Source organism: Paenirhodobacter sp. YD-8 (genome assembly GCF_056590935.1).
The window spans coordinates 3,430,496-3,483,876 of record NZ_CM152649.1; the positions used below are offsets into that span (position 1 = coordinate 3,430,496).

Genomic DNA, 53,381 nt, shown 5'->3' on the forward strand with positions numbered 1-53,381 from the left:
CGCGCGACGATTCGGGCGAGGTGTCCTTCTTCTGGACCGGCATCACCGGCGCGCTCACCGCCACCGCCGGCGGGATCTGGTTCTGGCAGCCGATGAGCGCGGGCGACTGGGGCTGGATGAGCCTTCTGTGCCTGACCGCGATCGCCGGGCACTGGCTGATGATCCGCGCCTATGAGATCGCCGAGGCCTCGGCGCTGCAGCCGATCGCCTATCTGCAGCTCGTCTTCGGCGCGATCTTCGGCATCACGATCTTCGGCGACGTGCTGCGCCCGAACGTGGCGCTTGGCGCGGCGGTCACCGTCGGCGCGGGGCTATTCACCCTGTGGCGGGCGCGCCGCGCGGCGCAGCGCTAGGGCGCGATGCCGCGCAGCTCGTCCGAGAAGGCGATGGGGCCGGGGCCCGCGACACCCAGCCGGGCACGATAGACCGGCAGGCTCTCGGCCACCCGCATCACATAGGTGCGGGTCTCGGTGAAGGGGATCATCTCGACCCAGTCGACCACGTCGACCGTCGGCACCCGCGGATCGCCCATCTCCTCGATCCAGCGCCGCGGCCGGCCGGGCCCGGCGTTGTAGCCCGCCGCCACCAGCACCGGCGAGGCGCCAAACTCGGCGCGCAGCTTCGCAAGGTAAGCGCCGCCAAGGCGCAGGTTGTAGGTCGGATCGGTGGTCAGCCGCGGCGCGCTGTAGGTCTCGCCGATCATCGGCGCCATCAGCTTGGCCGTGCCCGGCATCAGCTGCATCAGCCCGCGCGCACCGACATGGCTGATGACGGCATGGTCGAATTCGCTTTCCCGCCGCGCGATCGACAGCGCCAGCTCCTCGGGCACGCCGAGGTCATGCGTGGTCAGCTCGGGGATCGGGTAATAGGCCTGCACCAGCACCGTGCCGCCGAGTGCCGCGCGCTTGGCCAGCAGCAGCGCCAAATGCGGATCGCGCCATTCCTCGGCCAGGCGGGCCAGCGCCGGCAGCGCCGCATCGGGCAGGCCTTCCTCGAGATGCAGGATGAAGCGCGCCGCCAGATCCCCGTCGCCCGCCGCCTGCAGCTCCTGCGCCGCGGCAAAGACCGAGGAGGCGGTGAAGCCCTGCCCGCGCCAGTCGGGCAGCGCCACCGGGGCCGAGAACACCGGATCGAGCGGGACACCCGCAAGTTCCGCGCACAGCAGCCCGTAATAGGCGGTCTGGAACCGCGCCCCGTCACGGAAGGCGGCCTGCGCCTCGGCGATCCGCCCCATCTGCTCGAGCGCGCGCCCGCGCCAGTAATCGGCGCGCGAGGTGCTGATCGGGCTCGCCACCTCGGCCCCGAGCGCCTCGAAATGCGCGAGCGCCTGCGGCGCATCGCCCAACTTCAGCGCCGCAAAGCCCGCCAGCCATTCGAGATCGGCCCAATCGCCCCCGCCCGCGGGCAGATGATGCCCCGCCGCCAGCCTGTAGGCGAGCTGCGCATCGCCCTTGCGCAGGAAGAAGCGCACAAGCTGGCCGCGCAGCGTCGACCAGGCGGCCGGGTCGCCCAGGCTCTCGGCACTGTCCGAGCGCGACAGCACGATCTCGGCCGCGCCCTCCTCGAGGCTCTTGCGCCAGCGCCAGACCGCGCGGTCGCGGGCCAGCCCCGCCGAGGCCCGCATGTAGTCCGGCACCGCGGCGATCAGCGCATCCACCCCCTGCGCGCGGCGCTGCAGCGCGATCCGCGCCGCGGCAACGGCCCGTGTGCCGGGGGTGACAAGCGGCAGCAGACGCGCCGCCTGCGCGGTCTCGCCGCGGTCGAGCATCGCCTGCATCCGCCCGCCATGCGCCGGCGCCACCAGATCGCCATAGCGGGCGAGGAAGGCGGCCTCCTCGGCCTCGGTCAGGTTGAGCCCGCGCCAGGCGGTCTCGGCCACCTGGCGGGCGGCCTCGTCGCGGCCAAGCGCCTGCAGCGCCGCAATCAGCGTCAGCGCCCCCTGCCCGGTCTGCGGCGCGGACCGGGCGAACCAGGCAACGACCGCGGCGGGGCTTGCCTCGCTCAGCCGGTCCTCGCCCTTGCGGCGCAGCAGCGGCATTCCCGGCCAGTCGGCCCGGCGCGAGACGAAATCGGCATAGTCGTCGAAACTGCCCTGCCCTGCGCGTAGCCGCTGCCACTCGATCAGATCGGCGGCGATCTGCCCGGCCGGGCGCGCGGCGGCGCTGGCCGCGTCCCAGTTGCCGGCCTGCGCAGCCGCCAGCGCCGCGGCCAGCGCCGCGGCATCGGCCGCCCGGGCGGGCGGCGTGGAAAGGGCAAGGGCGACGGTCAGAAGGACCGCCTTCGGAAGGGTTCGGATCATCGCTCTGCTCGTTTTTCCAAGTGGTGACCCGAAGCCCGGCCCGATGCAATTCACAAGTTGGCAAGAGGCAAAGGCTCGCCTATGGTCCGGCCGATTTCAACCGGGCGAATCCGCCCACACCGCAGGAGCGTGTCATGTTCAAAGGGTCCTTCCCCGCACTCGTCACGCCGTTCACGAACGGCGCAGTCGATTGGGACACGCTCAAGAAACTTGTGGAGTGGCACATCGAGCAGGGCTCGAACGGCATCGTCCCGGTCGGCACCACCGGCGAGAGCCCGACGCTGAGCCACGAGGAACACAACCGCGTGATCGAGGTGGTCGCGCAGGCCGCCGCCGGCCGGGTGCCGGTGATCGCCGGCGCGGGCTCGAATGCGACTGCCGAGGGGATCGAGCTGATCCGCCACGCCGAGGCCGCCGGCGCCGATGCCGCGCTTGTGGTGACGCCCTATTACAACAAGCCGACGCAGCGCGGCATGGTGGCGCATTTCACCGCAATGCACGACGCCTCGTCGCTGCCGATCATCATCTACAACATCCCCGGCCGCTCGGTCGTCGACATGTCGCCCGAGACGATGGGCGAGCTGGCGAAACTGCCGCGCATCGTCGGGGTCAAGGACGCGACGGGCGACCTCAGCCGCGTGGCGAAGCAGCGCCTGACCTGCGGGCCCGATTTCATCCAGCTCTCGGGCGAGGATGCGACGGCGCTCGGCTTCAACGCCATGGGCGGCGTCGGCTGCATCTCCGTCACCGCGAACGTCGCGCCGAAGCTCTGCGCCGAGATGCAGGCGGCGACGCTGGCGGGCGATTACGTCAAGGCGATGGAGTATCAGGACAAGCTGATGCCGCTGCATATCGCGATCTTCCTCGAGCCGGGCGTCGCCGGCGCGAAATACGCGATGTCGAAGCTCGGCCTGTGCGCGGCCGAGGTGCGGCTGCCGCTGACCGAGCTCACCGACGCCACCAAGGCCGCGATCGACGCGGCAATGGCGCATGCCGGCCTGATCTGAGGCCACGTCACAATCGGACATCGGGTCGGGGGGCGCTGCCCCCCGTCTTCGTTTCACGAAGCCTCCCCCCGAGGTATTTGGAGCAAGATGAAATCCGTACCGTTCATCTTGCTCCAAATACCTCAGGGGGTCCGGGGGAGGATCCCCCGGCCTGCTCAGACGTTGTGCAGGTAGAGCGCGTAATCGACGTCGGCGATCCAGCGCGCGACACGGGCATGCTCGGCCGCCTTGATCGCGGTGAAGGTGCGGTGCATGTCCGCACCAAGTGCCTCCTTCAGGAACTCCGACGCCGTCGCCCGATCGATCGCCTCGCGCCAGTCACGCGGCATCGGCAGATCGTCGGCGCCCTCATAGCCATTGCCGGTGGTCTCGGGGCCCGGGTCGATGCGCTGCGCGAGGCCGTGGCGGATGCCCGCGAGGATCGTGGCGCCGACGAGATAGGGGCTGGCGTCGACGCCCGAGGGGCGGTGCTCGATCCGCCGCGCCCTGACCTCGCCCGCCGGGATGCGCAGCGCGACGGAGCGGTTGTTGACGCCCCACGACGGCGACACCGGGGCATAGCTCTGCCCGACGAAGCGGCGCCAGGAATTCGCATGCGGCGCGAAGACCAGCATCGACTCGCCCATCGTCTGGCGCAGCCCGCCAAGCGCGTGGCGGATGGTGTCGGTCCATTCGCCCTCGACCGCCTCGGCGAAGATGTTGCGCCCCGTGCCGTCCTGCAGCGAGACGTGGAAATGCATGCCCGAGCCCGCGTATTTCTCGACCGGCTTGGCCATGAAGCAGGCGGTGACCCCGTGCCGGCGCGCCTGCATCCGCACGATGCGCTTCAGCCGCACGAGGTCGTCGGCCGCCTGCATCACGTCGGTGCGGTAATCGAGCGTCAGCTCGTATTGCCCCGGCGCATATTCCGAGATCACCGTCTCGGCGCGGATCCCCATCGCCTCGGCGGCGCGGTAGATGTCGGAGAACAGCGGCTGCATCCCGTGCAGGTGGTCGACGGAATAGACCTCGGTCCAGTCCGAGCGGCGCCCGTCGAGCACCGCAGGCGCCGGCCGCACGCCCGCGCTCATGTCCGGGTCGAGCAGGAAGAATTCCAGCTCGAAGGCGCCGGCGGGGAACAGCCCCTCGCCCGCCATCGCCTCGACCTGACGCTTCAGGGCATGGCGCGGGTCAGAGCTCATCGGCACGCCGTCGAGCGAATACATGCTCATCAGCAGCTCGGCCCGCGGCGGCGTGGTGCCATGGAGCGGCTTCAGCGTGCCCGGGATCGGCCAGGCGCGCAGATCGCCATCGCCCTGATCCCAGATCAGGCCGGTCTCGTGCACATCCTCGCCGACGATGTCGAGCCCGAGGATCGAGATCGGCAGGTGACGGCCGTTGCGGTAGAGGCCAACCAGCTCGTGGCGGCGGATGATCTTGCCGCGGCCGATGCCGTTGGCGTCCGAAAGGACGATGTCGATCGCCTCGATCTCGGGATGGGCGGCGAGGAATTCCTCGGCTTCCTCGATGGAGGAGCCGGACGGGGAAAGGGTCATGTCAGGTCTCGAAAAGAAGGCCCAGCACCGCGCCGAAGGCCTCGACCAGGCGGTCGATCTGGGCCTCGGTGGTGACGGGCGAAATCAGCATCATGTTGTGGAACGGCGCGATCAGGCAGCCGCGGTTCAGAAGGCCCTGGTGGATCGCCGCCTCGAGCGCGGGGGCATGGGCGGCCTCGGCTTGCGTGCCGTTCAGCAGCGGCCCGGGGGCGCAGATGAACTCGACCCGCGCACCGACGCGCACCACATGCCAGGGGGCGCCGACGCGAGCGATGGCCTTCGTCAGTCCCGCGCTCAGTCGCGCGGCGCCCGCCTCCATCCGGGCATAGTTCTCGGCGGTCATCACCTCGGAAAGGGTGGCGACGAGGCAGGCGACCTGCATCGGGTTCGCCGACAGCGTGGTGCCCATGCCGGAATGGCCGGCGGGGCGGGTGGCGTCATAGGCGGCAAAGCGGCGCGCGACGGGTTCGGTCACGCCCCAGATCGCGGTGGGCATCCCCCCCGCCACGCATTTGCCGGTGACGAAGATGTCGGGCATCAGCCCGTGCACGCGGCTGTAACCGCCCCGCCCCGACGAGATCGTGTGCGTCTCGTCGATGATGAGGAGCGCGCCGTGGCGGGTGGCCAGATCGCGCAACCCGGCGTGGAACCCGGGCGCGGGCAGCACCATGCAGGAATTGGTCAGAACCGGCTCGGTCAGGATCGCGGCGACATCGCCCGCGGCCAGCGCCGCCTCGACCGAGGCGAGGTCGTTGAACTCGGCCACGGTGGCGACCTGCGTCAGATCCTCGACCTGACCGACAAGGCCCGGACGCGCCACGGTCCGGCCGCCCTCGAGCCGCACCATCGTGTCGTCGACCGTGCCGTGATAGCAGCCGTTGAACACCAGCACCTTCGGCCGCCCGGTGACGGCGCGGGCCAGGCGCAGGGCGAAGCGGTTCGCATCGGTCGCGGTCGTCGCGATCTGCCAGCGCATCGGGCCGAAGACCTCGCACAGACGCCGCCCGGCCTCGAGCGCCGCCTCGCTCGGCAGCATGGTGGTGAGGCCGCGATCGGCCTGCGCGCGGATCGCGCGGGCGACGGGGGAGGGCGAATGGCCGAACATCGAGCCGGTGTCACCAAGGCAGAAATCGTCGATCACATGGCCGTCGAGATCCTCGATCACCGCGCCCTCGGCACGCGCGACGAGCATCGGGAAGGGCTGCGGCCAGTCGCGCATCCAGTGCATCGGCACGCCGTCGAGAAAGGCCCCGGCGCCGGCCTCGAGCGCGGCGCGGCTGCGCGGGCGGGCCGCGGCATAGACCGCAGCCTCGGCCGCCGCGAAAGCGGCAATCCGTGCGGCGCCTGCCCCGCCGATGCGTTCATCCGTCATCTGGCCCCCTCCCGAAGATCGGCGCAGATCAGCACGCCGGATGTATCGCCGTCAACGCCCCGCGACGTGCCGTTCCGGCAGGCGATGTGCCAAAAGGAAAAGGCCCGGGCGCGCGGCCCGGGCCTTTTCGGAAAGCGTGCCGTCAGTGCGCGCGGGCGGCGACCGCGAAGAGATCGGCGTTCAGCAGCAGATGCGCCCCGATCGCGACCGCATAGCCAAGCGCGATCGCCCAGCTCCACTTGAGGTGGGTGGTGAAGGTGTAGATGCCACGCGCCTGCCCCATCAGCGCCACCCCCGCGGCCGAGCCGATCGACAGCAGCGAGCCGCCGACGCCGCAGGTGAGCGTGATCAGCAGCCACTGGCCATGCGTCATGTCCGGGTCCATCGTCAGCACTGCGAACATCAGCGGGATGTTGTCGATGATCGAGCTCATCACGCCGAGAATGGTGTTCGCCGCGGTCGGCCCGAGCCCGGTATAGAGCAGCCCCGACAGCATATCGAGATAGCCCAGAACGCCCAGACCGCCGACGGCGAAGATGATGCCGAAGAAGAACAGCAGCGTGTCCCACTCGAGCTGCTCGAACTGCTTGAAGGCATCGAGCACCAGCTCCTCGTGCGGGCGGCGGCGGGTGATCTTGCGGGTCAGGAAATAGCTGTAGATCTGCATGTAGCCGAGACCCAGCATCATGCCCAGTGCCGGCGGCAGGGCGAGGAAGTTCTTGAAGCAGATCGCGGTGACGATGGTCGCGAAGAACAGGAACACCACCATGCCCGCGCCCGGCTTCGGATGCGCCGTGCCATGCACGTCGGCCGGCATCTCGTTCGGGATCACGAAGGACATGATCAGCGCCGGCACCAGCCAGTTCAGCAGCGACGGGATCAGCAGGTCGAAGAACTCGAAGAACTCGATCACGCCCTTTTGCCAGACCATCAGCGTGGTGATGTCGCCGAAGGGGGTGAAGGCGCCGCCCGCATTCGCCGCGACGACGAGCGAGACGAAGGAGGTGGAGACGAATTTCGGATGGCCCTTGCCCACCGCCATCACCACCGCGCCCATGACCAGCGCCGTGGTCAGGTTGTCGAGCACGCCCGACAGGAAGAAGGCGATGACGCCGGTGATCCAGAACAGCTTGCGATAGGTCAGCCCGAGACTGACGAGCTTGGCCCGCAGCACATCGAAGACGCGCCGCTCCTCCATCGTGTTCACATAGGTGATGGCGACAAGGAGGAAGAGGAAGAGCTCGCCATATTCCTCGACGATTTCGATTGCCTTCTCATGCGCGACGCCGGTGAGCCCCGCCCGCATGTAGGCGATGCCGATCAGCATCCAGATCAGGCCGGCCGCCAGCATCACCGGCTTTGACTTGCGCATGTGGGTCGCTTCTTCCGTGATCACCAGCGCATAGGCGCCGATGAAGATCAGGATCGAGGCAATGCCGATCACGCTGCCCGTAAGGTCCAGGCTTTCCATACCGAGAGTTCTCCAGTCCCTGTTTCGGCAGGATTTACCCCCGCGCAGGCGCCGGAAACAAGTGCAAACGCGCCCCCGCACAGCCCCGCCCGGGAGCGACCGCGCGCACGCCCCGGGCCGGGGGCGGACGACTCACCCTGTCGGCCGCCGCGCCGGAACATGGCCGCGCGGGCCCCGGCGCAGCCCGGCGAAATCCCTGCGCACATGCAGAATGCGCAACAACCTGCCGGTTCCAGCGCGGTCTGAGCAACAATGCGCTGAGCCTCTGCGGCAGCGGCGCCGCACCCGCGACTTTGACGACTGTGTGACGCAATGCTCTCTTGCAAGTCTATGGGCACTATGCCTAAGGAATTGGCAACGAGGCTGCCCTAGGGTGGCCTCAAGAACTATCTGAGATACCTTGGAAAATAGATGCCTGCCCGCCGCGTTCAAAGACAAGCCTTTGTGACCCGCCGCCACCTGCTCGGAACCCTGTCGGCAGGGGCCGTTCTGGCCTGCGGGGGCGGTTTCGCACGCCCGGCGATGGCCCAGGACGCGGCCCCGGCGACCGAGCCCGTTCCGGCGCCCGCGCCCGAGGTTCCGGTCGAACCCGCCGCACCGCAGCAGGCGCCGTTCAGCTTCGACAGCCTGACCGAGGAGATGCGCGCGGCGACGGCCAAGCCCGACCAGCCGCAGCAGCTTCCCGACAGCTTCCTGTCGCAGCTGACCTATGACGATTACCGGCTGATCCGCTTCAACCCCGACCGCGCCCGTTTCGCCGATGTCGAGGAGACGCGGTTCCAGCTGCATGCCTTCCACATGGGCTGGCTGTTCAAGGAGCCGGTGCTGCTCTACGAGGTCTCGGGCGACCAGGCCCGGCTGATGGGCTTCGACACCGACGACTTCATCTATGAACGCGAGGCCCGCACCCATGTGCCCGAGCACACCGTGCTTCCGGGCGTCGCCGGCTTCCGCCTGCACACGCCGCTGAACCGCCCCGACGTCTTCGACGAGCTGGTGGCCTTCCAGGGCGCCTCCTATTTCCGCTCGCTCGGCCGCGGCTCGGCCTATGGGCTCTCGGCGCGCGGGCTGGCGGTGAACACCGGCATGTCGATCGCCGAGGAATTCCCGCGCTTCACCCGGTTCTGGATCCAGCGCCCCGAATCGGGCAGCGGCACGATCACCGTCTGGGCCGCGATGGAGAGCGCCTCGCTCACCGGCGCCTACCAGTTCGTCATCACCCCCGGCGAGGAAACGGTGATGGAGGTCACGGCGCGGCTGTTCCTGCGCAACGACGTCGAGCAGCTGGGCGTTGCGCCGCTGACCTCGATGTTCCTGTTTGCCGAGCGCAACCGGGCCGCCTTCGACGATTTCCGTCCGAATGTGCATGACAGCGACGGGCTGGGCATCACCCGCGCCGACGGCGACACCCTGTGGCGGCCGCTCGCCAACCCGCCGCGGCTTGCCTCGAGCTACTTCTCGGAAACCGCGCCGAAAAGCTTCGGCCTCTATCAGCGCGACCGGAATTTCGATCATTATCAGGATGCTGCGGCCCTTTACGAGCGCCGCCCCTCGTGCATGGTCGAGCCGCTGGGCGACTGGGGCAAGGGCGCCGTGCGGCTGGTCGAGATCCCCTCGGATCTCGAGGTCAATGACAACATCGTCGCCTTCTGGGTGCCCGAGGCGCCGGCGAAGGCGGGCGATGCGCTCGAATACCGCTACCGGCTGCGTTGGGGCGATCTCGATCCGGTGGACAGCACGCTGGCCCGCGTCTTCGAGACCCGCGCCGGCGCCGGTGGCGTCTCGGGCGTTCCGAATACCGATGGCACCCGCAAGTTCGTCATCGACTTTGTCGGCGGTCTGCTGGAAAATCTCCCGGCGGAGGCGGTCGACAAGCTGAAGGTCGTCGCCTCGGTCTCGAAGGGGGAGATCGTGACGCAGGTGCTGCAACGCATTCCCGAGGACGGGATCTGGCGGCTCGTCCTCGACATCAAGGCGCCCTCGGGCGCCACCGTGGAACTTTCCGCCCATATCGCGGGTTATGGCCGCAAGCTGACCGAAACCTGGCTCTATCAATGGATCAAGGCATGACCGCACTTCTCGAACCGCAAGCGGCCCGTTCCTCCGTTTCCGCCGAGGCGCTCTCCCCGGCAGAGCTCGTCGCAGGCCCCTGTGCCCTGCCCAACGCCCCCCTCGCAATGCCGATGCAGGTCATCGAGCCGCGCGTGGGTCTGCTGCGGAGGCTTCTTTCAGGGCTGATCCCGCATCACCCCGCGGCGCCGTCGGCGGGCGCCGGCCTCTGACAAAATGAACCGCACAAGCATCTCGCGCGCGGGGCTCTATGCCCTGCGCTCGCTGGCCGTGGGCCTCAGCCTCGTCGCGGGGCTGGGGGCTTTCGTGCTGTTCCTGCAGTTCGGCGATGCCGACGGGCTCGACACGCTCGACATCCTGCGCGCGCTGCTGATCCTGATCTCGACGCTGTGGCTTGCCTGGGGCGCGATCCAGGCGCTGATCGGGCTGACCTCCTTCTCGCATCCGCCCGCCTATGATCCGGCCGCGCCAATCCGTGGCCGCACCGTGATCCTGATGCCGGTCTACAACGAGGACCCGCTCGCCACCTTCTCGCGCGTGGCCGCGATGGAGACCTCGCTGCGCGAGACCGGCGATCCGGCACAGATCCATTTCGCGATCCTCTCCGACACCCGCAACGAGACCATCGCCCGGCGCGAGCTGGTGCTGTTCAAGCATCTGGTCGAGGACCGCAACGGCATGGGCCGCTTCTTCTATCGCCGGCGCGAGAACAACGTCGGCAAGAAGGCCGGCAATATCGAGGATTTCATCACCCGGTCGGGCGGCGCCTATGACTATGCGGTGATCCTCGACGCCGACAGCCTGATGGAAGGCACGACGATCCTGTCGATGATCCGGCGGATGGAGGCAGAGGAGCGTCTCGGCCTGCTGCAGACCCTGCCGAAGGTGATCCGGGCCCGCTCGCGCTTTGGCCGTGCGATGCAGTTCTCGGCCTCGTTCTTCTCGCCGATCTTCGCGCGCGGCCTTGCGATGATGCAGGGCGAGACCGGCCCGTTCTGGGGCCACAACGCGATCGTGCGCGTGCGCGCCTTTGCCGAAAGCTGCGGCCTGCCGGCGCTGCGCGGCAAGCCGCCCTTCGGCGGCCATGTGATGAGCCACGACTATGTCGAGGCGGCGATGCTGGCGCGTGCGGGCTGGATCGTGCGGCTTGACGACGACCTTGGCGGCAGCTTCGAGGAAGGCCCCGAGAACATCGTCGACCACGCCAAGCGCGACCGGCGCTGGTGCCAGGGCAACCTGCAGCACTCGCGCATCATCGGCGCGCCGGGGCTGCGGGCCTGGTCGCGCTTCGTCTTCGCGCAGGGCATCATGGCCTATATCGCGCCGCTGTTCTGGCTGGGCTTCATCCTCGCCTCGATCGCCGCGCCGATCCTTGCCCCGCCGCCCGACTACTTCCCGATCCCCTACTGGCCCTTCCCCTATTTCCCGCCGTCCGAGGCCTCGAAGGCGATCTCGCTTGCGATCGGCATCTTCGGCCTGCTGCTGCTGCCGAAGATCCTGATCGCCACCCGCGCCGCCTTCACCGGCCGCGCGAACGGTTTCGGCGGCGCGCGCCTCGCCTTCCTGTCGACGCTGGGCGAGCTGGCCTTCTCCTCGCTCACCGCGCCGGTGCTGCTGATGTATGCGACGCGCTCGGTGTTCCAGGTGCTGCTGGGCCGCGATGGCGGCTGGCCCACCAACAACCGCGGTGACGGCACGCTGACGCTTGGCGAGAGCTTTGCCGCCTCGCACTGGATCGTCACCATCGGCGCCGTCGGCCTGGCCGCCACCTGGGCCTTCGCGCCCGGGCTGCTCCTGTGGCTGCTGCCGGTGGGCGTGCCGATGATCTTCGCCCCGGCGCTGCTGCGCTGGTCCTCGCTGCCCTCGACCGGGCGGCTGATGGGCGTGCCCACCGAATATGCGCCGGCTCCGGTGATGGTGCTGCACGACCAGATCCTCGAGCGCTGGACCGCCGCGCTCGTCCCAGAAGACGCGTCCACTGCCCCGGCCGTGGCGCCGGAGAAGACCCATGCCTGACATGTCCCCCGCTGCGGGGTCGGCGCTGCCCGTGGGCGCGCGCGACCCCCGTCTTGATTTCTTCCGCGGGCTCAGCCTGCTGATGATCTACATCAACCACGTGCCGGGCACGGTGTACGAGAACTTCACCTCGCGCAACTTCGGCCTGTCCGACGCCGCCGAGGGCTTCGTCTTCATGTCGGGCTGCGCCGCTGCGCTGGCCTATGGGCCGAAGATGAAGCATGGGCTGAACTGGGCCTCGGTGCGCAAGGGCTGGGGCCGGTCCTGGACGCTCTATCTCACCCACATGTTCACCACGATCTGGGCGATCGCCATCGTCTCGGGCGCGGCGCTGTGGTTCGGCAGCTCGGTGATGCTGGAACAGCAGGGCTATCAGGTGATGGGCAGCGATCCGCTGGCCTTCATGATCGGCATCGCCTCGCTTGGCCATCAGCTTGGCTACGTCAACATCCTGCCGATGTATGCGGTGCTGATGCTGGGCGCGCCCTTCCTGATCCGGCTCGGCCAGCGCAGCCCGATCGGCCTGCTTGCCGCCAGCGTCGGGTTCTGGGCCTTCACCGGGATGACGCATTTCGACCTGCCGAACTTCCCGCAGGAGGGGGGGTGGTTCTTCAACCCCTTCGCCTGGCAGATGATTTTCTCCTTCGGCATCCTCACCGGGCTGGCGCTGCGTCACGGTCGCCGCTTCGCGCCGCTGAAGGGCTGGCTGATCTGGGTCGCCGCGATCTGGGTGGCGTTCTGCGTCGTCTGGGTGAAGTCGGAGACGATCAAGACCGGCATTGGCGAGTATGTGCACCACCTGCGCGACCTCGGCGCGCCGTTCTTCCTGGTCGAGTTCGACAAGACCTATGTCTCGCTGCCGCGGTTCGCGCATTTCATCGCGCTCGCCTATCTGCTGTCGCTGCCCTGGGGCGTGCCGCGCTTTGCCGCCTCGAAGGCGATGGCACCGGTGCGGCTGCTCGGCCGGCACGGGCTGCAGGTCTTTGCCGCCAGCACCGTGCTCGCGATCTTCTCGCAGGCGGTGAAGCAGGTGCACCCGGCGGGCTTCGGCCAGGACAGCGTGCTGATCCTCGGCGGGCTCGCGCTGCTCTGGGCCTTCGCCTGGATCCGGGACCGGATCCGGCAGTCCGACAAGGCGATCGCCGCGGCCCAGCATGCCCGTCATGCCGCGCCCCACGCGCCGCGCGCCGCCGGCGCCGCCGCCACGACCGAGGGCAAGCCGCATTTCGCCGCGGCCGCCCGCTGATTGCAGATCAGTCCTGCGGCGCGTCCATCGCGCCGCAGCTCGCCGCCACGGTCTTCAGCGCCTTCAGAACCGCCTGCACCTTCGGCGTGCGGTGCAGGTCGACATGGGTCACCAGCCACAGCGACGATTCCCACTCCGGGATCGGCGCGATCACCTCGATCACCCGCGGATCGCGCCGCGCCTCGATCACCGGCAGGAAGCCCAGCCCGATGCCGTCGCGCACCGCCGCCGCCTGGCTTTCCGGATCGTTCGCCATGAACACCACCGAATCTGCCGGCTGGTTCGCGGCAAGCCAGCGGAAGAACGGCGCCCGGCTCTCGCGGTTCTCGGCGCCGACGAAGCGGTGCCCGGCAAGGTCGTCGATCGACGCGGGCCGGCCCATCCGCTTCAGGTAATCCTCGGAGGCATAGAGCGCGACGCGGTTCACGCCGAGCGGCTGCACCACGTTGTCGGGCTCGGTCGGGCGACCGCCGGCGCGGATCGCCACATGCGCCTCGCCATACTCCAGACGGAACACCCGCTGATCGGTCAGATAGCGCAGCCGCAGCCCCGGATGGTCGATCATCAGCTGCGCAAGCGCCGGCAGCACGATCCCGGTCAGCGTCGGCAGCGAGGTGATGATGAGCTCGCCCGAGACCTCCTCCCCTGCCCCGGCGATGCGCGCCGCCAGCTGCGAGAACTGGTCCTCGGTCGCCTGGCCCACGGCCAGCAGCTGCAGCCCCGCCTCGGTCGGCGTATAGCCGCGCGGATGGCGCTGGAACAGCTTCGTCCCGAGACGCTCCTCGAGCGCATCGACATGGCGGATCACCGTCGCATGGTGCACGCCCAGCACCTCGGCTGCACCCGATACGGTGCCCACCCGCGCGACCTGATAGGCCGTCCGGATCTCGTCCCAATTGTCGAAATTCATCTGTTCACCCGCGAACACTCATTGCGCAATCATGACAATTGAGTTCACGGGCGCAAGGGCATTTCTTTGCCGCAACAGCAAACACCCGGAGTCCTCCTCATGACCAAGACCCTGCTTCTCGAAACCTCCATCAAGGGGCCGATGTCGGTCTCGCACAAGATCGCCCAGAAAGTGATCGCCAAGGTCGGCGGCGACGTGACCGTGCGCGACTGCACCACGATCCCGGCGATCGACGGCACCTGGATCGGCGCCGCCTACACCCCGGCCGAGAACCGCACCGACGAGCAGAAGGCCGCGCTTGCCCTCTCCGACGCGCTGATCGCGGAACTGAAGGCCGCCGACACCGTCGTCATCGGCTGCGGCGTCTACAACTTCGGCGTCACCGGCCCGCTCAAGCACTGGATCGACATGGTCTGCCGCGTCGGCGAGACCTTCCGCTACACCGAAGCCGGCCCCGAGGGCCTGGCCGGTGCCAAGCGCGTGATCGTGGCCTATTCCTCGGGCGGCGTGCCGGCCGGTTCGAGCTATGACTTCGCCACCCCCTACATCAAGCAGGTTCTCGGCTTCATCGGCATCACCGACGTGACTGTCGTCGCCGCCGAAGGCGTGGCCGTCGACGAGGCCGCGGCGCTGGCCCGTGCCGACGCGCAGATCGCGACGCTCGCCGCCTGATCCGGTCGCCGCGCCCTGCCCGGCTTCGTGCTCTGCGCGGGATCGGGACGCGGTGGACCTGCCGGTTCTCCCAACCGGCTCGAGGCCCCTCGGTTGACTCCGGGGGGCTTTTCGCCTAAAAGGCCCCAGATTCCCCGGAGGCAGATTCCTCCGGTCCCCGCATGAGGCGGGGATCGCCACCAGTCAGCGCGTTGCGCCCACTGGTGCGCTTGTCGTTTGTCGTGCCGGCCTGCCGGTGCCCCGCATGGAGGTGGCCATGTTCGAGAATCTCTCCGAGCGCCTTGGCGGCGTCTTCGAGCGCCTGACGAAACAGGGCGCGCTCTCGGCCGACGACGTGCGCACCGCGCTGCGCGAGGTCCGCACCGCGCTGCTCGAGGCCGACGTGTCGCTGCCGGTGGTGCGCGACTTCGTCAAGCGCGTCGAGGGCAAGGCCACCGGCGCCGCGGTGACGAAATCGGTCACCCCCGGCCAGCAGGTGGTGAAGATCGTCCATGACGAGATCATCGCCATGCTGTCGGGCGAGGGCCCGGCCGATGCGCTGAAGATCGACAACCCGCCCGCGCCGATCCTGATGGTCGGTCTGCAGGGCTCGGGCAAGACCACCACCACCGCGAAACTCGCCCGCCGCCTGAAGGAGCGCGAGAAGAAGCGCGTGCTGATGGCCTCGCTCGACATCTACCGCCCGGCGGCAATGGAGCAGCTCGCCATCCTCGGCACCCAGATCGGCGTCGACACGCTGCCGATCGTGCAGGGCGAAAGCGCCGTGCAGATCGCCAAGCGCGCCAAGCAGCAGGCGACGCTCGGTGGCTATGACGTCTACCTGCTCGACACCGCGGGCCGCCTGCACATCGACGAAGTCCTGATGGGCGAGGTCCAGCAGGTCCGCGACGCGGTTTCCCCGCGCGAGACCCTGCTTGTCGTCGACGGTCTGACCGGTCAGGTCGCGGTCGAGGTCGCGCAGGAGTTCGAGGACAAGGTCGGCATCTCCGGCGTCGTGCTGACCCGGATGGACGGCGACGGCCGCGGCGGTGCGGCGCTCAGCATGCGCGCGGTGACCGGCAAGCCCATTCGCTTCGTCGGCCTCGGCGAGAAGATGGACGCGCTCGAGACCTTCGAGGCCGAGCGCATCGCCGGCCGCATCCTTGGCATGGGTGACATCGTCGCGCTCGTCGAGAAGGCCCAGGAGGTCTTCGAGAAGGAGCAGGCCGAACGCATGATGAAGCGGTTCCAGAAGGGCCTCTTCAACATGAACGACATGAAGTCCCAGCTCGAGCAGATGCTGAAGATGGGCGGCATGCAGGGCGTGATGCAGATGATGCCGGGCATGGGCAAGATGGCGAAGCAGGCCGAGGAAGCCGGCTTCTCCGACCGCGCCATCCGCCGCCAGATCGCGCTGATCAGCGCCATGACCAAGCAGGAACGCGCCCATCCCGAGATGCTGCAGGCCAGCCGCAAGAAGCGCATCGCCGCCGGCGCCGGCCTTGACGTGGCCGAGCTGAACCGGCTGCTGAAGATGCACCGGCAGATGGCCGACACGATGAAGAAGCTCGGCAAGATGGGCAAGGGCGGCATGCTGAAGCAGGCGATGGCCGCGATGCAGGGCAAGATGGGCGGGCTTCCCGACGCCGGCGACATGGACCCGGCGAAGATGGAAGAGGCGGCGAAGGCGCTTGGCCAGATGAAAGGCCTGCCGTCGATGCCGGGGCTTGGCGGCATGGGCCTGCCGGGCAGCCTGTCCGGGCTGATGGGCAAGAAGAAATGACGATCCTGCTCGACATCCCGGTGATCGAGACCGAGCGTCTGGTGCTGCGCGCGCCGGGCACGGACGACCTGCCCGCGATGTATGATTTCTACGATTCCGAACGCTCGCGCTTCGTCGGCGGCCCCTGCTCGCACGAGCAGGCCTGGCGCTCGCTCGCGATGGAGATCGGGCACTGGGCGCTGCGCGGCTATGGCCGCTGGAGCGTGGTCGAGAAGGCAAGCGGCGAGATCGTCGGCATGGTCGGCATCTTCAACCCAGAAGGCTGGTTCGGCCCGGAAATCGGCTGGGATCTCTACACCGGCTTCGAGGGCCGCGGCTATGCGACCGAGGCCGGCCGCGCCGCCCGCGCCTATGCCTATGACACCCTCGGCATGTCGAGCGTGGTCAGCCTGACGCGGCTGGCGAACGAACAGTCGGCGCGCGTGGCGCAGCGCCTTGGCGCGGTGCTCGAGGGCACCTTCCAGCACGAGCGCCACGGCATGATGAACGTCTGGCGCCACCCCTCGGCCGCCCAGCTGAAGGAGATGGCCGCATGACCGACGCCATCACCCGCGCCGCCGAGCTATTGAAGGAGCATCGCGCCTCGATCGACCGGCTCGACGCGATCCTCGTCTTCACCCTGGCCGAGCGGTTCAAGCACACGCAATCGGTGGGCCGGCTGAAGGCCGAGCACGCGCTCCCCCCCGCCGATCCCGCGCGCGAGGCGCAGCAGATCGCGCGGCTCGAAATGTTGGCGAAAGAGGCCGATCTCGACCCCGAATTCGCCAAGAAGTTCCTGAACTTCGTGATCTCGGAAGTGATCCGGCATCACGAGCAATTCCAGAAATGACGGGCATCTGCCCGCCCCCAGCCATCTGAAGGAGAGACACCCATGGCTATGAAGATCCGGCTCGCCCGCGGCGGCTCGAAGAAGCGTCCGCACTACGCGATCGTCGCCACCGACTCGCGCATGCCGCGTGACGGCCGCTTCCTCGAGAAGCTCGGCACCTACAACCCGCTGCTCGCCAAGGACAGCGAAGACCGCGTCAAGATGGACATGGAACGCGTGCAGTACTGGCTCGCCCAGGGCGCCCAGCCGACCGACCGTGTGGCCCGCTTCCTGGAAGCCGCCGGCGTCGTCGCGAAGACCGAGCGCAAGAACATGAAGAAGGCCGTCCCCGGCGCCAAGGCGACCAAGCGCGCCGAAGAGAAGGCCGCCAAGGCTGCCGCTCCGGCCGAAGAATAATCTGGCCCAAGGCCCGATTTCGGCTAAGACAGGCGGGCCGGGCAGCGATGCCCGGCCCGTTGCACAAGGAGCCCCCGATGACGAAAGAGGATCGCGTCTGTGTCGGCGCCATCGCCGGAGCCTTTGGCGTGAAGGGCGAAGCGCGGCTGAAGAGCTTTTGCTCCACCCCCGAGGACATCGCCACCTACGGGCCGCTCTGGCTCGAGGACGGCACGCGCAGCTTCACGGTCAAGCTGACGCGCCCGGTGACGGGCGGGCTGGGGGCGCGGCTGGCGGGGCTGGCGACCAAGGAAGAGGTCGACGCGCTGAAGGGCGCGACGCTCTGGGCCGACCGCGACCGCCTGCCCTCGCTGCCCGATGACGAGTTCTACCACACCGACCTGATCGGCCTGCCGGTCTTCGACGCGGGCGGGGTGCAGATCGGCAAGGTCCGTGCGGTGCAGAACTTCGGCGCCGGCGACATCCTCGAGATCTTCGCGCCGGGGCGCAAGACGACGCTGATGCTGCCCTTCACCCGCGCGGTGGTGCCCACCGTCGATCTCAAGGCCGGACGGATCATCGCCGACCCGCCCGAGGATCTGGAATGACGCGACTGATCGTCCATCCGGGCTTTCACAAGACCGCAACGACGACCGTGCAGACCCAGCTGGCCGAAGCCCGCGCGACGCTGTCGCCCGACTGGGTGGTGCTGTTGCGCGACGACCTGCTGGATGCGCCGGCCGCGGCACGGGCCTATTGCGGTCCGCGCTCGCCGCTGGATCTTGGCCTGTTTCAGGCCGCGATGGCCGATGTGCTGGAGGCCCAGACCGGCGCGCCCGGGGTGGTGATCTCCTGCGAGGGGCTGTGCGGCCATATGCCCGGCCGCCCCGGGATCGAGGATTATTCCGCCGCGCCGGCGCTGATGGCGGCCCTTGCCACGACTGCGCGCAAGATCTTCGGTGCCAGCCTCGATCTGCAATTCTATCTCTCGACCCGGTCGGCGCGGCCCTGGCTGGAAAGCGTGCATTGGCAGCATGTGCGCAGCGGCACGCTCACCGAGGAATGCGCAGACTTCTGCGCCCGGATGGCCGGGGCGGCGGTACTCGACGGGATCGTCGCCGGGATTGCCGACGCGGCTTCGGCCCCGGTTCAGGCGGTGCCGATCGAGGTCTCGACGCAGATGGCACAGGGCCCGATCACGCCCCTGCTCGACCTCATGGGCCTGCCCGAGCCCGCCCGCAGCGGGTTCCGGGCGCAAGACCGGCGCAACAGCCGCCCCCGGCGTGCCGACCCGGCGAAACTGGCGAACCGCCTCGCCCAGATCAACCGCCGCTTCCCCCCGGAAGAGGCGCGCAAGCGCAAGGCGGCCGCGCTTGCCCCGGCCCCGAAGCCGGCCCAGACGACGGCATCGAAGGACACCCCATGAGCGACGAAACCGACGTCCCCGAGACCCCGCCCGCCCCCCGCCGCGTCGGCAAGGGCGCCGAGAAATACTCGACAAGCTATCTGGCCGAGGCCGAGGTGCCGGCGGATGCCCCCACCCGCGCGATCGGCCGGCGCCATGTCGTCACCTCGCTCACCGGCGGCAAGCTGCGCCCGCGCGACCTGATGGAAGAGCAGGCCGAACCCGCCGCCGGCTGGCGCGCCAAGGTCGTCACCCTCTTCCCCGAGGCCTTCCCGGGCGTTCTGGGCCTCAGCCTGACCGGCAAGGCGATGACCGAGCGGCTGTGGTCGCTTGAAACCATCGATCTGCGCCCCTTCGGCATCGGCAAGCACCGCAACGTCGACGACACACCGGCAGGTGGCGGCGCGGGCATGGTGCTGCGGGCCGATGTGGTGGCGGCGGCGCTTGACACCGCGGCGGCGGGCACGCCTGCGGACCGCGAGAAATGGCCGGTGATCTTCATGAGCCCGCGCGGCAAGCCCTTCACCCAGGCCGACGCGCGCCGTTTCGCCGTGGCCGAGGGGATGACCATCCTGTGCGGCCGCTTCGAGGGCGTCGACGAGCGGGTGCTGGAACATTACGCCATCGAGGAGGTCTCGATCGGCGATTTCGTCCTCACCGGCGGCGAGCTGGCGGCGCAGGTGATCCTTGATGCCATCGTGCGGCTGCGCCCGGGGGTTCTGGGCAATGCCGAAAGCGCGGTCGAGGAAAGCCATTCGAACGGGCTGCTGGAGCATCCGCAATACACCCGCCCGGCCGAATGGGAGGGCCGCGCGATCCCCGAGGTGCTGACCTCGGGCAATCACAAGAAGATCGCCGAGTGGCGGCGCGCGCAGAGCGAGGCGCTGACTAGGGCGCGGCGGCCCGACCTGTGGGAGAAGTTCGGCAAGTGATGCCACACGGCGCGCGCGGGACAGGCCGCGCGGGGGCTCTGCCCCGCCGAGGCAATGCCTCGGCCCCCGAGGTCTTTGGGGCAAGATGAATGGGGGGCGTGCGCGCCCGATTTCCAGAGGGAGGACAGCATGAGCCCCATTCGATTGCAGCGCGGCCGGCTTTTCGATCACGTCCAGCTTGTGGTCCGCGACCTTGCGGCGAGTGCCGAGTTCTACAGGGCGGTTCTGGGCGAGCTCGGGATTGCGGTGACCGACACCGGCGCGGGCTGTTTCTTCGCCGATGAGCTGGTGCTGTCGGCGCTCGACAGTCCGACCGCCTCGGGCGTTCTGACCGGGCGCCAGCACCTGGCCTTCCAGGCGAAGGACCGCGCCACCGTCGACGCCTTCCACCGCACAGCCCTCGCCCATGGCGGGCGCGACAACGGCGCCCCCGGGCTGCGCGCCTACCATCCGGGGTATTATGCGGCCTTCGTCCTTGATCCCGATGGCAACAACATCGAGGCAGTGTATCAGGGCGAGGCGAAGCGCAGCGCGCCATCTGTGGTGATCGAGATCTGAGGCGGCAGTGGTCGCGAAACCCGGACGGGACGCGCCCCCTGCCCCACTTCCCCCTTGATCCGTTGGCCGTTTGACCGTATGACGCGCCGGTCCGGACCGGAATCGGCCCACGGACCCTTTGCCCGTTGCCTGCGGCCGCCTTCTTCGGTGGCTGCGTGGGGCGCCGGGGGGAGGCTGAAAAAGACGAACGATCCTCCGGCGGGCGCGCCTTTCCAAAGGCCCGGACCCGATCGAAGACCGGAGCTCTCGGGCGCGACATCTTTGCGGGATTACCGCAAGCAATGAAAGGACATGCGATGAACCTGATCGCGCAACTCGAGGCGGAACAGATCGCCGCCCTCGGCAAGACCATTCCGGATTTCAAGGCCGGCGACACCGTTCGCGTCGGCTTCAAGGTGACCGAAGGCACCCGCACCCGCGTGCAGATGTACGAAGGCGTCTGCATCGCGCGCAAGGGCGGTTCGACCCTCGCGGCCTCGTTCACCGTGCGCAAGATCTCCTTCGGCGAAGGCGTCGAGCGCGTGTTCCCGCTCTATTCGACCAACATCGACTCGATCGAGGTCGTCCGTCGCGGCCGCGTGCGTCGTGCGAAGCTCTACTACCTGCGTGACCGTCGCGGCAAATCGGCCCGTATCGCCGAAGACACCACCTACAAAGCCAAGGCCTGAGGAGCGGACCGATGAAAGCCGAAATCCATCCCGAATACCACTTCATCACCGTCAAGATGACCGACGGCACCGAGTATCAGACCCGGTCGACCTGGGGCAAGGAAGGCGAAGTCATGTCGCTCGACATCGACCCGACCTCGCACCCGGCCTGGACCGGCGGCAACGCCCGTCTGATGGACACCGGTGGCCGCGTGTCGAAGTTCAAGAACAAGTACGCCGGCCTGGGCTTCTGAGCCCCGCCGCCGCGGAAACCGGAAAGGGCGCCCGTCGGGCGCCCTTTTTCATGGCCCCGGCCCGGGCAGCGGCGCCACGGCCCGGCACATTCGCCAACATCCCCTTGCGCCAGGGCGGAACCTTGGTTAGCCCGATTCTGACAATCAGCGCCCTGCCAGGCGCGTCAGAACCCGGGGGAAGAACGTGGCGCATATCATTGTGACCGGAAACGAGAAGGGCGGTTCCGGCAAGTCGACCACCTGCATGCATGTCGCCACGGCGCTGTGCCGGATGGGGCACCGGGTCGGGGCGCTCGATCTCGACATCCGCCAGCGCAGCTTCGGCCGCTATGTCGAGAACCGCCGCGCCTTCCTCGCCCGCGAGGGGCTCGATCTGCCCACCCCCGATTACCGCGAGCTGCCCGACATCGAGTCCGAAAGCCTCGCCCCCGGCGAGAACCCCTATGACCACCGCCTGTCGGCCGCGGTGGCCGAGCTGGAAGCCGATTGCGATTTCATCCTGATCGACTGCCCCGGCTCGCACACCCGGCTGAGCCAGGTGGCGCATTCGCTTGCCGACACGCTGATCACGCCGCTCAACGACAGCTTCATCGACTTCGACCTTCTGGCGCGGATCGACCCCGAGACCTCGAAGGTCCTCGGCCCCTCGATCTATTCGGAAATGGTCTGGTCGGCGCGGCAGCTGCGCGCGCGCGCCGGGCTGAAGCCGATCGACTGGATCGTGCTGCGCAACCGCGTCGGCGCGCAGCAGATGCACAACAAGCGCAAGGTGGGTGCGGCGCTCGAACAGCTGTCGAAGCGCATCGGCTTCCGCGTGGCACCGGGCTTTTCCGAGCGCGTGATCTTCCGCGAGCTGTTCCCGCGCGGGCTTACCCTGCTGGATCTGCGCGACCTCGGCGTCGAGAACCTGAACATCTCGAACGTGGCGGCGCGGCAGGAACTGCGCGAGCTGATGAAGGAGCTGCGGCTGCCCGGGGTCGAGGTCGACTTCTGAGCTCAGGCCGAAAGGCGGCCCGGGCGGAAGGGCGAGACCGGGGCGTGATGGATGAGCTTGCGGTGGCTCTGCCGGCCAAGCGCGGATAGCCGCGCCTCGAGGATCGCGTCCCCCTCTTCCTCGCGGCAGAGACCGAAGAGTTTCAACAGGCTGCGCATCGTCGTCCTCCAGCCATCCCGGGTGTTGCGGAAGTCAGACTCGGCCGTGATTGCGGCCGAATCTTGACCCGCTGAGGAAGATCCGGTGGCTTTCGCGGCGGGCGGGCTCAGCCCCGGCCGAGCAACGTGCAGATCCGGCGCGTGGCGAGCGCATAGCCCTCGATGCCGAGCCCCGCGATCACCCCATCGGCGCGCAGCGAGACATAGGAGTGATGGCGGAAGGCCTCGCGCTTGTGCACGTTCGAGATATGCACCTCGATCACCGGCCCCTCATAGGCGTTCAGCGCGTCAAGCAGCGCGACCGAGGTATGGGTCCAGGCGGCCGGGTTGATGACGATGCCCGCCGCGGCATGACGCGCCTCGTGCACCCAGTCGATCATCTCGCCCTCGTGGTTGGTCTGGCGCAGCACCACCTTCAGCCCGCGTGCCCCCACTTCGGCGGCGCACAGCGCCTCGACATCGGCGAGCGTCTCGTGGCCATAGATCTGCGGCTCGCGCTGGCCGAGCAGGTTCAGGTTCGGCCCGTTCAGGATGAAGATCGTGTCGCTCATGCTTGCCTCCGTGGCCGTGCGCCGGCCCTGTCCCCTTCTGCGCCGGGACAGGGCCGCTTGCCAAGCCCTGCCGTTCAGCGCCGCTTCATCGCATCCAGAAGCGCCGCCCCGAAGGCCCCGGTCGCGGCGCCGGAAGGGCCCTTCGGTGCGGCGCTCATCGGTCCTTTCGGGCCCCGCCCCTTCGGCGCGCCCTGCGGCCCGCGCGCGGCGCGTTCCTCGCTGGCCGAGGCGCCGCCGTCCTTGCGCATGGTCAGCCCGATGCGCTTGCGCGCCACGTCGACCTCGGTCACCCGCACCCGCACCACGTCGCCCGCCTTCACCACCTCATGCGGGTCCTTCACGAAACGGTCGGCGAGCTGGCTGATGTGAACGAGCCCGTCCTGATGCACGCCAATGTCGACGAAGGCGCCGAAGGCCGCGACGTTGGTCACCGTGCCCTCGAGCTGCATCCCCGGCTTCAGGTCCTTGATGTCCTCGACACCGTCGGCGAAGGTCGCGGTGACGAAGCTCGGCCGCGGGTCGCGGCCGGGTTTCTCCAGCTCGCTCAGGATGTCGCGCACCGTGGGCAGGCCAAAGTTCGCATCGACGAAATCGGCCGCGTTCAGCCGCTTCAGCGCGGCGCTGTCGCCCATCAGGGCGCGGATGTCGCGGCCGCAGGCCTTCACGATCCGGCGTGCCACGTCATAGGCCTCGGGGTGCACCGCCGAGGCGTCGAGCGGCTCGTCGCCCTCGCGGATGCGCAGGAATCCCGCGCATTGCTCGAAGGCGCGCGGCCCGAGGCGGCTGACCTTCAGCAGTTCCTTGCGCGAGCGGAAGGCGCCGTTCACGTCGCGATGCGCCACGATCGCCTCGGCCAGCCCCGGCCCGAGGCCCGAGACATGGGCCAGCAGCGGCGCCGAGGCGGTGTTCAGATCGACGCCCACGGCGTTCACCGCATCCTCGACCACACCTTCGAGCGCGCGGCCCAGCTTCGACTGGTCGACATCGTGCTGATATTGCCCGACGCCGATCGACTTCGGCTCGATCTTCACCAGCTCGGCGAGCGGGTCCTGCAGCCGCCGCGCGATCGAGACCGCGCCGCGCAGGCTGACATCGAGCCCGGGGAATTCGCGCGCAGCCAGTTCCGAGGCGGAATAGACCGAGGCGCCGGCCTCGGACACCACCACCTTCACCGGCGCCTTCACGCTCGCAGGCAGCAGCTTCAGCGTGTCGGCGACCAGCCGCTCGGTCTCGCGGCTGGCGGTGCCGTTGCCGATCGCGATCAGCGCGACCCCATGCGCCGTGATCAGCCGCAGGATCGCCGCCTGCGCGCCGCGCACGTCGTTCTTCGGCTGGAACGGATAGAACGTGTCGGTGGCGACGAGCTTGCCGGTCGCGTCAACGACCGCCGCCTTGACCCCGGTGCGGATGCCCGGATCAAGACCGAGCGTCGCCTTCGAGCCCGCCGGCGCCGCCAGCAGCAGGTCCTTGAGGTTGCGCGAGAAGACGGCGATCGCCTCTTCCTGCGCCCGGCCGCGCATCTCGGCGGTCAGATCGAGCATCATCGACAGCGACAGCTTCACCCGCCAGGTCCAGCCCGCGACGCTGCGCAGCCAGACATCGCCCGGCGCCTGCGTGCGCGCATCAAGCACCGCGCCGACCATGGCGACGGCACGCTCGGCGCCGGCCTCGTCGGGCCCGATGTCGAGCGTCACCACCCCCTCGTTCGAGGCGCGCAGCAGCGCGAGCGCGCGGTGGCTCGGGATCGTCGCCCAGTCCTCGGCATGGTCGAAATAGTCCGAGAATTTCGCGCCCTTCTCCTCCTGCCCGGCGACGACCTTCGCCGTCACCTTCGCCTCGCGCGACAGGAAGGCGCGCAGCTCGCCCAGAAGGGTCGCGTTCTCGACCAGCCCCTCGGCGACGATCTCGCGCGCCCCGGTCAGCGCATCCTTCACCGTCGGCACCGCCTCGGTCAGGAAGCCCTGCGCCAGCGCCTCGGGATCGGCGCGGCGGTCGGCAAGGATGCCCTCCGCGAGCGGCGCGAGCCCGTTTTCCCGCGCGATCATCGCCTTGGTGCGGCGCTTCGGCTTGTAGGGCAGATAGATGTCCTCGAGCTCGGCCTTGGTGCCGGCGCCGGCCAGCGCGCGGGCGAGATCGTCGGTCATCTTGCCCTGCTCGGTGATGCTCGAGACGATGGCGGCGCGGCGGGCCTCCATCTCGCGCAGATAGATCAGCCGGTCCGCGAGCTTGCGCAGCTGCGTGTCATCGAGCCCGCCGGTCACTTCCTTGCGATAGCGGGCGACGAAGGGCACCGTCGCGCCACCGTCCAGAAGTTCCGTCGCGGCGCGCACCTGCTCGGGGCGGGCGTCGATTTCGGCTGCGATGGTGCGGGCGATGCGGGCGGCTGTGTCCATGCTCTCCTCCGGGGTTTGGAGCGCCTTTCTAGCCCCGCCCCCGGCCGCCGCCAAGGGCGGGTTTGGCTTGACAGCGGCGCGCCGCCGGGTCCTGATCTGGGCCGAAAAGGAGATCCGCGATGACCCAGTTCGAGCGCGATGTGGAAGAGCGGCTGGTCCGCTACGCCTCGGTCGACACGCAAAGCGACGAAGCGTCGGCGACGCAGCCGAGCACGGCGATCCAGCTCGATCTGGCCCGGATGCTGGCCGGCGAGCTGACCGCGATCGGTGCGGCCGAGGTGACGGTGACCGAGTATGGCGCGGTGCTGGCGACGGTGCCGGCGACGGCCGAAGGGCCGGTGATCGGGCTTCTGGCGCATATGGACACCGCGCCGGCCTATCACGCGACCGGGGTGAAACCGCGGGTGATCCGCGGCTATGCCGGCGGGCCGATCACCTTCCCCGACGCCCCCGATCTGGTGCTGAGCCCCGAGACCGCGCGCTATCTGGCCACGAAGATCGGCGATGACATCATCACCGCCTCGGGCCTCACGCTCCTTGGCGCCGACGACAAGGCCGGGGTGAGCGTGGTGATGACGCTCGCCGCGCATCTGCTCGCCCATCCCGAGATCGCGCATCCGAAGCTGCGCCTCGCCTTCACCCCGGACGAGGAGATCGGCCGCGGCGTCGATCCGCGCCTGCCCGCCGATCTGGGCGTCGATTTCGCCTATACGCTCGACGGCGGCGCGCTTGGCGAGGTCGAGCACGAGACCTTCTCGGCCGATGGCGCCAAGGTGAAGATCACCGGCGTCTCGACCCATACCGGCACGGCACAGGGCAAGATGGTGAACGCGCTGCATCTGGCGGCAAAGCTGATCGAGCTCTTGCCGCAGGCGACCCAGACCCCCGAGGTGACCGGCGGGCGTGACGGCTTCTGGCATGTCTATGCGCTCACCGGCACCGCGGCCGAGGTCGAGCTGAGCATCATCTTGCGCGATTTCGAGCTGGAGGGCCTCGCCGCGCGCGGCGAGCTGCTGCGCACTGCCTGCGCCGCCATCGCCGCGACCGAGCCGCGCGCGAAGGTCACCTGCGAGATCCGACCGCAATATCGCAACATGCGCTATTGGCTGGAAAAGGACATGACGCCGGTGACGCTCGCCCATGCCGCCTGCCGCGCCGAGGGGATCGAGCCCGTCGCCCGTGCCATCCGCGGCGGCACCGACGGTTCGCGCCTGACCGAGATGGGCGTGCCCTGCCCCAATGTCTTCACCGGCATGCAGGAGATCCACGGGCCGCTCGAATGGATCTCGGTGCAGGACATGGCGGCGGCGGTGCGGGTCTGCCTGCGGCTCGTGTCGCTGGCGGCACAGGCATGAAGGAGACAGACATGACCGATCTTCTGTTCGAGGCCCCGGCCCTGCCGACCCTGCCGGTGGCGGGTCAGTCGGCCCGCTATCCGGTGCGGCGCATCTTTTGCGTCGGCCGCAACTATGCCGAACACGCGAAGGAAATGGGCGCCGAGGTCGACCGCGAGTCGCCCGTCTATTTCACCAAGTCGGCCTTCGCGCTGGCGGCCTCGGGCAGCGCGCTCCCCTATCCGCCGGGCACGCAGGACCTGCACCACGAGGTCGAGCTGACCGTGGCGCTTGGCGCGCCGCTCTTCCGCGCGAGCGAGGCCGAGGCGGCGGCAGCGGTCTTCGGCTATGCCGTCGGGCTCGACATGACCCGGCGCGATCTGCAGGCGGCGGCGAAGGCGAAGCGCCATCCCTGGGACACCGGCAAGGATTTCGAGGGCTCGGCCATCATCGCCGAGATCACCCCCGCCGCCACCTTCGGTGCGGTGGCGGATCAGGCGATCGCGCTCACCGTGAACGGCGCGCCGCGGCAGGGCTCGGGCCTGGGCGAGATGATCTGGTCGGTGCCGGCGCTGCTCGCGCATCTGTCGACGCTTTACCACCTCGGGCCGGGCGATCTGGTGATGACCGGCACGCCGTCCGGCGTGGGGGCGGTCGGGCCGGGCGATGTGCTCGAGGGCACGATCGCCGGGCTGGCCCCGGTGCGGCTGACGATCACCGCGCCGGAGTAAGCTCAGGCCACCAGCTGCACCAGCGCGAAGGCGAGGCCCGAGATGAAGACCGCCGCCAGCGCGCCAAGCGCCAGCGGCCGCAGCCCGCGCGCCTTCAGCCGGCGGATGTCGGTTTCGAGCCCCATCGCCGCCAGCGCCACGGTGAGCAGGAAGGCAGTGCCCCTGGCGATCGCCGCATGCAGCGCAGGCGCGGGCGGCAGCACGGTGTTCAGCAGCACCACCGCGATGAAGCCGAAGACGAACCACGGCAGCGGCGGCCGCGCCGCGCCCTCGGCCCGCTCGCGCCGCAGCGCGCCCAGCGTCAGGATCAGGGGCGCAAGCAGCATCACCCGGCTGAGCTTGGCGATAGTGCCGAAATGCCCCGCCTCCTCGCCGCGGGCAAAGGCCGCCCCCACCACCTGCGCCACCTCGTGGATCGAGGCGCCGGTCCACAGCCCATAGGCGCGCGGGCCAAGGTCGATCGCCGCGGCCAGCATCGGCGCGCCCAGCATGGCGAGCGTGCCGAAGACGGTGACACAGGCGATGGCATAGGCGACATCCTCGTCATCGGCATTCGTCACCGTGTTCACCGCGATCACCGCCGAGGCGCCGCAGATCGAGCTGCCGGCCGCGATCAGCTCGGCCAGCGGCGCCGGGACGCCCAGAAGCCGGCCGAGCAGCTTCGTCACGGTGAAGGTCGCGACCAGCGTCACCGCAATCACCGCAAGGCCCGAGACACCGACCGAGGCCGCCTGCGTCAGCGTCAGCTGGAACCCCAGAAGCACCACCCCCGCGCGCAGCACCCGCTTGAGCGAGAAGGCGATGCCCGGTTGCAGCACGGCGATGGTGCCGAGGGTATTGCGCCAGACGACGCCCAGGATCAGCGCGAGAACAAGCGGGCTGAGCGCGGCGATGCCCAGCACCGCCTGCCCCGCCATCGCGAGCAGCGCAAGGGCAAGGCAGAGCGCAAGGCCGGGGGCGACAAGGCGCAAAGGCAGCGCCGGGCGGGGAAGAACGACAGAGGTCATGGCTGGAACTTTCGCTGGATGCCCCCTCATCGCCCGACGCATTCAACAATTCCAATTCATAATTCTGGTAAAATCGTTCGTTTCTACTTATTAATCTCGCATGACGCCCGAACAGCTCCGCATCTTCCTGGCCGTCGCCGACCGCGCCCATGTCACCCGCGCGGCCGAGGCGCTTGGCCTGACGCAATCGGCGGTCTCGGCGTCGCTGGCCACACTCGAGCGCGCCCATGACGTACAGCTTTTCGACCGGATCGGCCGGCGCATCGTGCTGACCGCCGAGGGCGCGGCCTTCGTGCCCGAGGCGCGGGCGGCACTCGACCGGCTGGAGACGGCGCGGGCGGTGCTCGATGATCTCGGCGCGCGGCCGCAGGGCGTGCTGCGGATCTGGGCGAGCCAGACGGTGGCAAGCTATTGGCTGCCGGCGCTGCTGGTGCGGTTTCGCGCCACCCATCCGCAGGTGCGGCTGCGGCTCGATGTCGGCAATACCGCGCAGGTCGCGGGGGCGGTGCGCGCCGGGGCGGCCGATCTCGGCTTTGTCGAGGGGGCGGTAAGCGAGGGCGAGCTGCGCGCCCGCGCGGTGGCGCGCGACCGGCTGGTTCTGGTGGGGCCTGCGCGAGGAGGGCTCGGGCACGCGCTCGGTCGCCCTTGCCGCGCTCGACCGGCTGGGCCTCGACCCGGCGGCGCTCGAGGTGGTGCTGGAGCTGCCCTCGAACGAGGCGGTGCTGGCCGCGGTGGCGGCGGGCGGCGGGATCTCGGCGCTGTCCGAACGCGTCGCGGAACATGCCGTGGCCTCGGGCGCGGTCACGCTTGCCCCCCTGCCCGGCGCCGAGCGGCCGTTCACCGCGCTGAGCCACCCCGAACGCCACCGGACCCGGGCGATGGCGGCGTTCCTTGAGCTTGCGGGTTAGCTGCGCCGCAGCAGGTAGATGTCCATGATCCAGCCATGTGCGGCGCGCGCGGCGGCGCGGGTGGCCAGGATCTCGGGCCCGGCCTCTGCCAGGGGGCCCGCGTGCAGAACCTCTTCGGCCATGCCGACGAAGGCGCCCCACCAGATCGTCACCCCCTCGGGCGCAAGCGTGGTGAAGGCGCAACCGCCGTCGAGCATCACCACAACCGTGTCGGCACCCTCGGGCCAGCCGTCGTCGCGCAGCCGCCGCCCGGTGGTGATCACGACCGGCGCGCCGATCTCGTTGAGCGGGATCGCATGGGCGGCGCAGAGCGCCTGCACCGCGGTGATGCCGGGAATGACGCGGGTCGTCACCGGCAGCACCCGGGCCAGCCGCGCCGCGATGCGCAGCGTCGAATCGTAAAGCGAGGGGTCGCCCCAGACCAGGAGCGCCACCCGCCCCACGGCGCCGATCTGCGCGCGGATCTCGCGCTCCCAGGCGGCGGCGATGGCGTCGTGCCAGTCGTCCACGCCTTGCCGGTAGGAGGGATTTTCCGCCTCGCGCACCGGCAAGGCGAAGTCGACGATGCGCGGGCCGGGTGTGCGCAGATGGGTTTCGCACAGCGTGCGGCGCAGCCCGGCAAGGTCCGACTTCTCGGCGCCCTTGAGCGGGATCAGCACCAGATCGGCCGCGTTCATCGCGTCGATCGCCTGCAGCGTCAGATGCCCGGGGTTGCCGGTGCCGATGCCGATGAGGGTCAGTTCGATCATGCGTGCTGTCCGCGGGCGGCAGGGTGCCCCGCCGCCCGCAGGTCCTCAGGCGTAAAGCCGCGGGGTGACGAGGGCCGAGCCGCGCAGCGCGTTCAGACGCTTCGCCACCGCCAGCACGCCAAGATCGACGAGCGGTTCGACGAGGATCACCGTCATGTAGGCCACGCCGAAGGTCGCCACCTGCGAGACCGCGCCAAAGCCCTGACCATAGAAGGCCCAGAAGCCGACCCAGGCGACGATGCCGCCCTGATAGGCGGTCGAGAGCGCGAGGGCCTGCGTATAGCGCAGCTCGACATAGGGCGTGCCGGGCGCGATCAGCCGCTTCGCCAGCATCTGCAGGCCGAAGAGCGGCACCAGCAGCGTGGTCATGTTCATCCCGTATTGCGGCAGGTCGAAGGGCGCGAAGAACAGCCCCTGGACCAGCAGGCCAAGCGCCAGCCCGATCGCCGCCGGCGCCGCGCCGAGGATCAGGAACAGCGTCGAGCCGAGGATCAGGTGGACCTCGGACACGCCCACGGGCATGTGCGGCAACACCTCGAAGAAGGTGAAGACGAGAGCGGTGGCGATCGCCGAGCGGGCGATCAGCGAAACGGCGCCCTGCGCGCGGATCGCCTCAAAGGCGGTCTTCAGCGTGTAGACGCCCGCAGTGGCAGCGGTGGCATAGCTCAGCAGCAGCTTGGCGCCGGTGACGATACCGGGTTCGATATGCATGTCGGTCTCCTTGCCGTCACACCCGACGGCGGTTGAGGTTGCCTGCTGGCCGGTCTCCTGGCTCGCGGGTCGCAGCACCTCTTCGCCTTCCCGGGGAAACCCCCAGTGGCAATGTGAAGGGCGCTCGCCGCATACAGTCGCGGGGGCGGCCGGGGCTTCGGGCGCCGCAACTGGGTCCGCCCTTCCCCGTTCCCGATGAAGCCCGGCGCTTTGCGCGTGATGGGCACCATGCAGGGGTTCAGATAAACGCCAACGGCGCGCTCAGGTCAAGCGCCGCCGGTCTCTCCGGGCGGCAGGCCGAAGGGGGCGAGCGGGCCATAGAAGATCAGCGCCGGATGGTCGGTGCGCGCGCCCGCCAGCACCTCGGCCAGCTCCGCCACGGTCGAGCGCAGGAAGCTCTGACCCTCCTGCCCCACCGCCTCGGCCAGCATCGCGGGGGTGTCGGCCGGCAGGCCCTGCGCGATCAGCCCGCGGGCGAGGTCCGGGAAGGTGCGCTTGCCCATGAAGACGACGGTGGTCACCCCGGGATCGGCGAGCGCGGCCCAGTTGAGCGTCTCGGGCAGGCCGCCGGTGACGTCGGCGCCGGTGACGAATTGCAGCCGCCGCGCGGTCAGCCGGCGCGTGAGCGGGATGCCCGCATGCGCCGCCGCGGCACAGGCCGAGGGCACGCCCGGCACGATCTCGTAAGGGATTCCGGCGGCCAGAAGCGCGCCGATCTCCTCCTCGAGCCGACCGAAGATGCCCGAATCGCCCGACTTCAGCCGCACCACGCGCTTGCCGGCCTGCGCGTGCTCGACCAGGAGCGCGTTGACGTGTTCCTGCTTCGCCGAGGGCCGGCCGGCGCGCTTGCCGACCGCGATGCGCTCGGCCCCCGGCCCCGCATGGTCCAGCACCGGCCCCGAGGCAAGATCGTCGTAAAGCACGACATCGGCGCGCTTGAGCCGGTCGACCGCCTTGAGGGTGATCAGCTCGGGATCGCCCGGGCCGGAGGAAACGAAGGAGACGAAGCCGGTCATGCGCTGGCCTTTGCGATCAGGTGGAAGAAGGTGCCGGTGACGCGCCCGCCGCCCGGGGTGAGGCGCGTCGAGCCGGTCTCGGCCACCGCCGCGCCGGTGGCGTCGGTGACGGCGGCAAGCGGCGCGTCGGGCTGGGCGAGGATCGTGGCATAATGGAACTCGTGCCCGCGCAGGCGGGTGCCGGGCGGGGCGACGGGCGTGGGCGCCGCAAGCGTGGCGAGTCGATATCCGAGATGCATCCGGCGTGTCGCGAAAGAGGTTTCGAGCCCGAGGAGCCCGGCCATAGGATAGCGCGCCCCGTCGGCCGCGACGAGCCCCGCGCCAAGCACCATGTAACCGCCGCATTCGCCATGCACCGGGCGGGTTTCGGCAAAGGCGCACAGCCCGGCGCGGAAGGTCTCGGCGGCAGCCAGCCGCGGCGCGTGCAGCTCGGGATAGCCGCCGGGCAGCCAGCAGGCATCGGCACCCGGGTCGGGCGCCTCGTCGGCCAGCGGCGAGAATGGCACGATCGTCGCCCCGGCCGCGCGCCATTCGGCCAGAAGATGCGGATAGACGAAGGAAAACGCCGCGTCGCGGGCCAGCGCGATGCGCCCGCCGGGCGGGGCAAGGCGCGGCACCGGCCCGGCGTCCATCGGCACGGACATGGCCACCGCCTGCATCCGCTCAAGATCGCAGCAGCGCGCGATCACCGTGCCCGCCTCGGCCAGCAGCGCATCGAGTTCCGAGGTCTCCTCGGCCTGCACGAGGCCCAGATGCCGCTCGGGCAGGCGGATGCCCGCGGCGCGCGGCAACACCCCCAGCACCTCGATCGCCACCGCCTCGAGCCCGCGCCGGATCAGCGCCTCGTGCCGCGCCGAGGCGACGTTGTTCAGCACCACGCCGGCAAGCCGCACATCGGAGCGGTAACGCGCAAAGCCAAGCGCCATCGCCGCAGCCGATTGCGCCGCGCCCGAGGCATCGAGCACCAGCACCACCGGCCAGCCGGTGAGCGCCGCGATATCGGCCGAGGCGCCGATCCCCGCCTCACCCGGCACCGCAACCCCGTCGAACAGGCCCATCGAGCCCTCGGCAATCACCAGCCCCGCGTCATCGGGCGCGGTCAGCGCGGCGATCTGCCCTGCCGTCATCGCCCAGCTGTCGAGGTTGACCGAGGCGCGCCCGGCGGCGGCGGCGTGAAAGGCCGGGTCGATGTAATCGGGCCCGCACTTGAACGGCCGCACCGCGACGCCACGCGCCCGCAGCGCGGCAATCAGGCCCAGCGTCAGCGTGGTCTTGCCGGTGCCCGAGGCGGGCGCGGCGATCAGCAGCCCCCCCGTCATCCGCCTTGTCATCCGCCTTGTCATCCGCCCCGTCATGCGCCCGTATCCGGGAAGCGCGGCGCCACACCGCGCGGGCGGAAGCGGCGGTCGTAATCGCCGGCGTACAGACGGCTTTCGCCGAAGTCCTCGGCGCCAAGCGAGCGGCCGACGAGGATCAGCGCGGTGCGCTCGCCCTCGCCCACCGCCGGGTCGAGCGTGCCGAGCGTGGCGCGCAGCACCCGCTCGTCGGGCCAGCTTGCCCGCCAGACCACCGCCACCGGGCAATCGGCGCCGTAATGCGGCGTCAGCTCGGCGATCACCCGCGGCAGCACATGCACCGACAGGTGGATCGCCAGCACCGCCCCGGTCGCGGCGAAATTCGCCAGCGTCTCGCCCTCGGGCATCGCCGAGGCGCGCCCCGAGGTCCGGGTCAGCACCACCGATTGCGCGACGCCGGGCAGGGTCAGCTCGGCCCCCAGCGTCGCGGCGGCGGCGGCGAAGGCCGGCACGCCCGGGGTGACGTCATAGGGAATGCCGAGCGCGCGCAGCCGGCGCAGCTGCTCGCCCATCGCAGACCAGACCGACAGATCGCCCGAATGCAGCCGCGCCACGTCCTGCCCGGCGGCATGGGCCGCGGCGATCTCGTCGATGATCGCATCAAGGTTGAGCGGCGCGGTGTTCACGATCCGCGCACCGGGCGGGCAATGGGCGAGCAGCGCCTCGGGCACCAGGCTGCCAGCATACAGGCAGACCGGCGCGGCGGCGATCAGGTCGCGCCCGCGCAGGGTGATCAGATCGGCGGCGCCGGGGCCCGCGCCGATGAAATGGACGGTCATTCGGTCTCTCCTTCGGACAGGGCAAGGGCGACGGTCACGCCGCCCGGACAGATGCGGCGCGGCACGGCAAGGCGGGCGCCGGGGCCCGCGGCGACCAGCGCCGCCGCCTCGGCCACCGATCCGGTGCCATGGGCCGCCAGAATGCGCGGCGCGCGGGTGGGGGTGGGCACGCCCGCGACCTCGACCGCACGCACCGGCAGCCCAAGCGGCACCACCGCCGCCCGCAGCGCCGCGGCCTTCGTGGGCAGCGTCGCCAGCGCATCGAGCCGGCCCAGGGGGGCCAGCGCCGCCGCGATCTCGGTCGCCGTCGCGGCCGCGCGAAAGCCCACGCCCGCGACCCTCATCGGGTCACGCTCCACTGCACCACCGGCCGCACCGGCTGCCAGCCGCGACCCCGGCCAAGCGGTGCCGCCTGCGCGATCTCGATCCGCAGCAGCGTGCCGCCGTGGCGGGCATGAAGCGCGATCAGCAGCGCCTCGGTTTCAAGCGTGACGGCATTGGCGACGATCCGGGTGGCGGGGGCAAGCGCCTCCCACAGCGCCGCGAACAGCGCCTCGGAGCCGCCACCACCGACGAAGACGGCATCGGGTGCAGGCAGGCCGGCAAGCGCCGCGGGCGCCTGGCCTTGCACCGCCTGCATCCGTCCGCCAAGGCCGAACTCCGCGATATTCGCGCGGATGTTGTCGAGCCGGTCCGGCCGCGGCTCGATCGTGCAGGCGCGACCGCCGGCCAGGCACCACTCGACCGAGACCGAGCCCGAACCGCCGCCGATGTCCCACAAGAGTGCGCCGGGTCGGGGGGCAAGAGCTGCAAGGGTCAGCGCCCGCACCGGCGACTTGGTGATCTGCCCGTCATGGGCAAAGGCCGCCTCGGGCAGGCCCGGGCTGCGCGGCAGGCCGGCCCCCGCAGGCAGCGCGGCGCCGTCGAGCGCCACGGCAACGGGGGCCGCGATCTCGTCCAGATCGAAAGCATCGGCGCGGGCGCGGCGCAGCCGCTCGGCCGGGCCGCCCAGCCGTTCGAGCACCGTCATCCCGACCGCGCCGAAACCGCCATCGGCCAGCCAGCGCGCGAGATCGGCCACCGCCGCGCCGTCACGCAGCGTGGCGATGACCCGGACGCCGCGGCACAGCACCGGGCGCAGCCGCGCGAAGGGGGCAGCGTGCAGCGCAAGGCAGGTCGTGTCCTCCAGCCGCCAGCCCATCCGGGCGGCCGCCAGCGAGCACACGCCCGCAACCGGGATTGCCCGCCACTCGCCGGGGCCGAGCGCCGCCGCCAGGACCGCCCCCGCCCCCGCCCAGAACGGATCGCCCGAGGCCAGAACCACGGTGCGCCGGCCCCGCTCGGCCAGCACCGGCGCGATGTCGAAGGGCACGGGCCAGGCCCGCCCGCGCGCCCCGGCGCCGACCAGCTCGAGGTGCCGCGGCCCGCCGAAGATCACCTCGGCCGCGGCGAGTGCGGCACGGCTTGCATCCGGCAGCCCGGCGAGGCCATCTTCGCCAAGACCGACGATCAGCAGCCAGGGCTCAGCCATGACGCGCATCCTTCTTCTGGGCGGCACCACCGAGGCGAGCCGCATGGCCGCGGCGCTGGCCGCCTCGGGCCTGCCCGCGCTTTTCTCCTATGCCGGGCGCACCGGGGCCCCGGCGCCGCAGCCGCTGCCCACCCGGATCGGCGGCTTTGGCGGGGTGGCGGGGCTGATGACCTTCCTGCGGGCCGAAAACATCGGCGCGGTGATCGACGCCACCCACCCTTTCGCCGCGCAGATGAGCCGCAACGCGATCGCCGCCTGTGCCGAGACCGGCGTGCCGCTCATTGCCCTCGAACGCGCGCCGTGGCGGGCGGAGCCGGGCGACCGCTGGACCGCCGTGCCCGACATCGCGGCCGCCGTCGCGGCGCTTCCCGAGGCGGGCGCGCGGGTGTTTCTGGCGATCGGCAAGCAGATGCTCGCCCCCTTCGCCGGAAAGCCCGGCAATCACTATCTGCTGCGCCTTGTCGACCCGCCCGAGGGGCCGCTGCCGCTGACCGATGCCGAGGCGGTGATCGCCCGCGGCCCGTTCAGCACCGAGGGCGACACCGCGTTGCTGCGCGACCACGGCATCACCCATGTCGTCGCGAAGAACGCCGGCGGCGCCGGGGCCGAGGCGAAGCTGATCGCGGCGCGCACGCTCGGCCTTGGCGTCATCGTGATCGACCGCCCCGCCCTGCCGCCGCGCGAGATCTGCGCCGAGGTCGCCGGGGTGAGTGAGTGGCTCGCCGCTCACGGCTTCACCCCGCGCGGCGTATAGACCCAGCGACCGACCCGCCGCGTCCCGGAATTGCCGACCAGCACCACGGTGCGCATGTCGGCCATCTCGGGCCGCGCCTCGGCCAGCGTCACGGTGCAGAGCGCCTCGTCGGGCGTGCTGACGGCGCGGGCGAAGGTGATGAGCCGGCCGGGCTCGCAGCCCGCGCGCAGGATCTCGAGCACGCGGGCAAAGCCCTCGGGCCGCGCCTTCGAGCGGGGGTTGTAGAAGGCCATGGCGAAATCGCCCGCGATCGCAGCACGCAGCCGACGCTCGATCACCGCGAAGGGCTTGAGGTTGTCGCTCAGGTTGATCGCGCAGAAGTCGTGACCAAGCGGTGCCCCCGCCCGCGCGGCGGCGGCGAGCATCGCGGTGATGCCCGGCAGGATGCGGATGTCGGCGCCTGCATGCTCCGGCGCGGCCTCGAGCGCCTCGAAGAGCGCCGAGGCCATGGCGAAGACCCCGGGATCGCCCGAGGAGACGATCACCACCCGCCGCCCCTCGGCCGCAAGGGTCAGCGCAAGGGCTGCGCGGTCGAGCTCGACCCGGTTGTCGGAGGGGTGGAGCGTCAGCCCCGCCCGCGGCGCGATGCGCGCGACATAGGGGATATAGCCCACGACATCGGTCGCCTCGGCCAGCGCCGCGCTGACCTCGGGCGTCACCAGCGCCTCGGCCCCCGGCCCGAGCCCCGCAACCGCGATCCAGCCGCTCATGCCGCCTCCTCCGCCGCCGGTCGCCGCCCCTGACCATGCACCAGCACGATCGCGAAATAGGGGCAGTCGGCATCGTCGACCTCGCTCAGCCGGGCGATGCGCTCGCCGGGCATGGTGCCGCGTTCGACAAGCCAGGCCGCCTCGAGCCGCCCGGCCTGCGCCAGCGCGCGCCGCACCCGCGGCAGGTTGCGCCCGGTCTTCATGATGACCAGCGCATCGGCACGCGCCATGTGCTCCGCGAGCTCGTCCTCGGGGAGGGTGCCCATCAGCACGGTCAGCACGTCGTCGCCCCAGGTGAAGGGCTCGGCCGTCGCGTTCCAGCAGCCGGTCATGCCGGTGATGCCGGGGATCACCTCGATCTCGACCTTGCCGCGCAACCGCACGTAAAGGTGCATGAACGAGCCATAGAAGAACGGATCCCCCTCGCAGGGGATGACAACATCGCCCGCCTGCGCGAGCGTCACCAGCCGCGCCGCCCAATCGTCGTAGAAAGCCGCCAGAAGCGCGTTATAGGCGGGGCTGTCGAAGGGGATCTCGGTCGTCACCGGATATTCCATCGGATGCTCGGCGACGCCCGCGGGCAGCAGCCCCTCGACGATGCGCCGCGCCTGCCCCTGCCGGCCCTTCTTGCGGAAATAGGCGACCTGGCGGGCCGTGCGCAATGCCCGGTCGGCCCGCACCGAGATCAGATCGGGGTCACCGGGGCCGAGCCCGGCACAGATAATGCGTCCCATGTTCATTCCTTCCGGCTGGCGAGGGCATTCACCGCGGCGACGGTGATCGCGGAACCGCCAAGCCGCCCCTCGACGATCAGGCAGGGCACCGGCGCCGCGGCGATCAGCGCGGCCTTCGATTCCGCCGCCCCGACGAAGCCCACCGGACAGCCGATGATCGCCGCCGGCCGCGGGCAGGCAGGATCCTCGAGCATGTTCAGCAGGTGAAAGAGCGCCGTCGGCGCATTGCCGATCGCCACCACTGCGCCGCCCAGATGCGGCCGCCACAGTTCCAGCGCCGCGGCCGAGCGGGTGTTGCCCATCTCGCGCGCCAGATCCGGCACCGCCGGGTCATGCAGCGCGCAGAGCACGTCATTCGCGGCGGGCAGGCGGGCGCGGGTGATCCCCTCGCTCACCATCCGCGCATCGCACAGGATCGGCGCGCCGGCCTGAAGCGCGGCGCGCGCCGCCGCCGCCATGCCGGGGGTGAAGCGCACCGCGCGCTCCAGCCCGACCATCCCCGCGGCATGGATCATCCGCACCACGACGGGTTCCTCGTCGGGGGTGAAGCGGGCAAGGTCGGCCTCGGTGCGGATCATCGCGAAGGATTGCGCATAGATCTTCGCGCCGTCCTTTTCGTACTCATAAGGCATCAGGAAAACTCCGGCAGGGAGGGAATGTCGGCCGCACCAAGCGCACGGCGGCAAGGGGTATCCGCGGTGCGGCCGCGGGCGATCAGGTCAAAGCCCGCGGGTGTCGCGGTCAGCGTCAGCGCGGCCGGCGCCGGATGGGCGCAGCCCTTGGCACAGCCCGAGACATGCAGCACCGTCCCGGGCGGCAGCGCGGGGGCCAGCGTGCGGGCGAGCGCCCGGGTCTCGGCCAGGGCCTGCGGGCAGCCTGGCGCGCCGGTGCAGGCGTAAACGCGCAAAAGCGGCTCGGCCGGGTCGGTGATCAGGCCCGGCAGCTCGGGCAGACGCGAAAGCCCCTCGACCAGCAGCATCCGCCAGGGTGTCAGGCGCAGCGCGCCAAGGCCGGCGAGCGTTGCCAGAAGATCGGCCCGCATCTGTCCGAAGGGGAAGGCCACGAACGCCCCCGCAGGGCACAGGCCCGGCCCGGGCGGGGCGCAGGCCGGCGCCGGGGCCAGTCGCGGGGCCAGCGCGCCCTCGGGCCGCGCGCCCCGCGCGGTCAGCGCCGCCATCCGGCCGCGGCCGTCCGTCACGCCACCCGCCGCCACGAACCAGCGGGCAAGCGCGATCGCCGCGGCGGGGGCTTCGGCCGCGGTCACTGGCGCGCCCTCGGCCAGCCCCTCGGCGCGCAGGATCAGCCCGCCATCCCGGGCGCGCTCCAGCCGGATATCGGCGGGCGTGCCTTGCAGCACCGGCGCCGCGCCGGTGTCGACGGCAAAGCCGAACTTGCCGGGCAGCAAAGGCGCCTCGGAAAGCGCCCCGGCCAGCGCCGCCGCAAGCGCGTCGGTCGCGACATCGGCAAAAGGGGTGACCAGGATGTTGCGCCGGGTCTCGGCCGCGACATCGTCGTCAATGAGCCCCGCCCCGCGCAAGGCCGCGATCAGCGGCGCGTGGCTCTCCGCCGTCACCCCGCGCAGCTGCACATGCGCCCGGCCCGAGAGGTCGATGATGCCGCTGCCGAAGCGCCGCGCCGCCTCGGCCACACGCGCCGCGGCATCGGCGCTCAGCCGCCCGCCCGGCGGGCGCAGCCGCACCACCAGCCCGTCGCCAGAGGCCATCGGGCGCAGCGCGCCCGGGCACCAGCCCTGAACCGTGAAACTCATCGCAGATCCTCCAATGCCGCGGCGATCGCATTGCGCCGGCTGTGCCACAGCCCTGCCTCGGCCAGCCGCCGGAACAGGTCGCGCAGCGCGGCAAGCGCGCCCGGGTTTTCCGCCGCCATGAAATCGGTCACCTCGGGCCGGCCAAGGGTCGCCTCGAAGTAGAGATCGAAGAGATGCGCCGGCACCGCGTCTGCAAGCTGCGCGAAGGCGGCCAGGTGATCGGCCGTCGCCGCGATCTCGGCCGCGCCGCGAAAGCCGTGGCGCATCATCCCCGCCGCCCAGTCCGGGTTCGCGGCACGCGCACGCACGACCCGGGCGATCTCTTCGGTCAGGCTGCGGGCGCGAGGGCGGGCGGGATCGGTGGTGTCGAGGTGGTAAAGCGCCGGCGCCGGCGCCCCGACCCGCGCCATCGCCGCGGCGAAGCCCGCCTCGTGGCCGGCGTAATCGACGGCAAGCAGCAGGTCGCTTTCGGGCAGATCCTGCGCATGGACGAAGGCATCCGCCCCGGCAAGCCGGGTCTCGAGCGCCGCACGTTCGGGCCGCACCGCGCCATCCGCGCCGATCGCATGGGCCGAGGCCGCAAGCCAGGCCTCACCCGCCGCCGCCCGCGCTTCGGGCGTCAGTGCCGCGGTCACATCGCCCATGCCCAGCCCGTATTGCCCCGGCCGCGGCCCGAAGACGCGCGGGATGCGGGCGGTATAGGGGTTGTCCTCGGGCGCCTCCTCGCGCCCCGCGAGCGCCGCGGCGCCGGTCTCGAAAAGCTGCGCAAGGGCCGGGAAGATGTCGCGGAAAAGGCCCGAGACCCGCAAGGTCACATCGATCCGCGGCCGGCCCAGAAGCGCCGCCGCGATCACCTCGACCCCGGTCACCCGGCCCGATTGCGCGTCCCAGACCGGTTTCAGCCCGGCGAGCTGCAGCGCCATGGCGAAATCCTCGCCCGCGGTGCGCATCGTGGCCGAGCCCCAGAGATCGACGACCAGACCCCGGGGCCAGTCGCCGTGGTCCTGCAGGTGGCGGCGCAAGAGCTCCTCGGCGTGCGTCACCCCCTGCGCATGGGCGGCGGGCGTCGGCACCGCGCGCGGATCGACGGAAAACAGGTTCCGCCCGGTCGGCAGCACGTCCGAACGCCCCCGCGCCGGACTGCCCGAGGGGCCGGGCGCCACCCGCCGCCCGGCAAGCGCCGCGATCAGCCCCGCGCGCTCGGCCGCGCCACAGGCGCCCCGGCCGAAGACGTGGAGCCCGTCGCCGAAGCGGCTTTCCTTCAGGTCGCAGACGAAGCGGTCGATGCGGGTGATCGCCTCGGCGGGGCTGGCGCCCGCAGGCAGGCCAAGGTCCTCGGCGACGCCGCTTGCCGCCGCCGCGTCGCGGATCGCGTCGATCAGCCGGTCGCGCCGCGCCGGGTCGAGACCATCGGCGGTCGAATATTCGTCAAGCAGCGCCTCGAGCCCGGCCAGCCGCTCGGGCAGTGCGGCCTCGGTCAGCGGCGGCGGCAGGTGGCCAAGCGTGACCGCCCCCAGCCGGCGCTTGGCCTGCGCGGCCTCGCCCGGGTCGTTGACGATGAAGGGGTAAATGACCGGCAGCGGGCCCAACAGCGCCTCGGGCCAGCACGCCGCCGAGAGCGCCACCGCCTTGCCCGGCAGCCATTCGAGCGTGCCATGCGCCCCCATGTGCACGAGCGCCTGCAGCCCCTGCGCCCGCAGCCACAGGTAGAAGGCGACATAGCCGTGCCGCGGCACCCGGGCGAGGTCATGATAGTCGGCCTCGCGCGCCGTGACCTCGCCACGTTCGGGCTGCAGCGCCAGCAGGATCTTGCCCCGGCGCAGCGCGGCGAAGTGGAAGGCGCCATCGTGGCAGGCGGGGTCCTCCGCCGGCGCGCCCCAGGCGGCGGCCAGATCGTCGCGCAGCACTGCGGGCAAGGCGGCAAGCGCCGCCTGATATTCCGCCAGCGGCCAGCTCAACCGCTCGCGCGCCAGCGCCTCGGCCCCCGGCCCCGGTGCGATGTCATAGCCCTCGGCCGAAAGGTCATCGAGCAGCGCCCCGGTCGAGGCGAGCGCATCGAGGCCCACGGCATGGGCCATCTGCCAGCTCCGCCCCGGATAGGTCGACAGCACCACGGCCACCGCCCGCGCCGGGGCCGGGGTGGTGGCCAGCCGGTGCCAGGCCGCAACCCGCGCCACCAGCGCGGCGATCCGGTCGGGCTCGGGCGCGTGGATCAGCCGGGCGTGTTCCAGCACCGCGTCGCGCGCGGCCGGCGCCTTGAACGAGACGACCCCGGCAAAGATCCGGCCATCGACCTCGGGCAGCACGACGTGCATCGCCAGATCGGCGGGCGACAGGCCACGCTCGGCCGCGGCCCAGTCGGCGCGGGCGGCGGTCGACAGCGCGCCCTGGAAGACCGGCACATCGAGCCCGTCAAAGGGTGTGCGCCCCGCCGCGCCCTGCGCCGAAAAGGCGGTGAGGTTGACCACCGCGACCGGCGGCGCCGCGGCCAGATGCGGGGCGAGCCAGTCGGCAAAGCCCGGCGCCTTGAGCGAGGGCGCAAAGCAGGCCGTGGCCTGAAACCCCGCCGCCCGCAGGGCCTCGATCAGCGCCGCGACCGGCGCCATGTCGGCGGCCGTCAGCCAGGCGCGGTAACAGGGCACAAGCACCCGCGGCCCCTCGCCCACAGGCGCGGGGGTCACCCCCGCCTCGGGCGTCCAGAAGCCGAATTCGGGGAGCGCCGCCGGTGCATCGGGCTCGGGCGCGGGCAGGCCCGCGGCGCGGGCCAGGTGGCACAGCGCGGCGCGCGCGGCCTCGGCTCCGCCCGCATCGCACAGCGCGGCAAGGGTGGCGAGCGTCTCCGCGGGCAGGGTCGAGGCCTCGGCCAGCCGCGGATCGGGCCGGCCATCGGCGGGCAAAACGGCCAGCGCCATGCCCCGCCGCCGCGCCAGATCCTGCACCGAGGCAAGGCCATAGGGCCAATAGCCCTCGCCGCCGATCAGCCGGATCAGCACCGCCTTCGCCCCCCCGAGCGTGCGCTCGAGATAGGTATCGACCGAGACCGGGTGGCGCAGCGCGGCCAGGGGGGCAAGCCGCAAGGGCGGCAACGCCCCCGCCGCCGCATGCCAGCCCTCCGCGAAAGCACCGAGATCCGAATCCGAGAAGGACAGCACCACCAGATCCGCGGGCGATTGCCCCAGATCGGTCGGCACCTCGGTCTCCTCGAGCCCGTGGCTTTCGCGGAAGACGACATGCATCAGGCGGCGGCCTCGCTCAGCGCGGCGCGGATCGCCCCGGCGTCGACATCGGCGCGTTCGGCGATCACCACGAGGGCCGAGCGGCGCGGATCGGCGCCCCAGGGCCGGTCGAACTGCCGCCGCACCCGCGCGCCGACCGCCTGCACCAGAAGCCGCATCGGCTTGCCGGTGACCGCGACATGGCCCTTCACCCGCAGGATGTTGCGCTCGGCCGCCAGCCGCTCGATCGCGGCGACGAGACGCTCGGGATCGGCGACCTCGGGCAGATCGATCACCACCGTGTCGAAATCGTCATGCTCGTGATCGCCATGGCCGTCGTGATGCGAGGGGCGCGCGGCAAGGTCGTCCTCGGCCGCGGCGGCAAGCCCCAGCACCACGGCCGGGTCGATCGCGCCCTCGACCATCGGCAGGATCGGCAGCGGCCGCGGCGCCTCGGCCTCGATCGCGGCGCGGGCGGCGGCAAGCCCCGCCTCGCCGGCGAGATCGGCCTTCGACAACAGCACGATATCGGCGCAGGCGATCTGGTCCTCGAACACCTCGGACAGCGGCGTCTCGTGGTCAATGCTGTCATCGGCGGCGCGCTGCGCATCGACCGCGGCCAGATCCGGGGCAAAGCGCCCGGCCGCCACCGCCTCGGCATCGGCGACCGCAATCACCCCGTCGACGGTGATGCGCGAGCGGATCGCCGGCCAGTCGAAGGCCTTGAGCAGCGGCTTCGGCAGGGCAAGGCCCGAGGTCTCGATCAGGATGTGGTCGGGGCGGATAGGCTGGGCCAGAAGCGCCTCGATCGTCGGGATGAACGCGTCGGCGACGGTGCAGCAGATGCAGCCGTTCGCCAGTTCGACGATATTGTCGAGCGGACAGCTCTCGTCGGCACAGGCGCGCAGGATGTCGCCGTCGACGCCCACGGTGCCGAACTCGTTCACCAGGATCGCCAGGCGCCGGCCCTGCGGGTTCGCCATCAGATGGCGGATGAGCGTGGTCTTGCCGGCACCGAGAAAGCCGGTGATCACGGTGACGGGGATCTTGGTCAGGTCGGTCATGGTCACTCCTGCGGGGGGATGCGGGCAAGGCTTTGCTTGCGGAAGATCTCGGGGCGCGCGCGCCAGGGCACGAGCCCGTCGGCGCTGGCGACATAGAGCGCGGCGCCGGAGAGGATCTCGGCGGCGTTCTCGGGGCTCAGGCGGCCGTAGACATAGCTCCACTTGCCCGGCGCGCTCAGCGCCACGGCACAGCCCTGCGCACAGGCCGAAAGGCATTCGACGCCCCGGATGCGCAGCCCCTCGGGGCAGGAGCCCGCGGCCAGTGCGGCCAGCAGCGCGGCACCGGGGCGCGCGCCCTCGCCGGGGTCCTCGCCCGCCCTGCGGCAGGTGGTGCAGACATGAAGTGTCGCGGTCATCGCCCGTCCTTCCAGTTCGCGGAAAGGGGGCTGGCCAAGGGATCGGCGGGCACACGGGGGCGACCGGCAATCCACCCGGTCGCGGCACACCCCGTCCGCCCGTAATCGTCAGCGCTGGCAGGTCTCCCGGCTTGCGGATCCAGGGTTTCCCCAACGGGCGCCCACCTTCCCGGCCAAAGGCCAGTGGCTTGGGCGACCTTTCCGGTCACGGTCGCGGGGGCGGCTGCGCTTGAGGCCCGGCAAGGCCCTATCGCATTCCCTCTTCGCCTGTCGTAGGACAGGAACCAACGCGCGGCCACCAGAGGCCCGGGCGCGCGATTTGTCAAGCCGAAGGAGAGCCGCGATGACGCCCGAGACCGAAGCCGACGCCGCCCGCCACGCCGCGAAGATGGCCAGGAAGAAGGCCGCGCGCGACCGGATGATGGCGACGAAGACCGGCGAGAAGGGGCTGATCATCGTCCATACCGGGCCGGGCAAGGGCAAGAGTTCGTCGGGCTTCGGGATGATCCTGCGCGCCATTGCGCATGAGATGCCCTGCGCCGTGGTGCAGTTCATCAAAGGCAGCTGGGACACCGGCGAGCGGCGCCTGATCACCACCCATTTCGGCGATCTGTGCCGCTTCGTCGCCTCGGGCGAGGGCTTCACCTGGGAGACCCAGGACCGCGAGCGCGACATCGCCGCCGCCCGCGCCGGCTGGGAGAAGGCCAAGGAGCTGATCCGCGACCCCGAGATCCGCATGGTGCTGCTCGACGAGATCAACATCGCGCTGCGCTATGGCTATCTCGACCTCGACGAGGTCCTGGCCTTCCTACGCGACGAGAAGCCCGAGATGACCCATGTCATCCTGACCGGCCGCAACGCCGCCGAGGCACTGATCGAGGCGGCCGATCTGGTGACCGAGATGACGCTGGTCAAGCACCCGTTCCGCGCCGGCATCAAGGCCCAGCCCGGCGTCGAGTTCTGAGCCCGGACCGGGGGCCAGCCCCCGGACCCCCGAGGTATTTCGACCAAGAAGAAAAGGAAATCTCAACCTTGCCCTGCAAGAATCGATCTGCGGTACAGGGAGAGGTCCCGATGACCGCCCAGGAAGAAAGCGTCGCGCCTCCCCCGCCCCGGCGGCCCGAGGCGCGACGCCGTCTTGGAAACCCCGTCCTGTCATTCTTCTTGGCCCCAAATACCTCCGCCGGAGGCTCCCGCACTCTCGGCCGCGCGACGGCGGGAGTCCGGGGATGACGGCGTTGATGATCCAGGGCACGGGCTCGAACGTCGGCAAGTCGATGCTGGTGGCCGGGCTGTGCCGGGCGGCGCGGCGGCGTGGGCTGAGCGTCGCGCCCTTCAAGCCACAGAACATGTCGAACAACGCGGCCGTCACCGCGGACGGCGGCGAGATCGGCCGGGCGCAGGCGCTTCAGGCGCGGGCGGCGGGGCTTCTGCCCGTCACCGACATGAACCCGGTGCTGCTGAAGCCCGAGAGCGAGACCGGGGCGCAGGTGATCGTTCAGGGGCGGCGGCGCGCCGTCACCGGGGCGCGCGACTATGCCACCTTCCGCGCCGGGCTGATGGGGGCGGTGCTCGACAGCTTCGGCCGGCTCTCGGCGGCGCATGACCTTGTCCTCGTCGAGGGCGCGGGCAGCCCGGCCGAGGTGAACCTGCGCGCGAACGACATCGCCAACATGGGCTTTGCGCGCGCCGCCGGGGTGCCGGTGGTGCTCGCCGGCGACATCGACCGCGGCGGGGTGATCGCGCAGATCGTCGGCACGCAGGCGGTGCTGGACCCGGCCGACGCGGCGTTGGTGCGCGGCTTTGTGGTGAACAAGTTCCGCGGCGACCCTCAGCTCTTCGACGACGGCTATCGCTTCATCGAGACGCGCACCGGCTGGCCCGGTTTCGGCGTTCTGCCCTGGTTCTCCGCGGCGCATCGCCTGCCCGCCGAGGATGCACTCGACCTGGCCTCGGGCCCGGCCTCGGGCGGAGTGAAGATCGCCTGCCTCACCTTCTCGCGGATCGCGAATTTCGACGATCTCGACCCGCTTGCGGCCGAGCCGGAGGTCGAGCTGGTGATGGTGCGCGCGGGCGAGCCGATCCCGGGCGATGCGCGGCTGGTGATCCTGCCCGGCACGAAATCGACGCGCGGGGATCTCGCCTTCCTGCGCGCGCAGGGCTGGGACACCGACCTCGCCGCCCATCTGCGCCGCGGCGGCGCTGTTCTGGGCATCTGCGGCGGGTATCAGATGCTGGGCCGCGTGATCGCCGATCCCGAGGGGATCGAGGGGCCCGCGGGCGAAAGCCCCGGGCTGGGCCTTCTCGACGTGACCACGGTGATGACGCCAGAGAAGCGGTTGAGCCGGGTCTCGGCGCGTCATGCGGGCACCGGGCTGGCGGTCGAGGGCTATGAAATCCACATCGGCCGCACCGAAGGGCCGGACCGCGCCCGCCCCTTCGCCGATATTGCCGGCGCGGCGGAGGGCGCGATCTCGGCCGACGGGCGGGTGAGCGGCAGCTATCTGCACGGGCTCTTTGCCGCCGACGACTTCCGCGCGGCCTTCCTCGGCGGGCTGGGCATTGCCGCCTCGGGGCGCGGGCACGAGGCCGGGGTCGAGGCGGCGCTCGAGGCGCTCGCCGATCACGTCGAGGCACATCTCGACGTGGGCGGGCTTTTCGCCCTCGCGCGCTAGCGGGCGAGGGCTGCGCTCAGGCGGCCCCATTCCGCCGCGCCGCCCGGCAGGCCAAGGCGCAGCCAGGTGGGTGACCAGGGGAAGATCCGCGACCAGATCCGTTCGCGGGCAAGGCCCTCCTGCGCCGCCGGTGCATCGGGGGTGGCATAGGTGCGAAACAGCGCCGTGCCGCCGACGAGCGACCAGCCCGCGCCCTGCGCCAGCGCATCGAGGCGGAGGGCCTCGGCCTCGAGCCGGGCGATGGTCGCCGCGCGCCAGGGCGCATCGGCAAGCGCGATCCGGCCGATCTCGAGCGCGGGGCCCGAGACCGGCCAGGGCCCGGCCGCGGCCTCGAGCGCGGCGATCGTCGTGGCATCGGCGAAGACGAAGCCGAGGCGCACCCCGGCAAGGCCCCAGAACTTGCCGAAGGAGCGCAGCACCGTCAGCCCATCGGTGCCCGCATGGGCGGCAACCGACAGCCCCGGCACCGGGTCGGCAAAGCTTTCGTCGACCACCAGCCGACCGACGGCGCCCGACAGCGCCAGCAGATCGGCGGGTGCGTGGGTCTGGCCGTCGGGGTTGTTCGGGTTGACGACCACGGCCAGATCGGCACCGGCGAGGTCCGTCAGCCGCGCCACCTCCTCGACCTGCCAGCCGGCGGCGCGCAGCTGCGCGGCATGCTCGTTATAGGTCGGCGCCAGCACCCGGGCGCGGCCGGGCGGGCCAAGGCGCGGCAACATCTGGATTGCCGCCTGCGCGCCGGCCAGCGCCACCCCGGGAGCAGCCGTGCCGAAGGCCGCCTGCGCGGCGGCAAGCAGCGCGGCCTTCGCCGGCGCCGTGGGCAGCGCCGTCCAGACCTCGGGCGGCAGCGGCGGCAGCGGATAGGGCTCGCGGTTGATGCCGGTCGAGAGGTCGATCCAGTCGGTGCCGCCAAAGCGCGCCCGCGCCGCATCCAGATTGCCACCGTGATCGCGCATCAGATCCCCCAGACTGCCGCCGCCGCGAGGAGAAGCCCGAGCCCCGCCATCGCCCGGCGGTAAAGCGCAAGGCCGCGGGCAAGGTCAAGCGGCGCCGGATCGGGGGCGGTGCTGTTCAGCCAGGGCTCGGCCGCGACGGTGGTGCCATAGATCCGCGGTCCGGACAGCCGCACGCCAAGCGCCCCGGCAAGCGCCGCCTCAGGCCAGCCGGCATTGGGCGAGCGATGCGCGCGGGCGTCGCGCGCCATCACCGCAAGCGCGCGGCCCGGCATGCGCGAGACCAAAGCGAAGATGACCCCGGTCAGCCGCGCCGGGATCAGGTTCGCGACATCGTCGATGCGCGCCGCGGCCCAGCCGAAGGCCTCGTGCCGCGCGGTGCGGTGGCCGATCATCGAATCGAGCGTGTTGATCGCCTTGTAGGCGGCGATCCCCGGCAGCCCCGCCACCACGCCCCAGAACAGCGGCGCGGTGATCCCGTCCGAGCTGTTCTCGGCCAGGCTTTCAAGGGCCGCGCGGGCGACGCCCGCCTCGTCGAGCGCCGCGGGATCGCGGCCGACGATCATCGACACCGCCCGCCGCGCGGCGCCGAGGTCACCGGCGACCAGCGGCCGGGCGACCGCGGCGACATGGTCGTGCATCGAGCGGATCGCGACCAGCGGCCAGGCCAGCACGCCGCCGATCACGATGCCGAGCGGCCCCGCCGGCAGCAGCGCCTGTGCGACCGCCCCCGCCCCCGCCGCAAGGGCGATGGTGAAGAGTGCCGCAAGGACACCACGGGCGCGACGTGCCGTGCCCTCGATATTCAGCCCCCGGTCAAGCGTCGCGATCAGCGCGCCAAGCCAGGTGACAGGGTGCCCGATGCGGCGAAACAGCGCGTCGGGCCAGCCGAACGCCAGGTCGATCGCGCAGGCGACCAGCATCATCGCGGCAAAACTCATCTCTCTCCTCCGGTGAAGCGGCGGATGCCGGTAAGGCCCGCGGCGCGCAGCACCGCCCCTGCGCCCGCGGGCAGGGTGCCCGGCACGAAGAGGAAGGCACGGGCGGCGCCGGTATGGGCGATCGCGTATCCGGCGGCGCCAAGGGCGCGGGCGATCTCGGCCGAGGGATCGCCCACGGGCCCGCGCAGCGCAAGGGTGCGGCGCGCGCTTTCGCTGGCGAGTGCCGCCAGGGTGGGCAGATCGCCGCCCCGGGCCCAGAGCCGGGCGAGGTCGGCGATGTCGGGGAAGCCCGCGTCACGCGGCTCGGTCCGGCGCGGCGGGCCCCAGAAACCGCCGATTGCATGGAACCGCGGCAGCGCCGGCAGGTGCGCCACCGTCCGCCCCTCGCGCGAGGCCCACAGACGCCGCGCGGGAGACGCGAACATCAGCGGGTCCGAGGCGCCCTCGGCCGCGACGCAGGCGCGGGCGAGCCCCTCGGGCGGGCCCTGCCAGCCCGCAAGCCGGGCGAGCGCCACCAGCGCAGCCGTCGAAACCCCGGTGCCCATGCCGGGCGGCGCGAGCGGGCGCAGCGCCACACGGCCGGGCAGCGGCAGGCCAAGCCGGGCGAGCAGCGCGCGCGCCTGCCCCGGCGGCGGTCCGCCGTGCAGCATCAGCCCCCGCCCGCCGCTGGCCTGCGCCACGACGCCGAGCGACGGACAGGGCAGCGTGATCAGCGCCACCGGCCCGTCGGGGCCAAGCCGGCCCTGCAGGAACTCGCCGAAATGGCCCGGGACGTGCAGGCTTCCCCTCATCCGCAAACCCGGTTCACGCCGGCCACCGACCAGCCGCCGCCGGGCAGCGCCAGCAGCCGGGTGAGCGACAGCGGCGCCACCTGAAAGGCCAGCGCGCCGGGCACCGATCCGGTGGCGAGCGCCAGCGCCGCGCGCACGATGCCCGCATGGGCGACGACGGCCACCCGCCCCTCGCCCGCCGCCAGCGCCGCAATCGCCGGGGTGGCGCGGGCACACAGATCGGCAAAACTTTCGCCGCGCGGCGGGCGGTGCGCGGCAAGTTCAGACGCAGAGAGCGTGCCGATGTCGGGCAGATCGGCGAAGGGCAGGCCTTCCCAATCGCCGAAATCCTGCTCCCACAGCCGCGGGTCGGTCTCGGGCGCCACGTCCGGCCAGAGTGCCGCCGCGGTCTGCCGGCAGCGCAGTGCGGGCGAGGCGACGACGCGCAGCGCCCCCAGCTCGGCGCGCAGCGCGGCAAGCGTGCCCACGTCGGGCAGATCGGCCGGCACATCGCGGCGGCCGGCCAGACAGCCGCCATGGCGCGCGGGCGCATGACGGATGAAGACCAGCTCGCGCATCCCCTCGGCGAACATCTCGCATTTCTCCTTTCGCGGCTGCGCCGTTTCTGCTTTGAAGCCGGGCGGGGGACAAGAGAAACCATGAGCCAGACCATCCTGATCACCGGCGGCGTGCGTTCGGGCAAGAGCGCGATCGCCGAGGGCCGCACCCTCGGCTTCGGCACGCCGGCCGTCTACATCGCCACCGCGCAGGCCTTCGACGGCGAGATGGAAACCCGGATCGCGGCGCATCAGGCCCGGCGCGGCGCCGAGTGGCGGACGGTGCAGGAGCCGCTCGACCTCGTCGGCGCGCTGGCCGCGACCGATGGCGCGCCGCGGCTGGTCGATTGCCTGACGCTGTGGCTGACGAACCAGATGCTCGGCGGGCACGACTGGCAGGCGGCGGGGCGCGATCTGTGCGCGGCACTTGCCCGGCAGACCTCGCCGGTGGTTCTGGTGACGAACGAGGTCGGTCTGGGCATCGTGCCCGAGAACCGGCTTGCCCGCGAGTTCCGCGATGCCGCGGGGCTTCTCAACCAATGGGTCGCGGCCGTGGCGGATGAGGTGATCTTCGCCGTGGCCGGCCTGCCGATGAAGGTGAAATGATGACATTCCAATCGCTTGCCGAAATCGCCGCACTGGCGGACACGCTGCCGGCCGTGGACGAGGGCGCGCGCGCTGCGGCGCTGGCGCGGCAGAACAGCCTGACCAAGCCGCCGGGGTCGCTGGGTCGGCTCGAGGATCTGGCGATCTTCATGGCGGGCTGGCGCGGCACCGACCGGCCGCGCATCGCCAAGGCGCAGGCGGTGATCTTTGCCGGCAACCACGGCATCTGCGCGCAGGGGGTGAACCCCTATCCGCAGGACGTGACGAAGCAGATGGTGGCGAATTTCGAGGCCGGCGGCGCCTCGATCAACCAGCTGTGCCGGGTCAATGGGGCCGAGCTGAGCGTCGTCGCGCTCGATCTCGATCATCCCACCGCCGATTTCACCCAGGGCCCGGCGATGACCGAGGCCGAGACGCTTGATGCGATGAACCGCGGCGCGGCGGCGGTCGATCCCACGGCCGATGTGCTGATCCTCGGCGAGATGGGCATCGGCAATTCGACGATCGCGGCGGCGCTCGCCTCGGCGCTCTTCGGCGCGACGCCGGCCGACTGGGTCGGGCCCGGCACCGGCTCGGACGATGCGGGGATCAGGCGCAAGATCGCGGCGATCGAGGCGGGGCTGCGGCTCCATGGCGGCAAGGACGCGATGACGACGCTCGCGCGCCTTGGCGGGCGCGAGCAGGCGGCGATCTGCGGCGCGGTGCTGGCGGCGCGGGCGGCACGGATTCCGGTGATTCTCGACGGCTTCATCTGCACCGCCGCGGCGGCGACGCTTTATGCCGCCGACCCGCGGTTACTTGACCATTGCCTCGTCGGCCATGCCTCGGCCGAGCCCGGGCACCGGCGGCTGCTGGCCGCGATCGGCAAGACGGCGGTGGTCGAGTTCGACATGCGCCTTGGCGAGGGCTCGGGCGCAGCGCTTGCGCTTGGCATCCTGCGTGCCGCGCTCGAATGCCACAACGGCATGGCGACCTTCGGCGAGGCGGGGGTCAGCGAGGCATGATCCGCGCCCGCGTCGCCGAGGCACAGCTGGCGCTGATGCTGCTGACGCGGCTGCCGGCCGGGCGGCTGCCCGAGCCCGCGCCGGCGATCGGCACGGCGGCCTGGGCCTTTCCGCTGGCGGGGCTCGCCGTCGGGCTGGTCGCGGCGGCGGTGCTGGCCATGGCCGGCGCGCTTGGCCTGCCGCCGATGCTGGCGGCGGGGCTGGCGCTTGCGTCGATGGTCGTGACCACCGGCGGGCTGCACGAGGACGGGCTCGCCGATGTCGCCGATGGCTTCTGGGGCGGGCGCGAGCGGGCGCGACGGCTCGAGATCATGCGCGACAGCCGGATCGGCTCCTATGGCACGCTCGCGCTGATCCTGTCGCTCGGCCTGCGCTGGCAGGCGCTGGCGGCGCTGACCGCGGCGGGGCACGGTGCCGCGGCGCTGATCGTCACGGCCGGTGCCGCGCGCGTCGCGCCCGTGGTGCTGATGGCGGCGCTGCCGCCCGCGCGCGCCGATGGCATGGGCCATCTGGCCCGCGGCGTGCCGGGCGAGGCGGTGGGGACGGCGCTGCTGATCGGGCTGGCCATCCTGGCGCTGGTCCCGGGCACCGCGCTGGCCCTGCTGGCCGCGGCGCTGGCCACGCTCGGCGTCGGCCTGCTTGCCCGCGCGAAGATCGGCGGGCAGAGCGGCGACGTTCTGGGCGCCGGCGAGCAGATGGCCGAGATCGCGCTTCTTCTGGCGCTGGTCGCTCAGCTCGGCTGAGGCGGCAGGCTCGGCCGGCTCAGCAGCCGCTCCATCACGAAGCGCGAGGTGACGGCGCGCATCGGCACGGCCTCGGTCAGGCGCCGGTAGAGCGCGTCATAGCTTGCCATGTCGGCGGTGACGACGCGCAGCAGGTAATCGGCCGCGCCGCCAAGGCGCAGCACCTCCATCACCTCGGGGATCGGCTCGAGCGCCGCCAGAAAGGCTGCGCGCCACGCCGGCGTGTGGTCGAGCGCGGTCACCTCGACATAGACGGTGAGCCCGAGGCCGAGCGCCTCGGGCGCCACCCGGATCGTGCGGCCGGCGATGACGCCGGCCTCCTCGAGCTTGTGCACCCGCCGCCAGCACGGGCTTTGCGACAGGCCGACGCGGTCGGCAAGCTCGGCGATCGGCAGGGCGGCGTTGATCTGCAACTCGCGCAGGATGCGGCGGTCGATCGCGTCCATCTGCCCCTCCTCAGGCGGTCAGGAACTCGCGCACGAAGGCCGAGGCGGGACGCGCGCGCAGATCGGCCGGGCGGCCCACCTGCTCGATCCGGCCCATCGACATCACCACCACGAGGTCGGCGAGCTCCATCGCCTCTTCCTGATCGTGGGTGACGAAGATCGTGGTCAGCCCGGTGGTGTCATGGATCTCGCGCAGGCCGTGGCGCAGTTCCTTGCGGACCTTGGCGTCAAGCGCCCCGAAGGGCTCGTCCAGCAGCAGCATCCGCGGCTCGATCGCCAGCGCGCGCGCCAGGGCCACGCGCTGCCGCTGCCCGCCCGACAGCTGCGCCGGATAGCGCCCGCCGATCTCGGGCAGACGGATCAGATCGAGGAGTTTCGTCACCCGCCGCGCGATCTCCTCCTTCTCCGGGCGCAGCGCGCGCGGCCGCGCCTTCAGCCCGTAGGCGATGTTCTCGAACACCGTCATGTGGCGGAAGAGCGCGTAGTTCTGGAACACGAAGCCCGCGCG

At 71.1% G+C, this 53,381-nt stretch carries 55 protein-coding genes, 1 pseudogene and 2 riboswitches (2 of these 58 running past the window's edge); of the genes and pseudogenes, 27 read left to right on the top strand and 29 right to left on the bottom strand.

All coding sequences use genetic code 11. From position 1 onward, the window contains the following. Positions 1-353 carry the 3' portion of a DMT family transporter gene (locus AC0QTQ_RS16630; protein WP_480257492.1) on the top strand. Its footprint begins 520 nt before the window's first position, so the window shows 353 of its 873 coding nt (coding positions 521-873); its start codon lies beyond the left edge, outside the window; its stop codon occupies positions 351-353. Here the strand turns inward: AC0QTQ_RS16630 and AC0QTQ_RS16635 are convergent. Continuing rightward, positions 350-2,299, bottom strand: a complete 1,950-nt coding sequence (locus AC0QTQ_RS16635) for a lytic transglycosylase domain-containing protein (protein WP_480257493.1) — start codon at positions 2,297-2,299, stop codon at positions 350-352. The two genes, AC0QTQ_RS16630 and AC0QTQ_RS16635, sit on opposite strands and share 4 nt — an antisense overlap. Before the next feature lie 134 nt (positions 2,300-2,433). On the opposite strand from AC0QTQ_RS16635, the gene dapA reads away from it, so the two are divergent. Continuing rightward, positions 2,434-3,306: a 4-hydroxy-tetrahydrodipicolinate synthase gene (gene dapA, locus AC0QTQ_RS16640; RefSeq protein ID WP_480257494.1), complete on the top strand. Its 873-nt coding sequence runs from the start codon at positions 2,434-2,436 to the stop codon at positions 3,304-3,306. A gap of 155 nt (positions 3,307-3,461) precedes the next feature. Here the strand turns inward: dapA and AC0QTQ_RS16645 are convergent, their stop codons facing one another. The 3 genes from AC0QTQ_RS16645 to nhaD form a co-directional block, all read right to left on the bottom strand. Continuing rightward, positions 3,462-4,841, bottom strand: coding sequence for a glutamine synthetase family protein (locus AC0QTQ_RS16645; RefSeq protein ID WP_480257495.1), 1,380 nt, complete (start codon positions 4,839-4,841; stop codon positions 3,462-3,464). 1 nt (position 4,842) lies between these two features. Continuing rightward, positions 4,843-6,213 (bottom strand): aspartate aminotransferase family protein, encoded by a 1,371-nt coding sequence (locus AC0QTQ_RS16650; protein ID WP_480257496.1) that lies wholly within the window; start codon positions 6,211-6,213, stop codon positions 4,843-4,845. A gap of 142 nt (positions 6,214-6,355) precedes the next feature. Next, positions 6,356-7,684, bottom strand: coding sequence for a sodium:proton antiporter NhaD (gene nhaD, locus AC0QTQ_RS16655; RefSeq protein ID WP_480257497.1), 1,329 nt, complete (start codon positions 7,682-7,684; stop codon positions 6,356-6,358). A 411-nt stretch (positions 7,685-8,095) separates the two neighbouring features. On the opposite strand from nhaD, the gene AC0QTQ_RS16660 reads away from it, so the two are divergent. Genes AC0QTQ_RS16660 through AC0QTQ_RS16675 form a run of 4 tightly spaced genes read left to right on the top strand, consistent with a single transcriptional unit; the run spans position 8,096 to position 13,016 of the window. Next, positions 8,096-9,754 (top strand): OpgD/OpgG family glucan biosynthesis protein, encoded by a 1,659-nt coding sequence (locus tag AC0QTQ_RS16660; protein WP_480257498.1) that lies wholly within the window; start codon positions 8,096-8,098, stop codon positions 9,752-9,754. Then, positions 9,751-9,966, top strand: coding sequence for a hypothetical protein (locus AC0QTQ_RS16665; protein ID WP_480257499.1), 216 nt, complete (start codon positions 9,751-9,753; stop codon positions 9,964-9,966). The genes AC0QTQ_RS16660 and AC0QTQ_RS16665 overlap by 4 nt, the downstream gene beginning before the upstream one ends. 4 nt (positions 9,967-9,970) lie before the next feature. After that, the gene (mdoH, locus tag AC0QTQ_RS16670) at positions 9,971-11,770 is read left to right on the top strand and encodes a glucans biosynthesis glucosyltransferase MdoH (protein ID WP_121533540.1); all 1,800 of its coding nucleotides are present in this window, start codon (positions 9,971-9,973) and stop codon (positions 11,768-11,770) included. Next, positions 11,763-13,016 carry an OpgC family protein gene (locus AC0QTQ_RS16675; protein WP_480257500.1) on the top strand — a complete coding sequence of 418 codons (1,254 nt, stop codon included), beginning with the start codon at positions 11,763-11,765 and terminating at the stop codon, positions 13,014-13,016. The genes mdoH and AC0QTQ_RS16675 overlap by 8 nt, the downstream gene beginning before the upstream one ends. A 7-nt stretch (positions 13,017-13,023) precedes the next feature. On the opposite strand, the gene AC0QTQ_RS16680 is transcribed toward AC0QTQ_RS16675, so the two are convergent. After that, positions 13,024-13,926 carry a LysR family transcriptional regulator gene (locus AC0QTQ_RS16680; protein ID WP_121533544.1) on the bottom strand — a complete coding sequence of 301 codons (903 nt, stop codon included), beginning with the start codon at positions 13,924-13,926 and terminating at the stop codon, positions 13,024-13,026. Between the two features lie 99 nt (positions 13,927-14,025). Between AC0QTQ_RS16680 and AC0QTQ_RS16685 the strand changes: the two genes are divergently transcribed. The 12 genes from AC0QTQ_RS16685 (at position 14,026) to AC0QTQ_RS16740 (ending at position 22,354) form a co-directional block, all read left to right on the top strand. Continuing rightward, positions 14,026-14,598 (top strand): FMN-dependent NADH-azoreductase, encoded by a 573-nt coding sequence (locus AC0QTQ_RS16685; protein ID WP_480257501.1) that lies wholly within the window; start codon positions 14,026-14,028, stop codon positions 14,596-14,598. 256 nt (positions 14,599-14,854) lie between these two features. Further along, a complete protein-coding gene (gene ffh / locus AC0QTQ_RS16690; protein ID WP_121533737.1) occupies positions 14,855-16,360 on the top strand; it encodes a signal recognition particle protein in 1,506 nt (501 codons plus the stop codon). Beyond that, on the top strand, positions 16,357-16,896 hold the full coding sequence (locus AC0QTQ_RS16695; RefSeq protein ID WP_121533548.1) for a GNAT family N-acetyltransferase: 540 nt from the start codon (positions 16,357-16,359) through the stop codon (positions 16,894-16,896). The genes ffh and AC0QTQ_RS16695 overlap by 4 nt, the downstream gene beginning before the upstream one ends. Beyond that, positions 16,893-17,189 carry a chorismate mutase gene (locus tag AC0QTQ_RS16700; protein WP_121533550.1) on the top strand — a complete coding sequence of 99 codons (297 nt, stop codon included), beginning with the start codon at positions 16,893-16,895 and terminating at the stop codon, positions 17,187-17,189. Before AC0QTQ_RS16695 ends, AC0QTQ_RS16700 begins: the two co-directional genes overlap by 4 nt. A 42-nt stretch (positions 17,190-17,231) precedes the next feature. After that, positions 17,232-17,585 (top strand): 30S ribosomal protein S16, encoded by a 354-nt coding sequence (gene rpsP, locus AC0QTQ_RS16705; RefSeq protein ID WP_121533552.1) that lies wholly within the window; start codon positions 17,232-17,234, stop codon positions 17,583-17,585. 77 nt (positions 17,586-17,662) lie between these two features. Continuing rightward, complete coding sequence (rimM, locus tag AC0QTQ_RS16710) at positions 17,663-18,172, top strand: ribosome maturation factor RimM (RefSeq protein ID WP_121533553.1); 510 nt, start codon at positions 17,663-17,665, stop codon at positions 18,170-18,172. Beyond that, complete coding sequence (locus AC0QTQ_RS16715; protein WP_480257502.1) at positions 18,169-18,990, top strand: hypothetical protein; 822 nt, start codon at positions 18,169-18,171, stop codon at positions 18,988-18,990. The genes rimM and AC0QTQ_RS16715 overlap by 4 nt, the downstream gene beginning before the upstream one ends. After that, complete coding sequence (trmD, locus tag AC0QTQ_RS16720; RefSeq protein WP_480257503.1) at positions 18,987-19,901, top strand: tRNA (guanosine(37)-N1)-methyltransferase TrmD; 915 nt, start codon at positions 18,987-18,989, stop codon at positions 19,899-19,901. The genes AC0QTQ_RS16715 and trmD overlap by 4 nt, the downstream gene beginning before the upstream one ends. A gap of 138 nt (positions 19,902-20,039) precedes the next feature. Continuing rightward, complete coding sequence (locus AC0QTQ_RS16725; RefSeq protein WP_480259245.1) at positions 20,040-20,459, top strand: VOC family protein; 420 nt, start codon at positions 20,040-20,042, stop codon at positions 20,457-20,459. Between the two features lie 296 nt (positions 20,460-20,755). Then, the gene (gene rplS, locus AC0QTQ_RS16730) at positions 20,756-21,127 is read left to right on the top strand and encodes a 50S ribosomal protein L19 (protein ID WP_113899894.1); all 372 of its coding nucleotides are present in this window, start codon (positions 20,756-20,758) and stop codon (positions 21,125-21,127) included. An 11-nt stretch (positions 21,128-21,138) separates the two neighbouring features. Then, positions 21,139-21,360 (top strand): 50S ribosomal protein L31, encoded by a 222-nt coding sequence (gene rpmE, locus AC0QTQ_RS16735; protein ID WP_121533559.1) that lies wholly within the window; start codon positions 21,139-21,141, stop codon positions 21,358-21,360. Positions 21,361-21,544: 184 nt separating this feature from the next. Beyond that, the gene (locus AC0QTQ_RS16740) at positions 21,545-22,354 is read left to right on the top strand and encodes a division plane positioning ATPase MipZ (protein ID WP_480257504.1); all 810 of its coding nucleotides are present in this window, start codon (positions 21,545-21,547) and stop codon (positions 22,352-22,354) included. A 2-nt stretch (positions 22,355-22,356) separates the two neighbouring features. On the opposite strand, the gene AC0QTQ_RS16745 is transcribed toward AC0QTQ_RS16740, so the two are convergent. From AC0QTQ_RS16745 to AC0QTQ_RS16755, 3 genes are all read right to left on the bottom strand, one after another. Next, a complete protein-coding gene (locus tag AC0QTQ_RS16745) occupies positions 22,357-22,512 on the bottom strand; it encodes a hypothetical protein (RefSeq protein ID WP_164879988.1) in 156 nt (51 codons plus the stop codon). 107 nt (positions 22,513-22,619) lie between these two features. Then, positions 22,620-23,063, bottom strand: a complete 444-nt coding sequence (aroQ, locus tag AC0QTQ_RS16750) for a type II 3-dehydroquinate dehydratase (RefSeq protein WP_121533563.1) — start codon at positions 23,061-23,063, stop codon at positions 22,620-22,622. Positions 23,064-23,137: 74 nt separating this feature from the next. Continuing rightward, a complete protein-coding gene (locus AC0QTQ_RS16755) occupies positions 23,138-25,456 on the bottom strand; it encodes a Tex family protein (protein WP_480257505.1) in 2,319 nt (772 codons plus the stop codon). Positions 25,457-25,575: 119 nt separating this feature from the next. Here AC0QTQ_RS16755 and pepT point away from each other — a divergent pair, with 119 nt between their 5' ends. Beyond that, a complete protein-coding gene (pepT, locus tag AC0QTQ_RS16760) occupies positions 25,576-26,811 on the top strand; it encodes a peptidase T (protein WP_480257506.1) in 1,236 nt (411 codons plus the stop codon). An 11-nt stretch (positions 26,812-26,822) separates the two neighbouring features. Further along, positions 26,823-27,521, top strand: a complete 699-nt coding sequence (locus AC0QTQ_RS16765) for a fumarylacetoacetate hydrolase family protein (protein ID WP_480257507.1) — start codon at positions 26,823-26,825, stop codon at positions 27,519-27,521. 2 nt (positions 27,522-27,523) lie between these two features. Here AC0QTQ_RS16765 and AC0QTQ_RS16770 read toward each other — a convergent pair whose 3' ends face one another. Further along, positions 27,524-28,528, bottom strand: coding sequence for a YeiH family protein (locus AC0QTQ_RS16770; protein WP_480257508.1), 1,005 nt, complete (start codon positions 28,526-28,528; stop codon positions 27,524-27,526). Positions 28,529-28,628: 100 nt separating this feature from the next. On the opposite strand from AC0QTQ_RS16770, the pseudogene AC0QTQ_RS16775 reads away from it, so the two are divergent. Further along, positions 28,629-29,436, top strand: a pseudogene (locus AC0QTQ_RS16775) (LysR substrate-binding domain-containing protein). On the opposite strand, the gene cobF reads toward AC0QTQ_RS16775, so the two are convergent. The 7 genes from cobF to cbiE all read right to left on the bottom strand — a co-directional run bounded on the left by cobF (position 29,433) and on the right by cbiE (position 35,577). After that, complete coding sequence (gene cobF / locus AC0QTQ_RS16780; protein ID WP_480257509.1) at positions 29,433-30,185, bottom strand: precorrin-6A synthase (deacetylating); 753 nt, start codon at positions 30,183-30,185, stop codon at positions 29,433-29,435. The pseudogene AC0QTQ_RS16775 and the gene cobF overlap by 4 nt on opposite strands. Positions 30,186-30,230: 45 nt before the next feature. Continuing rightward, the gene (locus AC0QTQ_RS16785; protein ID WP_480257510.1) at positions 30,231-30,896 is read right to left on the bottom strand and encodes an energy-coupling factor ABC transporter permease; all 666 of its coding nucleotides are present in this window, start codon (positions 30,894-30,896) and stop codon (positions 30,231-30,233) included. Positions 30,897-30,926: 30 nt separating this feature from the next. Next, positions 30,927-31,143, bottom strand: a riboswitch (cobalamin riboswitch). Positions 31,144-31,162: 19 nt separating this feature from the next. Further along, a complete protein-coding gene (cobA, locus tag AC0QTQ_RS16790; RefSeq protein WP_480257511.1) occupies positions 31,163-31,912 on the bottom strand; it encodes a uroporphyrinogen-III C-methyltransferase in 750 nt (249 codons plus the stop codon). Next, positions 31,909-33,231, bottom strand: coding sequence for a cobyrinic acid a,c-diamide synthase CobB (locus AC0QTQ_RS16795; protein ID WP_480257512.1), 1,323 nt, complete (start codon positions 33,229-33,231; stop codon positions 31,909-31,911). The genes cobA and AC0QTQ_RS16795 overlap by 4 nt, the downstream gene beginning before the upstream one ends. A gap of 32 nt (positions 33,232-33,263) precedes the next feature. Continuing rightward, positions 33,264-34,046: a precorrin-4 C(11)-methyltransferase gene (gene cobM, locus AC0QTQ_RS16800; protein ID WP_480257513.1), complete on the bottom strand. Its 783-nt coding sequence runs from the start codon at positions 34,044-34,046 to the stop codon at positions 33,264-33,266. Then, the gene (locus AC0QTQ_RS16805) at positions 34,043-34,390 is read right to left on the bottom strand and encodes a cobalamin biosynthesis protein (protein WP_480257514.1); all 348 of its coding nucleotides are present in this window, start codon (positions 34,388-34,390) and stop codon (positions 34,043-34,045) included. Before AC0QTQ_RS16805 ends, cobM begins: the two co-directional genes overlap by 4 nt. Then, the gene (cbiE, locus tag AC0QTQ_RS16810) at positions 34,387-35,577 is read right to left on the bottom strand and encodes a precorrin-6y C5,15-methyltransferase (decarboxylating) subunit CbiE (protein ID WP_480257515.1); all 1,191 of its coding nucleotides are present in this window, start codon (positions 35,575-35,577) and stop codon (positions 34,387-34,389) included. Before cbiE ends, AC0QTQ_RS16805 begins: the two co-directional genes overlap by 4 nt. On the opposite strand from cbiE, the gene AC0QTQ_RS16815 reads away from it, so the two are divergent. Next, a complete protein-coding gene (locus AC0QTQ_RS16815; RefSeq protein ID WP_480257516.1) occupies positions 35,576-36,331 on the top strand; it encodes a cobalt-precorrin-6A reductase in 756 nt (251 codons plus the stop codon). The genes cbiE and AC0QTQ_RS16815 overlap by 2 nt on opposite strands. Here AC0QTQ_RS16815 and cobJ read toward each other — a convergent pair. From cobJ to AC0QTQ_RS16850, 7 genes are read right to left on the bottom strand one after another with little or no spacing between them, the layout of a single operon-like run. Next, positions 36,304-37,041 carry a precorrin-3B C(17)-methyltransferase gene (gene cobJ, locus AC0QTQ_RS16820; protein ID WP_480257517.1) on the bottom strand — a complete coding sequence of 246 codons (738 nt, stop codon included), beginning with the start codon at positions 37,039-37,041 and terminating at the stop codon, positions 36,304-36,306. The genes AC0QTQ_RS16815 and cobJ overlap by 28 nt on opposite strands. Continuing rightward, the gene (locus AC0QTQ_RS16825) at positions 37,038-37,775 is read right to left on the bottom strand and encodes a precorrin-2 C(20)-methyltransferase (RefSeq protein WP_480257518.1); all 738 of its coding nucleotides are present in this window, start codon (positions 37,773-37,775) and stop codon (positions 37,038-37,040) included. Before AC0QTQ_RS16825 ends, cobJ begins: the two co-directional genes overlap by 4 nt. Before the next feature lie 2 nt (positions 37,776-37,777). Beyond that, positions 37,778-38,407: a precorrin-8X methylmutase gene (locus tag AC0QTQ_RS16830; protein ID WP_480257519.1), complete on the bottom strand. Its 630-nt coding sequence runs from the start codon at positions 38,405-38,407 to the stop codon at positions 37,778-37,780. Then, on the bottom strand, positions 38,407-39,543 hold the full coding sequence (gene cobG / locus AC0QTQ_RS16835; protein ID WP_480257520.1) for a precorrin-3B synthase: 1,137 nt from the start codon (positions 39,541-39,543) through the stop codon (positions 38,407-38,409). Before cobG ends, AC0QTQ_RS16830 begins: the two co-directional genes overlap by 1 nt. Further along, positions 39,540-42,779: a cobaltochelatase subunit CobN gene (gene cobN, locus AC0QTQ_RS16840; RefSeq protein ID WP_480257521.1), complete on the bottom strand. Its 3,240-nt coding sequence runs from the start codon at positions 42,777-42,779 to the stop codon at positions 39,540-39,542. The genes cobG and cobN overlap by 4 nt, the downstream gene beginning before the upstream one ends. Next, complete coding sequence (cobW, locus tag AC0QTQ_RS16845) at positions 42,779-43,822, bottom strand: cobalamin biosynthesis protein CobW (protein WP_480257522.1); 1,044 nt, start codon at positions 43,820-43,822, stop codon at positions 42,779-42,781. Before cobW ends, cobN begins: the two co-directional genes overlap by 1 nt. Positions 43,823-43,824: 2 nt before the next feature. After that, positions 43,825-44,178, bottom strand: coding sequence for a DUF1636 family protein (locus tag AC0QTQ_RS16850; RefSeq protein WP_480257523.1), 354 nt, complete (start codon positions 44,176-44,178; stop codon positions 43,825-43,827). Positions 44,179-44,277: 99 nt separating this feature from the next. After that, a riboswitch (cobalamin riboswitch) is annotated at positions 44,278-44,482 on the bottom strand. 39 nt (positions 44,483-44,521) lie between these two features. Between AC0QTQ_RS16850 and cobO the strand changes: the two genes are divergently transcribed. Both cobO and AC0QTQ_RS16860 read left to right on the top strand, forming a co-directional pair. After that, a complete protein-coding gene (gene cobO / locus AC0QTQ_RS16855) occupies positions 44,522-45,142 on the top strand; it encodes a cob(I)yrinic acid a,c-diamide adenosyltransferase (protein ID WP_480257524.1) in 621 nt (206 codons plus the stop codon). A 265-nt stretch (positions 45,143-45,407) separates the two neighbouring features. After that, positions 45,408-46,853: a cobyric acid synthase gene (locus tag AC0QTQ_RS16860; protein ID WP_480257525.1), complete on the top strand. Its 1,446-nt coding sequence runs from the start codon at positions 45,408-45,410 to the stop codon at positions 46,851-46,853. On the opposite strand, the gene cobD is transcribed toward AC0QTQ_RS16860, so the two are convergent. The 4 genes from cobD to AC0QTQ_RS16880 are packed head-to-tail and all read right to left on the bottom strand — an operon-like array spanning position 46,850 to position 50,110. Beyond that, positions 46,850-47,809, bottom strand: coding sequence for a threonine-phosphate decarboxylase CobD (gene cobD / locus AC0QTQ_RS16865; protein ID WP_480257526.1), 960 nt, complete (start codon positions 47,807-47,809; stop codon positions 46,850-46,852). The genes AC0QTQ_RS16860 and cobD overlap by 4 nt on opposite strands. Beyond that, on the bottom strand, positions 47,809-48,747 hold the full coding sequence (cbiB, locus tag AC0QTQ_RS16870) for an adenosylcobinamide-phosphate synthase CbiB (protein ID WP_480257527.1): 939 nt from the start codon (positions 48,745-48,747) through the stop codon (positions 47,809-47,811). Before cbiB ends, cobD begins: the two co-directional genes overlap by 1 nt. After that, positions 48,744-49,538 (bottom strand): propanediol utilization protein, encoded by a 795-nt coding sequence (locus tag AC0QTQ_RS16875; protein ID WP_480257528.1) that lies wholly within the window; start codon positions 49,536-49,538, stop codon positions 48,744-48,746. The genes cbiB and AC0QTQ_RS16875 overlap by 4 nt, the downstream gene beginning before the upstream one ends. Further along, positions 49,535-50,110 carry a histidine phosphatase family protein gene (locus AC0QTQ_RS16880; RefSeq protein WP_480257529.1) on the bottom strand — a complete coding sequence of 192 codons (576 nt, stop codon included), beginning with the start codon at positions 50,108-50,110 and terminating at the stop codon, positions 49,535-49,537. Before AC0QTQ_RS16880 ends, AC0QTQ_RS16875 begins: the two co-directional genes overlap by 4 nt. A gap of 66 nt (positions 50,111-50,176) precedes the next feature. On the opposite strand from AC0QTQ_RS16880, the gene cobU reads away from it, so the two are divergent. The 3 genes from cobU to cobS are packed head-to-tail and all read left to right on the top strand — an operon-like array spanning position 50,177 to position 52,427. Beyond that, positions 50,177-50,680: a bifunctional adenosylcobinamide kinase/adenosylcobinamide-phosphate guanylyltransferase gene (gene cobU / locus AC0QTQ_RS16885; protein ID WP_113899923.1), complete on the top strand. Its 504-nt coding sequence runs from the start codon at positions 50,177-50,179 to the stop codon at positions 50,678-50,680. Continuing rightward, on the top strand, positions 50,677-51,684 hold the full coding sequence (cobT, locus tag AC0QTQ_RS16890; RefSeq protein ID WP_480257530.1) for a nicotinate-nucleotide--dimethylbenzimidazole phosphoribosyltransferase: 1,008 nt from the start codon (positions 50,677-50,679) through the stop codon (positions 51,682-51,684). The genes cobU and cobT overlap by 4 nt, the downstream gene beginning before the upstream one ends. Then, on the top strand, positions 51,681-52,427 hold the full coding sequence (gene cobS / locus AC0QTQ_RS16895; protein WP_480257531.1) for an adenosylcobinamide-GDP ribazoletransferase: 747 nt from the start codon (positions 51,681-51,683) through the stop codon (positions 52,425-52,427). Before cobT ends, cobS begins: the two co-directional genes overlap by 4 nt. On the opposite strand, the gene AC0QTQ_RS16900 is transcribed toward cobS, so the two are convergent. After that, positions 52,415-52,873 (bottom strand): Lrp/AsnC family transcriptional regulator, encoded by a 459-nt coding sequence (locus AC0QTQ_RS16900; RefSeq protein WP_480257532.1) that lies wholly within the window; start codon positions 52,871-52,873, stop codon positions 52,415-52,417. The two genes, cobS and AC0QTQ_RS16900, sit on opposite strands and share 13 nt — an antisense overlap. Positions 52,874-52,883: 10 nt before the next feature. Next, on the bottom strand, positions 52,884-53,381 hold the 3' portion of the coding sequence (locus AC0QTQ_RS16905) for a sulfate/molybdate ABC transporter ATP-binding protein (protein WP_480257533.1). The gene runs 222 nt beyond the window's last position; only the last 498 of its 720 coding nucleotides appear in the window; the start codon falls outside the window, past its right edge; it ends in the stop codon at positions 52,884-52,886.

Coding starts and splice junctions, on each gene's coding strand:
- AC0QTQ_RS16635 (WP_480257493.1), bottom strand. CDS start 2,299: ATGATCCGAACCCTTCCGAAGGCGGTCCTTCTGACCGTCGCCCTTGCC.
- dapA (WP_480257494.1), top strand. CDS start 2,434: ATGTTCAAAGGGTCCTTCCCCGCACTCGTCACGCCGTTCACGAACGGC.
- AC0QTQ_RS16645 (WP_480257495.1), bottom strand. CDS start 4,841: ATGACCCTTTCCCCGTCCGGCTCCTCCATCGAGGAAGCCGAGGAATTC.
- AC0QTQ_RS16650 (WP_480257496.1), bottom strand. CDS start 6,213: ATGACGGATGAACGCATCGGCGGGGCAGGCGCCGCACGGATTGCCGCT.
- nhaD (WP_480257497.1), bottom strand. CDS start 7,684: ATGGAAAGCCTGGACCTTACGGGCAGCGTGATCGGCATTGCCTCGATC.
- AC0QTQ_RS16660 (WP_480257498.1), top strand. CDS start 8,096: ATGCCTGCCCGCCGCGTTCAAAGACAAGCCTTTGTGACCCGCCGCCAC.
- AC0QTQ_RS16665 (WP_480257499.1), top strand. CDS start 9,751: ATGACCGCACTTCTCGAACCGCAAGCGGCCCGTTCCTCCGTTTCCGCC.
- mdoH (WP_121533540.1), top strand. CDS start 9,971: ATGAACCGCACAAGCATCTCGCGCGCGGGGCTCTATGCCCTGCGCTCG.
- AC0QTQ_RS16675 (WP_480257500.1), top strand. CDS start 11,763: ATGCCTGACATGTCCCCCGCTGCGGGGTCGGCGCTGCCCGTGGGCGCG.
- AC0QTQ_RS16680 (WP_121533544.1), bottom strand. CDS start 13,926: ATGAATTTCGACAATTGGGACGAGATCCGGACGGCCTATCAGGTCGCG.
- AC0QTQ_RS16685 (WP_480257501.1), top strand. CDS start 14,026: ATGACCAAGACCCTGCTTCTCGAAACCTCCATCAAGGGGCCGATGTCG.
- ffh (WP_121533737.1), top strand. CDS start 14,855: ATGTTCGAGAATCTCTCCGAGCGCCTTGGCGGCGTCTTCGAGCGCCTG.
- AC0QTQ_RS16695 (WP_121533548.1), top strand. CDS start 16,357: ATGACGATCCTGCTCGACATCCCGGTGATCGAGACCGAGCGTCTGGTG.
- AC0QTQ_RS16700 (WP_121533550.1), top strand. CDS start 16,893: ATGACCGACGCCATCACCCGCGCCGCCGAGCTATTGAAGGAGCATCGC.
- rpsP (WP_121533552.1), top strand. CDS start 17,232: ATGGCTATGAAGATCCGGCTCGCCCGCGGCGGCTCGAAGAAGCGTCCG.
- rimM (WP_121533553.1), top strand. CDS start 17,663: ATGACGAAAGAGGATCGCGTCTGTGTCGGCGCCATCGCCGGAGCCTTT.
- AC0QTQ_RS16715 (WP_480257502.1), top strand. CDS start 18,169: ATGACGCGACTGATCGTCCATCCGGGCTTTCACAAGACCGCAACGACG.
- trmD (WP_480257503.1), top strand. CDS start 18,987: ATGAGCGACGAAACCGACGTCCCCGAGACCCCGCCCGCCCCCCGCCGC.
- rplS (WP_113899894.1), top strand. CDS start 20,756: ATGAACCTGATCGCGCAACTCGAGGCGGAACAGATCGCCGCCCTCGGC.
- rpmE (WP_121533559.1), top strand. CDS start 21,139: ATGAAAGCCGAAATCCATCCCGAATACCACTTCATCACCGTCAAGATG.
- AC0QTQ_RS16745 (WP_164879988.1), bottom strand. CDS start 22,512: ATGCGCAGCCTGTTGAAACTCTTCGGTCTCTGCCGCGAGGAAGAGGGG.
- aroQ (WP_121533563.1), bottom strand. CDS start 23,063: ATGAGCGACACGATCTTCATCCTGAACGGGCCGAACCTGAACCTGCTC.
- AC0QTQ_RS16755 (WP_480257505.1), bottom strand. CDS start 25,456: ATGGACACAGCCGCCCGCATCGCCCGCACCATCGCAGCCGAAATCGAC.
- pepT (WP_480257506.1), top strand. CDS start 25,576: ATGACCCAGTTCGAGCGCGATGTGGAAGAGCGGCTGGTCCGCTACGCC.
- AC0QTQ_RS16765 (WP_480257507.1), top strand. CDS start 26,823: ATGACCGATCTTCTGTTCGAGGCCCCGGCCCTGCCGACCCTGCCGGTG.
- AC0QTQ_RS16770 (WP_480257508.1), bottom strand. CDS start 28,528: ATGACCTCTGTCGTTCTTCCCCGCCCGGCGCTGCCTTTGCGCCTTGTC.
- cobF (WP_480257509.1), bottom strand. CDS start 30,185: ATGATCGAACTGACCCTCATCGGCATCGGCACCGGCAACCCCGGGCAT.
- AC0QTQ_RS16785 (WP_480257510.1), bottom strand. CDS start 30,896: ATGCATATCGAACCCGGTATCGTCACCGGCGCCAAGCTGCTGCTGAGC.
- cobA (WP_480257511.1), bottom strand. CDS start 31,912: ATGACCGGCTTCGTCTCCTTCGTTTCCTCCGGCCCGGGCGATCCCGAG.
- AC0QTQ_RS16795 (WP_480257512.1), bottom strand. CDS start 33,231: ATGACGGGGGGGCTGCTGATCGCCGCGCCCGCCTCGGGCACCGGCAAG.
- cobM (WP_480257513.1), bottom strand. CDS start 34,046: ATGACCGTCCATTTCATCGGCGCGGGCCCCGGCGCCGCCGATCTGATC.
- AC0QTQ_RS16805 (WP_480257514.1), bottom strand. CDS start 34,390: ATGAGGGTCGCGGGCGTGGGCTTTCGCGCGGCCGCGACGGCGACCGAG.
- AC0QTQ_RS16815 (WP_480257516.1), top strand. CDS start 35,576: ATGACGCGCATCCTTCTTCTGGGCGGCACCACCGAGGCGAGCCGCATG.
- cbiE (WP_480257515.1), bottom strand. CDS start 35,577: ATGGCTGAGCCCTGGCTGCTGATCGTCGGTCTTGGCGAAGATGGCCTC.
- cobJ (WP_480257517.1), bottom strand. CDS start 37,041: ATGAGCGGCTGGATCGCGGTTGCGGGGCTCGGGCCGGGGGCCGAGGCG.
- AC0QTQ_RS16825 (WP_480257518.1), bottom strand. CDS start 37,775: ATGGGACGCATTATCTGTGCCGGGCTCGGCCCCGGTGACCCCGATCTG.
- AC0QTQ_RS16830 (WP_480257519.1), bottom strand. CDS start 38,407: ATGCCTTATGAGTACGAAAAGGACGGCGCGAAGATCTATGCGCAATCC.
- cobG (WP_480257520.1), bottom strand. CDS start 39,543: ATGAGTTTCACGGTTCAGGGCTGGTGCCCGGGCGCGCTGCGCCCGATG.
- cobN (WP_480257521.1), bottom strand. CDS start 42,779: ATGCATGTCGTCTTCCGCGAAAGCCACGGGCTCGAGGAGACCGAGGTG.
- cobW (WP_480257522.1), bottom strand. CDS start 43,822: ATGACCGACCTGACCAAGATCCCCGTCACCGTGATCACCGGCTTTCTC.
- AC0QTQ_RS16850 (WP_480257523.1), bottom strand. CDS start 44,178: ATGACCGCGACACTTCATGTCTGCACCACCTGCCGCAGGGCGGGCGAG.
- cobO (WP_480257524.1), top strand. CDS start 44,522: ATGACGCCCGAGACCGAAGCCGACGCCGCCCGCCACGCCGCGAAGATG.
- AC0QTQ_RS16860 (WP_480257525.1), top strand. CDS start 45,408: ATGACGGCGTTGATGATCCAGGGCACGGGCTCGAACGTCGGCAAGTCG.
- cobD (WP_480257526.1), bottom strand. CDS start 47,809: ATGCGCGATCACGGTGGCAATCTGGATGCGGCGCGGGCGCGCTTTGGC.
- cbiB (WP_480257527.1), bottom strand. CDS start 48,747: ATGAGTTTTGCCGCGATGATGCTGGTCGCCTGCGCGATCGACCTGGCG.
- AC0QTQ_RS16875 (WP_480257528.1), bottom strand. CDS start 49,538: ATGAGGGGAAGCCTGCACGTCCCGGGCCATTTCGGCGAGTTCCTGCAG.
- AC0QTQ_RS16880 (WP_480257529.1), bottom strand. CDS start 50,110: ATGTTCGCCGAGGGGATGCGCGAGCTGGTCTTCATCCGTCATGCGCCC.
- cobU (WP_113899923.1), top strand. CDS start 50,177: ATGAGCCAGACCATCCTGATCACCGGCGGCGTGCGTTCGGGCAAGAGC.
- cobT (WP_480257530.1), top strand. CDS start 50,677: ATGATGACATTCCAATCGCTTGCCGAAATCGCCGCACTGGCGGACACG.
- cobS (WP_480257531.1), top strand. CDS start 51,681: ATGATCCGCGCCCGCGTCGCCGAGGCACAGCTGGCGCTGATGCTGCTG.
- AC0QTQ_RS16900 (WP_480257532.1), bottom strand. CDS start 52,873: ATGGACGCGATCGACCGCCGCATCCTGCGCGAGTTGCAGATCAACGCC.